The sequence below is a fragment of the Novosphingobium sp. PASSN1 genome (genome assembly GCF_002278815.1).
Map to the genome: position 1 here is coordinate 57,672 of NZ_NKIS01000015.1, position 51,326 is coordinate 108,997.

The following is a 51,326-nucleotide window of genomic DNA, read 5'->3' on the forward strand; positions in this document are numbered from 1 at the left end:
TCGAACCTGCGCCAGCAGATCGACGAGCTGGCGGTGGACCTGTTCGGCTATGAAGGCCTGCAGCTCCCCGTCACGCGCCCGCTCTATGGCAACGAGGCACCGGAATTCGTCGGCAGCCGCGCGGCGCAGCTTTCCATGCCGGCCTATCTCAACGGCCGCGCCTACACGATCTTCGGCGGCTCCGATGAAGTGCAGAAGACGATCATCGCGAAGCAGGTGCTTGGGTTGTAACAAACCTGGTGCCGCCCTGTTTCGGACAGGCCGAAACAGCAACAAACTGTGGCGCAGAAGCCCCACTTCCGAACCATTCCGGATGGGGCTTCCGCTACGGCACGCACTAGGTTAGCATGCGAATCGAACCGAATGCCGGACCAACCGGCACAGGCAAGAGGATGCAGCATGGACTGGGCGAACACCACCTTTGAAGAGGTGACGATTCGGGCCGTTGAAGACGTGCGGCCGGCGGCAATCGTCATTCGCGACGTTGCCGCGAAACTGGACTTGCGGATCGCGGTCTGCCCCGACATTTCGTCGAAAGAGCAGATGTGCGATGCCGACGGGAAGATCATCAACGCCGATATCTTCGGCTGGACCGCCGATGGTGAACGCTGGTGGGAAAACGGCACGCTGGCGCTATCCTCGCCGTTCCCGCGCGCCACGCGCTATGAAAGCGAGCCGTTCTGGTGCAACGCCCACGGAGCCTTCACCGTCAGCCGCAACAACTACCTCGAAGACCTGAACTTTTCGGAGTTCCACAAGTTCAGCAAATCGCGCGCGATGATTGTGATCCCTTCGCACCTCTCGTTCGGCCAGATTGCGGCCACGAGCTTCGTGCCATTCGACAAGACCCTGGACGACCTCTCTGCCGTGTTCGCCGAACACGGCGATTTCCTCGGCGCACTCACTCGCCGCTTCGTGGCGAGCTATGTCAGCACGATGCGCACGCAGCAGTGGATCCCCAGCGATTGCCGCCTGTCCAAGCGCGAAGTGGAATGCCTGCGCTGGGCCGCCATCGGCAAGACCGACAAGGAAATCAGCCTGATCCTCGCGCTCAGCCACGCCACGGTGCGCTATCACATCCAGCGCGCGGGCGAGAAGCTGAACGCGGTGAACCGCAGTCAGGCCGTCTTCAAGGCCGGGCAACTGGGCTATCTGGGGGCTGCAGCCTGACGGCCAGCAACTGATGGCGAATGCGAAAGGGCCCGGGGCAACCCGGGCCCTTATCGTATCAGACGCCCATCATGCCAGCGGTGCTCGCCCCGTCGATCCCGTATTCCGAGCCCGAGATGAACCCTGCCTCGTCCGAGGCAAGGAAGGCCACCAGCGCGGCCACTTCCTCCACTTGCGCCATGCGGCCGATCGGGGCCATCGCGTTGAACTGGGCGCGGGCGGCGGCGGCATCGGGCGAGCGGTCGATCACATTGCGGATCATCTCGGTCTCGACCACGCCGGGGTGGATCGAATTGACACGGATCTTCGTCTTCTGGTTGGCGCAGTGGAGCGCGGCGGACTTGGTGAGCGCGATCAGCGCGCCCTTGCTGGCGGAATAGGCGACGAAGTTGCCCATCGGGCGATAGGCGCTCATCGAGGAATTGACGACAATCGAGCCCGCCGCGCCATCGGGATTGGCGCGCATGGCGCGGATGGCGTGCTGGATCGTCAGCATCACGCCGGTGAGGTTGACCCCCATGATGCGCTCCCACGCTTCCATGGTGATATCCTCGACGCTGCTGTCGCCCGATTCGATTCCGGCGTTCGCGAAGGCAATGTCGAGCCGACCATGCTTCGCCTTGATTTCGGCCATCAGGCCGTCCCATGCCGCAGCTTCCTGCACACGGTGAGCGATGAATTCGGCGCCGGTTTCGGCAGAAAGCACCTCGGCAAGCGCGGCGTTGGAGCCGGTGAACACGACCTTCGCGCCTTCGGAGGTGAGCCGCCGCACGGTGCCCGCCCCGATGCCCGAGGTGCCTCCGGTGATCAGCGCCACTTTGCCATGAAACCGTCCGCTCATTGCTCTCTCCCAGAAGTCAGGGGCGCGATGATAGGGCGGCGGCGCGGAGCGGCTACTGGTATTTTGATTTGGAGGCGGGTTTTACCGCGTCCAGACCCGCCGTTCACCCTCCAGCGCAATCACCCCGCCCGTGCCCACCGGCTCGACCGCGCCGTCCATCAAGAACGCAAGCATCCCTGCGTCGGCCACGTCGATATGGCACAGCGTGCGTTTGCCTTCGGGTGTGCGCGCGATGACTACGCCGCTGGACGGCGCGCCGTCGCGGCCATGAAACACGGTGTAGCTTTCGACCGTCGCCGGGCCGACATAATCCTTGTCCAGCTCCGGAATGGCCCCGCGCGCCGCATCGGCTTCGGCCTGATAGTCGAAATCCTGCGGGAACTGCGCCGCCGCCACGGGCTGGCGCGAAACCACGATGCAGTGGTTGTCGGTCGCATAGCCGCCATTGGCAAACAGGAATCCGGTCTTGCCGTCTCCGCTGCGCAGCCGCTCCACCATCGAGACGACCGCGTGGCTCATGTAATTGGCGATGGGGCCGCCGCCGAAGGTCAGCCCGCCGAACACCGTGGCGGGTTTGTCCAATGGCCAGCCGAGCACGCGCCGCGCCATCTTGGGCACGCAGGGGAAGCAGCTGTATAGCTCGACATGGTCGAAGTCCGCGCCGGTCATCCGGTTGAGGACCAGCGTCCGGCGGATCGCGGTGTCCATGCTGGATGATCGGTCATAGCGATCGCGGCGCAGGATGCTGGGGTCTTCCTTGGCCGCCGCGCCCATGCCCACGTAGATCAGGCGCTCCTCAGGGATGCCGCGCCGCCGCGCTTCGGCCAGGCTGGCGACGATAAAGCCCGCGCCCTGATTGACCGACGAGTTGGCGACGGTGAGCTTGGTATAGGGAAAGGCCAGCGGGCGGTTCGACGGGCCCGGCGTGAGGATGTCCTCGGCGCTGACGGCCTTCCGGATCCACGCGCCGTCATTGGCGGCGGCGACCTGGCTCATGCCCGCCCAGATCACGCCGCTTTCCGCCTGCGCCTCGGCCAGCGTCTGGCCATAAGCGGCGCGGCCCGCGTTCTCGTAGATCGGGTAGACATCGACCGGCGCAGTGAGGCCGTGTGCCTGCGCATACGTCGGATCGCGGCGGGTGGAGACGTTGCGAACGGCGTTGTAGCTCTTGTCCTCGCCTTTTGCGGCCAGCGCGGCAAGCCCGGCGGCGGTGCGCAGCGCTTCGGCCCCGACCACGGCGGCAAGGCTCGCCTTGCCCTCGCCGATGTGGTTGGCGGCTTCGTTGAGCAGGCGGATCGGGGTGTCGCCGTGCGGCGCTTCCGATTGGTAGTTGATCGGCGGCGTCGCCCTGATGGCGCGCGCCACCCGGTCACACAAGTTGCCGAGATGGCGGAAGCTGATCTGGTCGACGATGGCGAGGCTTTCGAGGTCGCGGAGCAGATTACCACCTGCGTCCGCTTCGGCAAGGCGCAGGGCGGCGGCCATCAGCCCCGGCGGATCGAGGCCAAGCTCCGGGCTTTCGGGCCGGTCGTTCAGCTGCCCCACGCCGATGATCACGGGGATGCGTTCAGGATCGATCATCAGGCTCATCGGGCAGTCTCCAGATAGGATTTGGTGGCGACCATTTCGCGAATCTTGGCAGGCGTGGTCTCAAGCACACCCTGGGATTCCAGCGCGGCGCATTCCGCTTCGCTCAGGCCGAGCCAGTCCTGCATGACGGCATAGGTGTCCTGACACATGAGCGGGGCGGGGTGGCCTTCGGGATCGGGGATGGACTCCCAGATCGCGGGCCGGCGCTCGGCGGTCATCGCTTCGGGCAGCAGGTCGTGCGGCTCCTCGCGGAACAGGCCGCGCGCGGTGTAATAGGGGTGCTCGGCCAGCTCTGCGGCGCGGAGCATTGGCGCGGCGGGCACTCCGGCGGCTTGCAGCGTGTCAGCAGCGGCGTGGGCGTCCTTGTCTGCCAGCCATTCGGCAAGGCTGGCAGTGCCGATCACGGCGGAGAGGCGCTGCCGGTCTTCGTCGCCGCGCGGGGTGACGACGCACCATGCATCGTCTCCGGCGCAGGCATAAACCGCCCCGGCGTCCGCACTGGCAGGCAGGCCGAGTGCCGTGCTCGCGATTTCGGTGGCGAGCTGGGCCAGCATGACTTCGGCCTGGGAAACATCGGCATGGCCGCCGCGCCCGGTGCGCGCCCGGCGCGCCAGCAGCGCCAGCACCGCGCTCGCGCCGATCCGGCCGCAGACGTGATCGGGGTAGATGGTGACCGAATCGGAAAAGCTCTCGGCATCGTCCGGATAGCGCCACATTGCAGTGAGACCCGCAGCGGCGCGCACCAGCGGGCCATAGCCCATGCGCTTCGACCACGGGCCGGTGCGGCCAAACGCGCTCGATTCGACCGCGATCAGGCGCGGGTTGATTTGCGCCAGGTCCTCATAGCCAAGGCCCAGCGATTCCAGCGTGCCGGGCTTGAAGTTGGAAAGCATGACATCCGCATCCGCCACCATGCGCCGCAGCAGCGCTTTGCCTTCCTCGGACTTGAGATTGAGCCCGAGGCTGCGCTTGCCCCGGTGCCCCGCGCCAAAGCTGCTCGAAAGGCCGATCTTCAGCCACGTTTGCCGCGATCCATCGGGGAAGGCGGCGGATTCGATCTTCACCACATCCGCGCCCAGATCGGCCAGCAGCCGCCCGGTTTCCGCGCCGACGACGATGACGCCGAGATCGAGCACCTTCAGGCCCTCCAGCGGTCTGGCCAGCGAGCGGCCGGGCGTGGCGCTGGCCGGAACAGGGCGCGGGGCCGGGGCGCTGGTGTGGAGCGGCCCCATGCGCTCCCCGTCGATCACCAGCAAGCCATCCGGGAAAGGCACACGGCGGCCGCCGGGGAGGTCAGCCTCGGTGAACGTGCCGCGCGCGCGGATGTGATCGGCGGCGAGGCAATCGGGCAGGGTGTTGAGGCCCGCCAGCGGCACACCGTGCTGCTGGCCCAGCGCCTCGATCTCGGTGCGCGTCTTGTCCGCCAGAAACGCCTGCATCGCGGCGAGCAGTTCCTTGCTCTTGAAGCGGACCATGATGTCGCGGAACTCGGGGCCAGCGAACGCTTCGGGCGATCCCATCATCCGGTGCATCCCCTCCCACTGGCGCGGGGCGAGCACGCAGAGGCGGACATAGCCATCGGCCACCGGGATGATCGGATATTGCATGCCCAGCGGCGGGCGGCCGGGGGGCAGTGACGCAGCGGGGCGGCCATTGGTGGCGCTGCCGGAAATGCCGAACGCAGGATCGAGCGCCTGCATCGCGCCATCGAGCGCGGCATAATCGACATGCCCGCCCACGCCGCTCACCCGCGCCTGCGTCAGCGCGGCCATGGCGACATAGGCCCCTTGCGCGACGGCGCATTGCAGCGCGATCTCACCCGGCGGCAGCAGCGGCGCGCGGCCCTTGATGCCCGAGCGCGAAAGCTCCGTCGTCATCGCGTGGAGCACGCCGTCGGTCCACTGCCAGTGCGAGAAGGCGTTGCCGTGGCCGAAGCCAGTGGCCGTCATGTGGGCCAGCGCCGGGCTTGCCGCGCGCAAGGCCTGCCAATCCACGCTGCAACCATCGGCGGAGGTATCTTCGATTATCAGGTCCGCACCGGCAAGGCGCGCGGGCAGCGCAGCTGCGTCCACCTGCTCGATTCGCTTGCCGAGATTGGCGGTCCAGTAGGCCAGTTCGCCGCGCGGGTCGCCCATGGGGCAGGCGCCCCTGCCGTCCACTTCGAGGCGGATCACCTCGGCGCCCAATTCGCGGCAGATGCGGGCGATTCCGGCGAGCGGACTGGCGACGAGGTCGATCACCACGAGGCCGGAGAGCGGACGACTGGCGGCCTCTTGCTGCACGTTCGAACCCTCTCGAATTATTATTGGACGGATGGTGTCCATAAAATATACAAGAGCGTCATGCAACGCCCTTCCGCCGATCTTGCGCCAGCAAGGCCCCAAGGCCGTCCGCGCGGTCGTCCGCGCAATCCGGACGTGGAAGCGCGCATTCTGGCCGCTGCGGCGCAAGTCTATGGCGCAGGCGGCTGGGCCGGCTTCAGCCTCGATGCCGTGGCGCGCGCGGCGGGGATCGGGAAATCGACACTCTATGCGCGCTGGACGAGCGGGGAAGACCTGCTCTGCGCGATGGTCGAGGAGCGCTGGCAGGACGTGGCCAGGATCGACACCGGGAGCCTGCGCGGCGATCTCACCGCGTTCGGCTCGCTGGTGCTCACGCGCTATCTGGAGACGGGCGGCGGGGTGGCGCGGCACATGCGGCGCGATCTGGCCGGGCATCCGGAGCTTGCCGCGCGGATCGGTCCGGTGCTGGGGGCCTTGACCGAGCAGGCCATCGCGATCCTGCGCCGGGGCCGCACGCGCGGCGAACTGCGCGAGGGCGTCAGCCCTGCGCTCGCTTCCGACATGCTGCTTTCGGCGATGGAAACCCATGCCGGGCGCATCGGTCCGGGGGAAACCATGCGCGAGGACGCCATCACGGCTTATGCCGCCCGCGTGGCGGACCTGCTGATCGGGGGCATCGGGACATGAGCGATGCTGTCAATATGGGCAGGTTTGCAGCGCGGCCTCTCGTGAAAGAAATGCAGGGCGCGCCCGCAGAGGCGCTTTGGGGGAGCGGGGCATGACCTGGCGAACGATCACGGTGGAAAAGCGCGGCGCGGCTGACTGGCTGACGCTCAACCGGCCGGACCAGCTCAACGCCATCTCGCTGGAGATGGTGGACGAACTCAGCGCCTATTTCGGCGCGCTCTATAACGACCGCGAGACGCGCGTGGTGGTGATGCGCGGCGCGGGCCGCGCGTTCTGCGCGGGGCTCGATATCAAGGACCGGCAATCCGCGAATGCCCCCGATCCGTTCGGCGGCGGTTATGGCTTTCAGGGCCATCTGGCCGACGTCTACGTGAAGATGCGGCGCTGCCCGCAGCCCATCGTCGCGCTGGTGCAGGGCGCGGCTTGCGGCGGCGGCTTCGCCTTTGCGCTGGCGGCAGACATCCGCGTGGCGGGTGAGAGCGCGAAGATGAACGCCGCTTTCATCAAGCTCGGCCTCTCCTCGTGCGACATGGGCGTCAGCTATTTCCTGCCGCGCCTCGTCGGCACTTCTGTCGCTTCGGAACTGATGCTCACCGGTCGCTTCATCCACGCCCCGCGCGCGCTGGCGACGGGCCTTGTCAGCGAAGTCGTGCCCGATGACCAGCTGGAAGCGGTGGGCGAGGGCTATGCCGCCGAACTGCTCGCCGCCTCGCCCAAGGGACTGCGCATGACCAAGGAAGGGCTGAACCTCGCGGTCGATGCGCCCAGCCTTGAAGCGGCCATGGCGATCGAGAACCGCAACCAACTGATGACCGCCGCCAGCCCCAATTTCGCCGAAGGCATGCGCGCCTTCCTCGAAAAGCGCGCGCCCAACTATATTCCAGATTGAACGGAAACCCGACGATGACGCACCCCAAATACCCGCGCGTGTTCTCGCCCCTCACCATCCGTGGGCACCGGCTCAAGAACCGCATCATCATGGGCTCGATGCATTCGGGTCTGGAAGATGTGCCCAATGCGGCAGAGCGGCTTTCGGCCTACTTCGTCGAGCGCGTGAAGGGCGGCGTGGGCATGATCATCACCGGCGGCATCACCCCGCACGAAAGCGGCGGGCGCGGCGCGAAGCTCAGCGAGCCATCGGAAGTGCCGCTGCACCGCACGGTGACCGATGCCGTCCATGCAGCAGACCCCGAGGTGAAGATCTGCATGCAGATCCTGCATTCCGGTTCGATGGCCAATGTGCGCGAACCTGTCGGCCCTTCGCCGGTGCGCTCGCGCCTTGCGCGCAATGCGCCGGTGGAACTGGACGAGGCCGGCATCGAGGAACAGATCGCCGCCTTCGCCAATTGCGCGAAGCTGGCGGCAGAGGCGGGCTACGACGGGGTCGAGATCATCGGCTCGGCCGGCTATCTGATTTCCACCTTCCTCGTCGAAAAGACCAACCAGCGCACCGACCGCTGGGGCGGATCGTGGGAAAACCGCATGCGCTTTGCGGTCGAAGTGGTGAAGCGCGCGCGCGCCGCGCTGGGCGACGACAAGATGCTGATCTTCCGCATTTCCGCGATGGACATGCTGGAAGGCGGCCTCGCATGGGAGGAAGTCACAAGCCTCGCCAAGGCGCTCGAAGCCGCTGGTGCGGACGTGATCAGCACGCACTTCTGCTGGCACGAAAGCCAGGTGCCGACCATCGCCACGATGGTCCCGCGCGCGGCTTTTGCCGGGGTGACGGGCCGCTTGCGCGAGGCGGTTTCGATCCCGCTCATCACCAGCAACCGCATCAACATGCCGCATGTGGCGGAGGAAGTGCTTGCGCGCGGGGACGCCGATCTCATCTCGATGGCGCGGCCGATGCTGGCCGATCCGGACCTTGTGAAGAAGGCATGGGAAGGCCGCGAGGACGAGATCAACACGTGCATCGCCTGCAATCAGGCCTGCCTCGATCACACCTTCACCGGCCAGCTCACCAGCTGCCTCGTCAACGCGCGCGCCTGCCGTGAGACCGAGATCACGGTGGAGCCTGCCGCCACGGCGCGGCGCATCGCCGTCGTCGGCGCGGGGCCGGCGGGCCTTGCCTATGCCACCATCGCCAGCGGGCGCGGGCACAAGGTGACGCTGTTCGATGCGGCCAACGAGATCGGCGGGCAGTTCAACCTCGCGCGCAAGATCCCCGGCAAGGAAGAGTTCGACGAGACGATCCGCTACTTCGGGCGCATGATCGAAGTGAACGGCATCGAGCTCAAGCTCGCCACGCGCGTGAATGCCGACATGCTGGCGGCGGGCGGGTTTGACGAGATCGTGATTGCCACCGGCATCACGCCGCGCAAGCCGGAGATCGACGGCATCGATCACCCCAAGGCGGTGCGCTATGTCGATGTGATCACCGGCAAGGCCGAAGTCGGCCAGAAGGTGGCGATCATGGGCGCGGGCGGTATCGGTTTCGATGTGGCCGAACTGATCACCCATGTCGGCACGCCCGGCTCGCTCGATATCGATGTGTTCGCCAAGGAATGGGGCATCGATTTCAAGAACCACCCGCGCGGCGGCGTGACCGGGGTGGTGCCCGAAGTCGCCTCCAGCGGGCGCGAGGTCTGGCTGCTCCAGCGCAAGGCAAGCGCAGTGGGCAAGGGCCTTGGCCGCACCACCGGCTGGACGCACCGCATCACCCTGCAGCGGCGCGGCGTGCAGATGCTCGGCGGAGTGGAATATCACCGCATCGACGACGACGGCCTGCACATCAGCATCGAGGGCGAACCGCGCCTGCTCGATGTCGATACCGTGATCGTCTGCGCCGGGCAGGAACCGGCGCGCGGGCTTTACGACGAGCTGGTCGCGCGCGGCCTTTCGCCGCAGTTGATCGGCGGGGCTTTCGAAGCGGCCGAACTCGATGCCAAGCGCGCGATCCTGCAGGCAACCGAACTGGCAGTCGCGGTGTGAACACCTCTCCCACTCCTCTCCCCTGAAGGGGGGAGGGCCAAAGGCTACTGGCTGCGGCCGCGCGCCTGCACGGCAAGGCGGCGCGCCTCGACTTCCTCGGGGCGCACGGCAGAATTGGCGGCAGACGAGCGGCTGGCTTCGAGCGCCATGCCCTCGCCGAAGGGCAGGGCATAGCCTTCGTCGATCAGCGCCTTGTAGTTGCGCAGGAACGTCGGGTCGATCGAGGCCATGTCGCGCGCCAGGGCTTGCGCGGTGGGCAGCAGGGCTTCGGGTTCGACCACCCGGTTGACGAGCCCCCACGCCTCAGCCGTTGCGGCATCGAGGAAATTGCCGGTGAACGAAAGCTCCTTGGCGCGGCTGATGCCGATCAGGCGCGAGAGCTTTTGCGAGAGGCCCCAGCCCGGATAGACGCCGACGCGGGCGTGCGTATCGGCAAAACGCGCATGGGTGGAAGCGATCAGCACATCGCAGGCAAGCGCGACTTCAAAGCCGCCAGTGATGGCGACGCCATTGATCGCGCCGACGACCGGCTTGCGGCAGATCTCGATCGCCTTGACTGGATTCTCCGCAGCGCCCTCGGCATTGGCCGCGCCCAGTGCGCCTTCGGTCGAGCCGAGTTCCTTGAGATCGAGCCCGGCGGTGAAGGCGCGCGGTCCCGCGCCGGTGAGGACGACAGCGCGCACATCGTCATCGGCATCGAGCGCGGTCATCACCTCGGCCAGCCGGGCGCGCAGGGCCTTGGACAGCGCGTTCATGGCCTCGGGCCGGTTGAGCGTGACGGTCGCGACGCCTTCGGCGATGTCGACGAGGATGAGGTCGGTCATGGGGCAGGGTCCTTTGGCTGATCGCGCCGGTTTGATCATGCGGCGCGGCGCGGCGCACCTCTGTTTATTGCGGAGGATCGGCCATTCCGGCAAACAGGTCCATGAAATCGCGCGCGGCATTCCGCTCGGCGGGATCCTTGAACGCCACATCAAGATCGGGCGCGGTGCCGAGGATATGCATCAGCGCCCAGAGCGCGAAGCGGCGGGCGGAGTCCTTCTCCAGCCCGAAATCGACCGAGAGGCGTTCGGAACCGGCGGCGAGTTCGGCGGGGGAAAGCCCGCCAAGGTCCGCCGTGCCGAAATAGCGGCGCATGAGATCATCGAAGCCCACCGGGTGCCTCTCCCTGAAAAACGTGAACGGCCCAAACAACGCGGTGCCAGAAACGCGAACGGCACGCGGAAGGGATGCCTCCGCGTGCCGTTCCGGCATCAGCCTGCGCCCGGACGAGCGCAGATGAAGCGATTAGCCGTTCAGCTTGTCCTTGACCGACTTGGCGGCAGCAAAGGTCAGCTTGCGCGAAGCGGCGATCTGGATGGTGGCACCGGTCGAGGGGTTGCGGCCTTCGCGGGCCGGGCTTTCCTTGACCTTGAACTTCCCGAAGGCGCTCAGGGAAACTTCTTCGCCCTTGGCAGCCGCATCGGCGATCGCCGCGAACACGGTGTCGACCAGCTTCTTGGCATCGGCCTTGGTGAGGCCCGCGCTGGCAGCAACGGCTTCGGCGAGTTCAGCAGTATTCATGATCCCAATTCTCCAACGGTTGGACGGGCCGGTTAGCTTGGCAAGAGCCCGGCGTCCAGCCTTGAACGAGGAGAATACGCCGGATTCTGGGGGAATTCGGGAGGAATCGAGCCGGGCCAGTCCAAGCTTTGGTGCAAAGGCCGCGCTTGCCTGTGGTTAGGGGTCTATCAAGCAAGGTCCGGCTGGTGTGCGTCGGCAATCGCGATTCCGAGCGGCTGCGCGGCTGGCCCCGCGAAGTTTGCCAATCTGCCGAACTGAAGCTGGGCGGCGATGCTGCGCGCCGGCTTCGATGACGTTGTCTGTATCGACCGGGAGAAGCGCCTCATCGAATGTCTGCTCGAAAGGCCGGGGCGGTGCGTGCCCGTGCAGCGCTTGCGGTGCATCGCGGGACCGGTCTCACCAATCAGCCTGCGCGTCACCATGTCGAACTTGCGCCGCAAGCTTTCCGATGGGATCTGGATCAAGGCCTTGCCGCAGGAAGGGTATCTGCTGGAGCGCCTGCCGATTGCGCCCGACGACCGTGAAGCCACTCAGGACGCCAGCAGGGTCACTCTGCCGTAGGCAAGGTGATGATGAAGCGGGCGCCGCTGTCCGTATTTTCGGCCCGGATCGTGCCGCCCAGATCGCGAATGATGCCGTAGCTGATAGGTAGGCCAAGGCCGGTGCCGTCCTTGGGTGGTTTGGTCGTGAAGAATGGCTCGAAAATCATCGGCAGAACCTCTGGTGAAAGGCCTGTGCCGTTGTCCTCGATGCTGATCATGCCCTGCAGGCCCTCGCGCTCGATGCTGATCCGGATCAGCCCCTCGTGCGCCTCAGCGCGTTCGCGTCTGGTGCGAATGGCATCGTTCGCATTGAGCATCAGGTTCAGCAGAACCTGCTCAAGCTGGATGGGAAGGGCTGCCACCTTCACCCCGGCGACACAGCTGGAAACATCGATCCGCGTGCCATCAAGTTCCAGCTGGGGGGCGGCCATGACCAGCACCGTGTCGATGGCCTCCATGATGTCCATCGGGGCTGGTGCTTCACTGGGGGTGCGTCCGAATATCCGCATCTGCAGGATGATCGCCGAGGCCCGCGCCACATGATCAAGAATAGTCTCCAGCTTCGCGGTGAAGCGTTCGGGATCGAGTTGGCCCCTGCGGGCATGCTCCCGCAGGTTGGAGGTCGCCATCTTGATGAAATTGAGCGGCTGATTGAGTTCGTGGGCCGTCCCGGCGATCATCCTGCCCAGACTTGCCATCTTGTCTGCCTGCAACAATTGCTCCGCTGCCGTCTTGCGCTCGGAGATGTCGACCAGCACGCCGATCCCCTCGGCATCTCCGGTTTCCGGCCTGACTTCGACGGCAAGCGTATCGTCGATCCAGATGTAATGGCCACGCTTGTGGCGCAGCTTGTACTCGGTTTGCACCACGCGTCCCGGCTGCAGATCGCTGAACGCGGCGAGGGCGCGCTCATAATCTTCGGGATGGACGGCGTGGCTCCACCATCCATCCTGCGCGATTTCCGCTCTGGTGTATCCTAGCAAGGCTTCGATGGTTTCGCTGATGTAGACGAGTTCGCTCTTCTGCCTGTTCCTGATTTCCAGAGCATAGACCGCGATGGGCGCGTGCCGCGCAATGCTGTTCAGCCGGCGCTGATAGTTCAGCAAGGCCCCATGCTCGCGCAGCACGCTTGAGCCAGCCGATGCAATCATGCCCGAGATGTCATCCAGCTCACTGATCACGAGGCTGTCGATCTTGTCGCGTCTGGTGCCAAGTTCAGCCAGATCGGCCGCCGAATGCGCCAGTTGCCGCAATGAGCGCGCGATCCGCACGCCCAGCAGCGAACCCAGTGCGGTGATCAGCGCCACGAAGCCGCACAGCGCGGTAAACAGCTGGAGTTGCCCTTTACGCGCCTTGAGCACTTCCGGCGAAAGATTGGCAATCGTGACGACCTGCCAATCCGTGAGGGCATCGAGACGCGAAGAGCGGGCGATCCGCGCATCGCGCAAGTCACTCATCAGCGAATTGCCATAATTCCTGTCGCTCAGCAGCACCGCCGATCGATCTGCTCCAGCCCATGCCTCGGGGCGCAGCTTCAGGACTTCGGCAGCGAGCGTCGGTGCGGTTTGAGTGATCGGGATGATCCGTGATGCCGGGCTCACCAAGAAGGTGCCAACCGGGAAATTGCTGTCCGGTGCCGGTATGATGCCCTGAAGAACACCGGGGCGGATCGTGGCGACGATGTCGATGGCGCGATCATCGCGCCGGGATGGCACAATCAGGATGAACTGCGGATCGGTGCCGGATCCGGGCAGGGCAACAAGGCGCGAAGCGGCGGCGCTCGTCGGCGGGGTAGCGCCCGGTTGGCCGGTTCCGGTCCGCTCGGCGAAGCGGATGCCGCTGAATTCGCGTGAGAGCTCAGGGGGCAAAACGGCTGCACGGTCGCCTGCGTCGCCGCCTTGCTGCGCTCTCGCGAAGATCGAAAGCGCAAGGCTGCGCGATGTCGTCCACATGTCGATCGTGGCCTTGGCGATCTGCAACCGGATCTGCAGGGTATCGCCAACGGTCTGTCTGGCCGCTTGCTCTCGGGCCGGCGCATCGATGCGAAGGTAGACCACGGTCGGTATCAGAATGATCGCGAGCAGGCAGGTCATCACCACGCTCTGGATCGAGATTCTTGGCCAATGCATCGCTCTGCGCGGCCACTGCAGGCTGATCAAGCTGAGGTAGACGATCTCTCCAATGACCACGTTCAGCACGCCGTTGGTCGCCTGCTTCGCGATGACCAGCAACAGGGAAGGGCGGTCCATGCCCATCCACAAACCATAGCTCAGGATCAGCAGCGGCGTGCCGATGAGGATCCAGAAGATGACATCGCTGCGCACGGGTGATGTCTTGCGGGCGGAGGCGGCAACAAGACCGGCTTCCAGCGTCCAGATCAGCCAGGCCCAGGGATGGTTCCACAGAAAGATGCTGCGCAGGCTCGAGATCGAGCTGGCCAGAACCACGTATTGTGGCCGCAATACCCGAACGAATGCGAAGACCAGCGCATTCCCGAACATGAAGTGCAAACCCCAGCCGAGTTGCAACTCCAGCAGGTTGAGCAAGTAGCCTGCAGCGCCGAGGACAATGGCAGGCCACAGGTCGGCAGCAACGATGCGAGCCCGACCTTCTGTTCCCGCAGTCGTCATGGATTTGCAGCCAGGGCAGTCCGGATCGCGCCAACGAGCGCATCGGTGTCGACCGGCTTCATGAATACCGGAACGTTCTCTACGCCGCCTCTGGTCCGCGAGGTGGCGTCCCCCGTGAGGATCAGGAACTCGATATGCCGCGCTGCGGGCAACGTGGCGCGAAGCAACTGGATCAGGCTGGCCCCATCCAGCTTTGCCATTCTCAGATCGGTGACCACCACCTTGATGCTTGGCTGGGCCAGAGCAATCTCGACAGCCCGTTCCGGGTCGGCGCAGGTGAGCGACGCCAAACCATGGAGTTCCAGAAAATCCTGATATTCGGGCAGGATATCTTCCTCGTCGTCCACCAGCAGGATGGACGCCTCATCACACTCCCGGACCGCTTCCACCGTGCTTCCCAATTCTTCCATCCGTTCCGGATTGAACCTCTACCGGGGGATACCTGATACGCAAGTGGCGGCGCTATAATGCTTTGGGTGAGCCGGTCCTGATTGGCGGCTGTTCTTTGGGGCGGTCATGGGCCGTGGGGACGTGTCGGTTCGTCCAGGCCGCAACGCCGCGAAACCTGTCGCGCAAGGATCACGTGCAGCCTGCCAATCAAACAACGGGCCCGAATGTCTTACAACCAGACCTCGATCAAGCGGCTGGGGGCAGCCGGTCTTTCAGGCGCGGCGCCGCGAAATCGAGGAAGGCGCGGAGTTTCAGCGGCAGCATCGGCTGCCCGCTGTGGACCAGATGCACCGGGAGGGCCTCATTCTGGTACGATCCCAGCACCTCGACAAGCCGTCCTTCGGCAATGTCGCGCGCGACCTGATAGGAGAGCACGCGAGCGATCCCGGCCCCGGCTAGCGCCGCATCGATGACCGCGCGCGCGGTGTTGGCTGAAAGGCGCGGGCGGATGGGGATGTTGCTTGGTGCGCCTGCCACCACGAACGGCCACAGGCTGTCGGCATGGGTCCGCTCGAATCCGAGGCAGTCGTGGTCAGCCAGATCGTTCGGTGTCTGCGGTGCAGCGCGCGCCGCCAGATAGGCGGGGCTGGCGCAGGTGATCCAGCGCACCGCGCCCAGACGCCGGACGACCAGTCCGCTATCCGGCAAGTCACCGATCCGCAGCGCGACGTCGATGCGGTTCTCGGTGAGATCGATGAAATAGTCGGCCAGAGTCAGCCTGATGCTGATCTCGGGATAGGCCTGCAGGAAGCCGAGCACGACCGGCTCCACGTGCATCTGGCCGAACATCACGGGCGCGGTGATCGCCAGTTCGCCGCGCGGAGTCCGGTATTCGCCGGTCGCCAGCCTTTCCGCATCGTCCAGTTCGACAAGGATCTGGCGGCACGTGGCGACATAAGCCTTGCCCACTTCGGTGAGCAACAGCTTGCGACTGGTGCGCACCAGCAGTTGTGCCCGCAAGTGGCTTTCCAGATCTGAGACCCTGCGACTGACAGTGGGCAATGGCACCCCCAGCCTGCGCGAGGCAGCCGACAGGCTGCCCGCATCAACAGCAGCAACCAGCGTGCGCATGGCTTCGAAGCGATCCATGACCCTTCCATAAACCGGAAGGTTGCATTGCTCAATGCACAGATACTCTCTGAATGTGATGGTCAGTAAACGAGACACACCAGCCAACAACGGCTGCCCCATCGAAGGAAACCACCATGCCGCGCATTCCCCAGCCAGCCACCGTCGCCGATGCTCCCCAAGCTGCACAGCCCCTGCTCGAGGCCGTGGGCAAGCAGATCGGATCGGTGCCCAACCTGTTCCGCCTGGTGGCCACCAGCCCGCAGGCGCTCGAAGGCTATCTCGGCATGTCCGGGGCGCTGGCAAAGGGGGCGTTGCCCGCTGCCACGCGGGAACGCATTGCGCTCGCCGTGGCGCAGATCAACGGCTGCGACTACTGCCTCTCGGCGCATACCTTCATGGGCAAGAACCTTGCCCGGCTGGATGACGCGGAAATCACCGCCAATCGCAACGGTGCCTCCAACGACCCCAAGGCCGATGCCGCCGTGCGCTTTGCCGCAATCGTGGCACACAGCCGCGGCCACATCGCCGATGCCGATTTCGCCGCGGTGAAGCTGGCCGGCTACACCGACGCCCAGATCATCGAGATTGTCCAGCATGTTGCGCTGAACATCTGGACCAACACCTTCAACAACGTGTTCCAGACCGAGATCGACTTCCCGGTTGTTACTGCCCGCGTAGCAGCCTGATCGGCATCCCGGCAGGCGCCGCGGCTTGCCCGGCGCCTGCCGCCTCTCACCCCGGAGCACAGGGAAAGTCTTTCATGACCGTTCGATCAAAAGCTGCCTTGGCGGCGGCGCTCAGCATGCTGACCCTAAGCATTTTGGCCCCCAGCGGCACCGCGTATTCCCGCTCAAGGGGCTCATCCGCTGCCCAATACACCGCCAAGGGCGAACTCATCTTCCCGGCAGATTACCGCGAGTGGGTGTTCCTGACCTCGGGCGTGAACATGAACTACAGCGATGATGCCATGGGAATGGACCATGACATGGTCGACAACGTCTTTGTCGATCCGGCATCATGGCGGGCGTTCAAGCAGACCGGTCAATGGCCCGAGGGCACCGTCCTGGTGAAGGAGCCCCGCATGGGCGCGCACACCGGGTCAATCAACAAGTCGGGCACGTTCCAGTCCGGGCAGCGCTTAGGCCTTGAGGTCCATGTGAAGGACACCCGGCGCTTCAAGGGCGGGTGGGCGTTCTTCGTTCACGGAGACGAACAGCCCGCACCGGCCATCCCCGGCACAGCGGCATGCTATTCCTGCCACCAAGACCACGGCGCGACCGAGACCACCTTCGTGCAGTTCTACCCCACGGCCAAGCCGATCGCGGTGAAGGCCGGAACCTTCGACGCCGGGAAATAGGTGCCGCTGTCACCACCACAGCCACGGAGCAGTGCCATGCATCACACCAGCGATATTGCCTTCTCGCCCACGGTGAAGGCCATCCAGACCGAACGCGGTTCGCGCGGCAACTATGCCCGGATCGAACAGCGCGGGGGTTTTCGCACCGCCATGACCGCTGATCTGATCGCGTTTCTGGCCGATATCGACACGGCCTATCTGGCCACCACCAACAGCATGGGCCAGCCCTATGCCCAGCATCGCGGGGGGCCGAAGGGCTTCATCAAGCGGGTGGACGGGCAAACCCTGGGCTTTGTCGATTACGTCGGCAATCGTCAGTATGTGACGACCGGCAATCTGGCCGAGAACGACAAGGCCTTCCTGTTTCTGATGGACTACGCGCATCGCCGCCGCATCAAGCTGTGGGGTAAGGCGCGCGTGGTTGCCGGGGACGCCGTGCTGATCGACCAGTTGATGCCTGAAGATTACCCCGCTCGGCCCGAGCAGGTGATCTTGTTCACCGTCGCTGCATGGGACATCAATTGCCCCCAGCATATCCCGCAGAAGCTGAATGCGGCCGACATCGCAAGTCAGGTCGCGGAACAGCGCGCTCGTATAACCCACCTCGAAGCCGACAACGCCCGTCTGCGCCAGCAACTTGAAAGGTTTGAGCCATGAGCCGCCCCCCGCTTCCGCCCTTCACCGACGAAACCGCCGCACAAAAGGCGCGGGCGGCCGAGGACGCCTGGAACAGCCGCGATCCCGCTCGCGTGGCGCTCGCCTACACGCCCGCCAGTCGCTGGCGCAACCGCGCCGAATTCGTGAATGGCCGCGCCGAAATCGAGGCCCTGCTGGCCCGCAAATGGGCACGCGAACTGGACTACCGGCTGATCAAGCAGGTCTGGGCGCACGCCGGAAACCGTATCGCAGTCCGCTTCCTGTATGAATACCATGACGATAGCGGGAACTGGTATCGCGCCCATGGCAATGAAAACTGGCAGTTCGATGCCGATGGCCTGATGGAACAGCGCTTTGCCAGCATCAATGAACAGCCCATCGCCGAAGCGGAACGCCTGTTGCGTTGGCCGCTGGGGCGACGGCCGGATGGTCATCCGGGCCTGTCTGAACTGGGGTTCTGATTGCGGGAGCACTTGTCCGCACCACCGCGGTGACGACGACCACATTGGAATGACCCCGATCACGATCAGAGCGAGGATGCGATAGATCAGCGATATGAAGCCTCTCGCACACGGGAACCGCAGCTGATGTTGATCTCACCATCCATGGGCCGGGACGCGCGGAACATCATCGGTCCGCGGCGCGTTACTTCGGCCACCAACCTCAATGCATAGCGCGCTGCCAGTATACAAGGATCAGGCATGGGTGCTTCGGGCGGATCTTGGTTCGGATCGGGGATTGTTGCCACCGGACTTGCTCCCGCCCGGCGCGGGGCCGTTGGGCTGGTCTATGACCCGATATCGGTTCCTGCTGCATCCGCGCCACCGGACAAGCTGTCGCGCGGCCAATACGGCCAAAGGCACCGCGCTCCCGAAGGAACGCGATGCCTTTGGCGTGCGGGATGTGACGAGAATCAGAACTTGAAGCGGATACCGGCGCGGCCGGCAAAGCCTTCCTGCGTCAGCTGGCCATTGTCGCTGCCGCCGAAGGAGTGCTCGTAGGAGCCTTCCATGAAGTAGGTCGTGGCGCTGCCAGGGGCGGCGATATTGAAGCCGGCAATCGCCTCGCCGTAATCGCGGTGCTTCTGGCCGTCGACAGTGAAGCTGCCGCCGAGGTTGCTGAAGGTCACGCGGTCCTGTCCCTTGAATTCGTGGACGTAGTTACCGCCCGCATAGAAGGCCATCTTGGTGCCGCTGCCTATGCCGGTGTTGCCGCCGATCCGGGCGCCCAGCTTGCCGCGCAGGCCATCTCGCTCGTTGAAGTCGACGCGCGTGCCCAGGACGGCGAAGGGATCGAGCGTGCTGCGGATACAGGAGAGCTGGGCCACCGGCTCCATGAAGAAGCTGTTGCTGCCAAAGCGGGTGCCCAGTTCGCCGCGTACACCATAGGAATGGCCGCTCAGGCGCTGGCCAAAGCCCGCCGTCTGGCTCTCCGCACGCGCCCAGTAGTGATCGTATTTGCCAAGCACCGTGGCAAAGACATTGCCTTGCGTGAAGCTGGCATAGACGCCGCCATTGGCCCCGTTGATCCGGAAATTGTCGGTGGAGTGGCCCAGATCGGTGATCGAATGGATGAAGCCGCCGGTGATCCCCACCGAGAAGCCGCCGCGATCCGAGACGCCGCCGGTCAGATCAAGCCCGATCTGGCCGCCGACGAAATCCTGATGCGCCGCAGTATCGGTGAGATTGGTCTGGCCGAGCGTGCCGAAGCCGCGATAACCCCGGGTATTGTCGACCGAAGCTCCCATCGAGAGCCAGAAGCGCCCGGACGGGGCCGTCCCGCCCATGTTCCACAAGGTATCGCGCTTGGTCCTGAGCTCGGTGGTGAACGCATCGGCGGACTTGTACCACATGTTGCGCAGCGCATTCTGATAGCCGAGCGTGTGGTAGGCCGCATCACTGGGTCCGGCGACAAGGGCGTAGTCGGATGTCGCCGGGTTGAACACCACATCATAGCGCACGAGGCCGACGCTCTGGCCTGCCGGATCAACCGAGAACGCCCCGGCGGTCGAGCCGGTGCCAGCCTGTACGATGGTCGAGCCGGTGTTGAACAGCGGCTGCGCGCCGGGAGCGAGATCGAAGGCGACGCGGGTGGAACCCGTGGCAGAACCGCCGATAATCAGCTGGTCGGCCGGAATGGCCGCACCCGGCGCGATCCTGACGCCGAGACGGGCATTCCCGCTGCCGACATAGTTGCCGGTGGTGGTCAGCGTGTTGCCGATTGTGCCGCTGCGCAGATCGATGAGCCCGGTGTTGCTCAGTGTACCGAGCCCGGTCAGCGTGGCGGTGCCCGGCACGGTGCCGACGGATTGCACCCGGAGGAGGCCAGCGTTGTTCAGCACCGATCCGGCTCCTAAGCTGCTGGCCCCTGCTGCATCGAACGTGCCGGTGTTGTTGAACGTGCTGCCCGCACCATTGAGGGCCACTGCGCCCCGGATCATGCCGGAGTTGTTGACCGTGGCGGGGCCGCCGCTGGCAGAAACTGCATAGACCCGTCCCTGCAGCATACCGGCGTTGTTGACGGTGCTACCGGTGGCGCCGGCGAGCACAGCGCCGTTCAGGCCCCCGTTCACTGTGGTGCCGCTGGCCGTGTTCAGCGTGGCGATGGTTGCGCTGGTGATGGCGACGCCATTGCCGGTGGTCGATGTGACCTGGCCCGGGGTGAGCGTGACAGTCGCCGGACCAGCGCTGGAGGCGGCGACGATCGCATCACCGGTGTTTGCGCTGGCACTGCCGCTCGTGACGAGGACAGGGCCGGTGCCGCGAGCCTGGATGGCATTTCCGCCCGTGCCGCTCACCGTGGTGGTGCCCGCATTGACCGTGACCGGCCCCGCCGCACTTACGGCGAGGATCCCGTTGGAGCCGGTGCCGAGCGTGGTCACCGTGCCCGTGGTGACGGATACCGGCCCCGCGCCGAGGGCATTGACGCCGTTGGCGGTGTTGCCGGTGGTGCGGACGGTGGTGCCGTTCACCGACACCGCGCCGGTGCCGCCCATGGCGCGGATGCCATCGCTCGAAAGGCCGGTGGTGGTAACAGCGCCGGTGGTGACGCTGACCGGGCCAGTGGTCGAGACCGCGTAGATGCCGTGGGCAAGCGCGCCGGTGGTATCGACCGTGCCGCCGCCGGTAACGGCCGCGCCGGTCACGCCGCTGGCATAGATGCCGCGGCTGCCGTCACCCGTGGTGGTGACATGGCCGGTATTCATGACACGGGCCGCACCGGTGGTGGAGACCGCGCTGATCCCATCGGCATTGATACCGCGCGTCGACGAGGTGCCATTGGCGGTGATCGCCGCATTGCCGCCGGTGGCCAGTGCCGTCAGCGCGCGGGCTCCGGCACCGAGGGTCGAGGCATTCTGCGCCGTGATCACCGCGTTGCCGTTCGTGGCAATCGCGCTCACGGCATCGCCGCTGTAAATCGGCACGCCCGGCTGAGCGGTGCCGCTGGTGGCAGCCGTTCCGGTCACCACGGCTGTGGCGTTCGCACCGCTGGCAAGAACAGCATTGCCGCCCAGCGCCGCATTGGCCGGGTTGGCGGCGACGGTGGAGACGTTGGTGGCGGTCACCGCGGCATTGCCAGTGCCAGATGTGGCAACAAGGCCAAGGCCGCCGCGCCCGTTGGAGACGACATCACCGGTGGTGACGATTGAGGCATTGCCCGTATCCGAAGTGGCGACAGCAGCGGTGTTGCCGCTGCCGGTCGCGCGGATCGAGCGAGCAGAGATGGTGGCTGCGCCGCCCGTCGAGGTTGCGGTGAGGCCGTGGCCGAGCGCTCCGGAGACGCTCACATCGCGGGCAGCGATACTGGCTCCGCCCGCACCGCCAGTGGCGATGATCCCGGAAGCGAGCGCCCCGGAGGTGCTCACATCGCCGATGCTGACCGATGCAGGACCGGTGCCGCTGCTGAGCACGACGCCGTTGCTGCCAGCACCCGTTGTCGAGACGGTTGCGGCGCCCGCAAGGGTTGCTGCCTGCGCGCCGGTGATCGTGATGCCGTTGGTGGCGGGAGCGGCCGTGGCGACCGTGACCGCCGCCGGAGCATTCACGGTGATATCAGCAGGCGCGACATAAGTGATGCCGCCGGGGTAGTTGCCCGGGCTCGGAGCGCAGGTGACAGTGCCGCCCGATGGCACGCCGCATTCGTTGGCAGCGAAAGCAGGCGAGGCAAGGCTGCCAACGCACAAGGCCGCAATCGCGCAGCCGATGCTGTAATGAAGCTGCGAATTGGCTGACTTGGTAGCGCGCAAATTGCTGGTGGTATTGAGCATGAATATTTCCTCGATGAACGAAGGGAAAATATTTGAGATATGACCTGGTTCCGCATTAAATTATTTCAGATCTAAATCGGTTATAGAGTGATATATTTGTCTCAATTCGCGTTTCGCGAAATGATTGCGTGCGAGTGGGGCGCGCAGGTTGGGGAATACATGGGAGGCCAAGGCATCCCCTCGGCTGGATCAGAGGCGGCAATGAACCACAGCCGTTGTCAGGCGTGGCGCCGATCCATCACGTGCTGCGGAGCGATCTTGGCCAGCTCTGCGGCGAACGCGTCCAGCACTTCGCCCTTGATGATGTAGTCATGCCGGCAATCGGGCAGGATGCCGCTCTCGATCGTGGCGGCAAGGCTGATGCGAGCGCGCGCGATGCGGCTCTTGATCGTGCCGACGGCGACACCGCAGATTTCCGCCATCTCGCGGTAGCTGACATCGCCGACCGCAGCGAGGATCAGAACTTCGCGCTGGGCTGCCGGAAGCAGCGCCATGGCGCGCAGAACATCGCTGGCCTCAAGGCCAGCCTCCTGCGTGGCGGGTGTGCTGAGCACCCGTTCGGCCTCGACCTCGTTGTATTCGCCGACAAAGCGCAGGCGGCGGATCTGGCCGAAATAGACATTGCGAAGAATGGTGAAGGTCCAGGCCTTGAAACTGGTGCCTGCGGCGAACCGCTCGCGCGCGGCCCATGCGCGCATCAGGGTTTCCTGCGTGAGATCGTCAGCCGTATCCCGATTGCCGCATAGCGAACGTGCGAACGCGCGCAAATGCAGGGTTGATTCGGTCAACTCGGTTTGAAAGTCACTGTCCGAAAGACATGCGCCGCGGGGAGGATCGACCTCGCTCTCGGATTCCAGAACGCCAGCCATCGCTTATCCTTGTCGTTATTCACGATGCCTCCCGGATCGATAATGCTTCGAAAGTCAGGAAGTTCCGCTCCGCATCGGAGGATCCCGAATAAATTTTAGGGGGGTAGCGAGTGCGGCGAAATTCAGCTGCTGTCCGGTCGCGCCTGCCCGCTGCTGTGCCGGGCAGGCGCGATCTTCATTTCAGGCTGAGACGGCGTCCGACACCTTGCGCAACTCCTTTGCTGCCTTCTTCTTCGCCCTGCGTGCAAGTTGGCGCGCCTCGTCGAGGCTGGCCGAGCGGTTCTGCTGCACGTAGATCAAACTGCCCGCGATCAGCCCGACAGCGAGGAGGCCCGTCAGCGAGCGCAGCGCAATCCGGGTTGTAGCGAACGCGGCGGCGGAGGCGAGTAGTGGATTATGCTCAAGCGCTTCGGTGATCCGGGCGGCAATCGGCGTCGCCAGGGCGCTGCGGATGCCTTCGCTGATGGTGGTCGTCTGTTCCATGGTACTGTTTTCCTTTGTGTGGGTTGGTCGCGTCCGATCAGGTGAGTAGATCACGCAAGTCGTCTGCGTGTTCCTCCTCCTGCGCGAGGATCGCCTCGAGCATGGTTCGGGTCGTGGGATCGCGGTCGCCGAGGAACTGGATGAACTCGCGGTAGGCCTCCACCGCGATGCGCTCGGCGATGAGGTTTTCGCGGATCATGTCCTCGGTCGAGTTGCCGGGCACGTATTCGGCATGGGCGCGCTGGGTGAGCGTAGCGGGATTGAGATCGGGTTCGGCGCCCAGTTGCACGATCCGTTCGGCCAGCTTGTGGGCATGGGCTTGCTCTTCGCGCGCATGTTCGAGGAAGTGCGCCTTGATCGGTTCGGCGACCACGCCGGTGATGCAATAGGCGTGGCGCAGATAGCGCAGCACGCAGACCCATTCGGTTGCCAGCGCGCGGCCGAGATGCTCGACGATCACGTCGCGGTCCTTGGGATAGGACACGGTGACCGGGCCTGTCTCGACATGCTGGCGCGCCTCCTTGCGCAGAATGTCGACGGGCGTGAACGCGGAATGCTTGGTGAGATTGGTGCTGGCCATTTCGTATCCTTGATCGCCGGATGGGTCCCGCGCGGTGCGGGCCGGGAGTCCATCACCAAACGTGCGGGGACGCGCAGGGTTCCGCCTTGGGTGTTCCGGCGGGGGGCACACATGCAAAACGGGGAGCGGCCATCTGGACGCCCCCCGCCATGTAGAGGTCCTATAGGGCTGGCGCCCTGCGGATCAGATCGTGCTGTAGTAGGTATCGACTTCGTGGCTGCGCGCGGTGTTGAAGCCATCGTCTCCGGCTCCATCGTAGCGCGGCGCCTTCTCAAGCGCGTCACGGTCGAGGTCGACAAGGTAGCCGCTCTCGTCGTGGGAATAGCGCAGCTGGTTCCACGGGATCGGGTAGTGATCGCTGCCGATCCCGAACAGGCCGCCGAATTCGAGCACGGCGTATTCGACCTGGCCCGAGGCCTTGTTGACCATGAAGCTCTCGATCGAGCCGAGTTTTGCGCCGTCATGGCCGTAGACTGCGGTGCCCTGGACCTTGCGCGAAGAGATCATCTCGCTGGTCTCGTCGGTTGCGAGTGGGGCGGCGTTGTCCTGATTGGTGGTGTTCATGTTGGTCTCCATGGGGATTGGTTCAGGGGAAACGGCGCAGGCCGCCGAATGATCCGCCGCCAATCGGCGATGGACCCGTATTCGCCGCGAAACCGGGCAGGGCGTGGCCCTGCAGAGGTCATGCGATGGTGGGGGCAATGTGTGGGTGGGGGCGGCCCACAAGGGAACAAAGGCCCGGCACGCGGATTTTGCGGACATCCCCACTCGCGCCGACAAGGAACACATTTATGGGCAAGGGCATACTCCTCTGGCTGCTGGGCATACCGCTGCCGATCATCATCATCCTCGTCCTGCTCTGGCATTGATCATGATGACCGGCGCGCTGCTGCGCGATCGGCATCCCTGAATGCTGGAGAGCGGGGCGCGCCCTTCGGGGCAGCCCCGCTTTCACGTTGCTCCCGTCATTCCTGATTGGCGCGCAGGATGCCGTTTCCGTCGAGATTGAGCGCGACGAACTCCCAGTTGATCAGCGCGCTCAGCAGCGCTTCGACGTACTTGGGCCGGGCGTTGCGGTAGTCGATGTAGTAGGCATGCTCCCACAGATCGATCGTAAGCAGCGGCGCCATGCCGCCATGCGCGATGGGCGTATCGCCATCATGCAGCGCCGTGACCTGCAGCGGGCCACCCACCAGCACGAGCCATGCCCAGCCGCTGCCGAAGTGCGCGACCGCCACTTCGGCGAGCTTGGCGGTCAGCGCCTCGAGCGATCCGAAATCGCGCTTGATCAGGTGCATGAGCGGCTCCGGCGGAATGGTCGGCTCAGGCCGCGCTTGCGGCGAAGCTTGGTGATGGCCGTACCGAAAGCACTCCGGCGCTGATTAATTGCCATCCTGCCGGAACAAGCGCGCGCTTGACCCCTTGTTACAGCATCACTCCACGCCCGGATCCGGTTCGGCATCCAGGCACTGCCACACGGGACTTTGCATGAGTACGCAATCCTATCTTTCAAAGCTTGCGGGAGGAGAGCCGGTGATCCGCGATCAAGCGGATACCGACCTTGCGCGGGCTCTGCCCTACCTGAGGCGGTACGCCCGCTCGCTCACTGGCCGGCAATCGGCAGGGGATGCGGTGGTGCGTGACCTGCTCGAATCCTCGCTCCACGATTCGGCCATCCGCGCCGAGATCCGCGATGGCGCGATCGCACTGTTTCGCGCGTTCACCCGGCTGTGGATGGCGGGGGACGTGCCGCATCCCCCAAGCGGGGTTTGCGAGCACAGCTCGCAGATCGCCCGCATGCCCAGCTTACCCCGCCAGGCGCTGCTGTTGCATCAGCTCGAAGGATTTTCCATCGCGCAGACCGGGGCCATCCTTGGCTTGCCCGAAAGCGAGGCAGACAAGCTCGTCCAGCAGGCCCTCGCAGAGCTTCGGCTGGATGAACCGGTGCGTGTCCTCGTGATCGAGGACGTGGGACTGATCGCCAGCCATCTCGAAAGCATCATCGCCGAGGCTGGCCACTGCGTTGTTGCTAATGCGACGACCGCCGCGCAAGCCAAGATCCTGTTTGCGCGCGAGCAGCCCGATCTGGTGCTCAGCGATGTGCAGCTGGCCGATGGCAGCTCCGGGATCGATGCTGTCGATGCGATTGCAGAGCTGAGCGACGCCCCCGTCATCTTCATCACGGCCTTTCCCGAGATGCTGCTGACAGGCGAGCGGCCGGAGCCGGCGTTTCTGATCGGCAAGCCGTTTCGCGACGAGACCGTTCGTGCAGCGATCAGCCAGGCGCTATTTTTCGGCTCGCATGGCCGGCAATAAGGCGTCTCGGAGGACCGGGGGCGGGCGCCGGGAATGAACCAGGATAACGATCTGATGCGGGGAGGGACTATGCTTTTGCAATCGAGCGGCAGACGCAGGACGAGCACGCTGGCGAGGGGTATCACGCTCGGAAGGATAAAACGTGTGGCAAAAGATCCATCCTTCGATGTGATTTCCCAACCGAATGGGAAGGCCGCGCCCAATGCTGCCCCCAATTTCGCTAGCAATTTTGCCACTAGTGCAAACACTGGACAACAGCCCGACGCGGCGTGGAACAAGGATATCCGGGACTACTACAATGCCGTGATGCAGGAGCCGGTCCCCCAGGAATTGCTCGACCTGCTGGCAAGGATCGCCACGGACATCGCCACGGACAAGGCCGAATAGGCAGCCGGGCCAGCTGCCGCACGACATTTCAACCCGGATCGCTTTCAGCGCAGGGACTCGCATGTGCCGCCGCGCGTTAAATCAGGCGCAGAGCTGTTCCCATCGATTGCAGGCCGGTCGTGCCACTGGCTCGTGCGATCGCGGCGAAGCAGGCCGGTTCCTGCGGGAACCAGCCTCTTCAGCAAGCGTTCGCGCGTGGGCGAAGGCGCTGTCAGTACTTCGCGCCCGGATCGCTCGCCGGAAAGCTCTCATCGGAAACCTGGTCGACTGCATCCCATTCCTGCTGAGCCGTCGCGGTCGCATCTGGGCCGGCATTGCGCACCTGAGTCAAATTCTCCGGCACCGCTTCGTTGTCCGCAAAGGCAGCGGGCGAAGTCGCCAGAGCCGGTTGGGCCAAGCCCGGCTCGGACTGCCGGAACACGCGATAGAGTCCGTAGAGGCCGGCAAGTGTGATCAGTCCTGAAATCCAGCGCATGGGCGTCTTTCCTTTTTGGCGAGGCACTTGATGCCTGACCTCGCCTCATGACCAAACGCACCGCGGACCGGTGTTGTTCCCCGCGTCTCGGCTTAAGGATGGCGCGCCAAGTTCGTAGTGGGCGGGCCGGTCGTCTGGCCCGGATTGATCACAAAGGTCACATCGGCACCCGGCAGAATGCCCGGCATGTCGATGAATGGGCGCCGAGGTTTGCGTAGCCCCTAGATTTCTGGACGCCTTCGATCCTAATTTTGAGGACAGGAGGCGACGATGGGGAAGCCCAATTTCAGTGATGAGTTCAAGCGCGATGCGGTGGCCCAGATCACCGAACGTGGGTATCCGGTCGCGGAGGTCTCGCAGCGGCTCGGGGTCAGCGCGCACTCGCTGTATGCGTGGAAGCGGCAGCTGGCGAAGGTCGTATCCGGCGATGCCGGCAAGGATGCCGAGATCCGCCAGCTGAAGCGCGAGCTGGCCCGGGTGACCGAGGAGCGCGACATTCTAAAAAAAGCCACCGCGTATTTCGCTCGAGATGCAAAGTGAGATACGCGTTCATTGCCGAGCATCGAGATCGTTTCGGCGTGCGGGCAATGTGCCGGTGCCTCGCCGTGCAGCCCAGCGGGTTCTATGCTTGGCAAAAGCGCCCGCTGCGCCAGCGGGCTCGGGAAGATGCTCGGCAGACGGAGCTGCTGAGGCGGGCCTGGAACGACAGCGGCAAGGTGTACGGCTATCGCAAGCTGCACGACGATTTGCTGGATCACGGCGAGACCTGCTGTCCCAACCGCGTTGCCCGGTTGACCAGGCTGGCGGGTATCAGGGCCCAGGTCGGCTACAAGCGCCGGCCTGGCAGCTATGGCGGCAAGCCTTCCCTGGCGATCGACAACACGCTGGATCGCCAGTTCGACGTGGCTGCGCCAGACCGGGCCTGAGTGACAGACATTACCTACATCCGCACCCTGGAGGGCTTTGCCTATCTGGCGGTCGTGATTGACCTCTACTCACGCCGCGTGGTGGGCTGGTCGATGCAGAGCCGACAGACCACCGACGTGGTGCTGCAGGCGCTGCACATGGCGGTATGGCGGCGCAGGCCGAAGCAACAAGTGCTGATCCACTCGGACCAAGGCTCGCAGTTCACCAGTATGGACTGGGCTGCCTTCATCCGGGCCCACAATCTTGAGCACTCAATGAGCCGACGGGGCAACTGCCACGACAACGCGGTTGCCGAAAGCGTCTTCTCGGCGCTCAAGCGTGAGCGCATCCGGCGCCGCACCTACAAAACCCGCGAGGAAGCCCGGCAGGACATGTTCGATTACGTCGAGATGTTCTACAACCCGGTGCGCAAGCAGGTCAGGAATGGGATGCTGTCGCCCGTCGAGTTCGAACGGCAGCAGATTTTGAAAGCGGAAGGCGTCTAGAAAACTAGGGGCTACTCAGAATGACGGTGGATGGGACTTTCCAGTCGTTGACGGCTGAGGTGACGAACGGCAGCTTTCGAGGTCACTGTCTCCGTTGGGCGTAAGCTGATTGCCTGACCACCCGATCCCTTCTGCCCGTCCAAGGCGGGCAAACCCCGAACTGGAATTGCATCGGTGCGGTACAAATCTTCTTGAATCGCTTCCCGGCCCCGCCCACTAGATGGGCATATGCGGATCGCCATTGTCGATGAAAGCGCGAGCCGCGCGGCGGTGATCCGCGAAGGGCTGGCAGCCGTGGAAGGCTGCGAGATCTTCGTTGTGACCGAACGGCGCGGGCTTGCGGCCCGGATCGGCGAGATCGCGCCCGATATCGTGCTGATGGACCTCGGCAACCCTTCACGCGATGTACTGGAGGAATACTTCGCGGTAAGCCGTGTGCTGGGCCGACCGATCGCGATGTTCGTGGATGAGAGCGACGCGGAATCCATCGCGGCTTCGGTCGATGCCGGGGTTTCCTCCTATGTCGTCGATGGGATGGCCCCGCACCGCATCCGGCCGATCCTTGATCTTGCGGTGCGGCGCTTCAACGCCTTTGCCCGCCTGCAATCCGATCTGGCCGAGGCAAAGGGCAAGCTGGCCGAGCGTGAAATTGTAGACAAGGCCAAGCGCATTCTGATGGACAGCCGGGCCTTCACCGAACCGCAGGCTTACAACGAACTGCGCAAGACCGCGATGAACCAGGGCAAGCGCCTTGCCGACATCGCTGAAGCTGTTGTGACAGCGCACCAGCTGTTGGGAGGACTATGATGGTCGATGAAGCCGCGAAGGGCGAACTCACCATCGGCTTCCTGCCGCTGGTTGATGCCTGCCTGCCGATCCTCGCGCTGGAACACGGGTTTGCCGAGGCGGAAGGCCTGTCGCTGCGGCTGGTGCGCGACATGAGCTGGGCCACCGTGCTCGACCGGTTGCTCTATGGCCACAGCGACGGCGCGCATCTGGTTGCCCCGCTGGCCATTGCCACCACGCTTGGGCGGGGCCGTCCCGCGCAGCCGCTTTCGGTGCCGTTCGTGCTCGGGCTCAATGGCAATGCAGTGACCATGCGGCCCGATCTGGCGCGCGCGGTGAACCCGGCCGGCGGGCTGGGCGATCCGGCAAAGGTCGGCGCGGCGCTGAAAGCGCGTGTTGCCGCAACCGGCAAGCCACTGCGGTTCGGCGTGGTCCACCGCTATTCCAGCCACAATTACATGCTGCGCTATTGGCTTGCGGCCTGCGGCGTTCGGCTCGACGTGGACGTTGAAATCACCACAGTCGCCCCGCCGTTTTGCGCCGATGCGCTGGAGTTTGGTGAAGTCGATGCCATCTGCGTGGGCGAGCCGTGGAACAGCGTGGCGGTGGAGCGCGGTGCGGGCGAGATCGTGCTGGTCACCGCGCAGCTGTGGCGGCGCGGTGTGGAGAAGGTTCTCGCATTTCGTGAGCCGGTGCTGGATGCGCGCCGGACACAAGTTGAAGCGCTGGTTCGCGCACTTCGCAAGGCCGGGGAGCACTTTGTCGATCCGGAAAATCTTGAAACCAACGCAGCAATTCTAGCGCGCAGTGAGTACCTCGATGGCGATGCCACGCTGATCCGCCGCGCCATTTCGGATCGGCTGCTGCTGCGGCAGGGCGGCGATCTGCTGCATTATCCCGATTTCATGTTCCAGCACCGCGAGGCGGCGAACTTCCCGTGGGTGAGTCAGGCCGAATGGCTATACAGCCAGATGGTGCGCTGGGATGGCCTGGCGTTCGACTCAGCCGATGCCCGCAAGGCGGCGCGCGTGTTCCGCCCAGACATATACCGCAGCGCACTATTGGGCACTGGCGACCCGCTGCCGGGGGCCAGTTCGAAGGTGGAAGGCAGCCTTGCCGGTCCCACCTCCGTATCCATGCAGCAGGGCATCATCACCATGGAAAGCAATAGCTTTTTTGACGGAAAGCCGTTCGATCCCGAACTGATCGAAGCTTACATCGCAGGGCAGCGCGACGCATAAAATTCTATTGCAGTGCAAAAAGCGCTTGCCGAACCCCCTGCGAATCACATAGCTTAGCTTTAAGCCAGACGATGCCGCCCAAGGTTGGGCGAACGTAGCACTCGCCGGCCCTCAGTTTCATTGCGTGGCAACGTCGCCGCCCAGACCTCCCCACTCGGGATGCGTTCGGGCGGCTTTTTCGTGTTTGTCGCGCCGCTTTCGAAGGGTGACCCGAATGAACGGACAAGGCACATTCAACCGGCGCAACATCGTCGCTGCGCTGCTCGCCGGAATCGCGCTGGCCAGCTGCGGCCATGGCGGGAGCGCGCCGGACAAGCCTGCCGCTTCGGCGAATGGCATCGAAAAGCCCGTCCTGAAGCTCGGCTTCATCAAGCTGACCGATATCGCCCCGCTGGTGGTGGCGCAGGAAAAGGGCTTCTTCCGCGAAGAAGGCCTCACCGTCACGCTCGAGCCGCAGGCCAACTGGAAAGTGCTGCTCGACGGGGTGACCGGCGGCCAACTGGACGGCGCGCACATGCTGGCTGGCCAGGTGCTGGCCTCAGGCGCGGGGATCGGCGCGAAAGTGCCGCTGGTCACGCCGTTTTCGCTCGATCTCAATGGCAAGGGCGTCACCGTTTCCAACCAGGTGTGGGATATGATCGCGCCCAGCCTGCCCAAGGGCGCGGACGGCAAAGTGCAGATGCCGATCCCGGCCTCGGCGCTGGCCCCGGTCGTCGCGAAGTTCAAGGCGGAGGGCAAGCCCTTCAAGATGGGCATGGTTTTCCCCGTCTCCACGCACAACTATCTGCTGCGCTACTGGCTGGCGGCGGGCGGGCTCAATCCCGGCTTCTACCTGCCGGGCGATACCGCGGGCGTCACCGGTGCGGATGTGCAGCTTTCCGTCACCCCGCCGCCGCAGATGCCTTCGACGATGGAAGCGGGCACGATCAACGGCTATTCGGTAGGCGAACCGTGGAACCAGGCTGCAGTTGCCAAGAAGATCGGCGTGCCGGTCATCGTCGATCCCGATATCGCGGGCACCACGGGCGACAAAGTGTTCGGCCTGACCGCAGACTTCACCAAGAAGAATCCCAAAACTGTAAAGGCGCTCACGCGCGCGCTGATCCGTGCTTCGATGTGGCTCGATGCCGAAGGCGGCAAGAACCGCGCCGAGGCGGTCAAGATGCTCGCCAGCCCCAAATATGTGGGGGCCGACGAGAAGGTGCTGATGGCCTCGATGACCGGCAAGTTCACGTTCGGCGCGGGCGACACGCGCGCCACGCCCGAATTCAACCTCTTCTTCGATCAACAGGCCAGCTATCCGTTCTATTCCGACGGGATCTGGTTCCTCACGCAAATGCGCCGCTGGGGCCAACTGCCCGAAGCCAAGGCCGATCAGTGGTATCTCGATACGGTGAAGTCGGTCTATCGCCCGGACCTCTATGACGAGGCGGCCCAGTCGCTTGTGGCCGATGGCAAGGCAACTGCCGACCAGTTCCCTAAGACCGATGGCTTCCGCGTCTACACCCGCAAGGCGATCGACGGAGTGGCATTCGATGCGCACAAGCCCGCCGCCTATGCCGCCAGCTTCGCGATTGGTCTGAAGGCGGGGCAGAAGGTCACGCCTGCGGGCGTTCAGTGAGCAAGGAGTGCAGCCGATGAACGCCGCCGTATTGTTTCAGGATGAGTTTGCGGCGACGCCATCGCCGGAACCGGAAGTCAGCCAGCCGCTCCATGCCGAACAACCGGTGGAGACCGCTGTGCCGCCTGAGAAGGTCCTGCCCTTCGGCCTCAAGCTGCCTTCGGGCAAAGCCGCATTCGAAGCGCTTTGGCCGCCTCTCGCCGGGATCGGCGGTTTCCTCGCGCTGTGGGCCCTGCTCGCGCCGCTGGTGCAGACCTCATTGGGCGCGCTGCCCGGGCCGGGTGATGTGTGGAGCGCCTTCCTTGGCCTGCTGGACGAGGCCGCCGCCTCGCGCGTCGCAGCAGCACAGGCAGTTGCGGCGGGCTATGTCTACACCGGTCCGCCGACGTTCATCGACCAGATCTTCACCAGCCTTGAAACCGTCGCGGCCGGTTTCGTTCTCGCCACGCTGTTCGCAGTACCTCTCGGGCTTGTTGCGGGCATGTCGAAGCGCGTGAATGCAGCGATCAATCCGCTGATCCAGATCATGCGTCCGGTCAGTCCGCTGGCGTGGCTGCCGATCGTGACGATGGTCGTCTCCGCGTCCGTCTCCAGCGATGACCCCACCCTGCCCAAGAGCTTCGTCATCTCGGCGGTTGTCGTGATGCTCTGCTCGCTGTGGCCCACGCTGATCAACACTGCCATCGGCACCGCCAGCATCGACAAGGACCTGATCGCGGTTGGCCGGGTGCTTCGGCTTGGCTGGTTTGCGCGGCTGACCAAGCTCGTGCTGCCTTCATCCCTGCCCTATATCTTCACCGGTATGCGCCTTTCGCTCGGCACCGGCTGGATGGTGCTGATCGCGGCGGAAATGCTCGCGCAGAACCCCGGGCTCGGCAAGTTCGTGTGGGATGAGTTCCAGAACGGTTCGGAAAAGTCGCTGGCGCGGATCATGGTCGCGGTGGTGGTGATCGGCCTGATCGGCTTCGCGCTCGACCGCGTGATGATGGCCCTGCAGGCTTTCGTCAGCCGCAATCGCAACGCTTGAGCAGGGATGCGTACCATGGCCACGATCCTCTCGCTCAACAACGTCCGCAAGAGCTACACCGGCAAGGCCGGGGGCGTCTCCGAAGTGCTGGGCGGCATCGACCTTGATGTGGAGGAAGGCGAATTCGTCGCGATCCTCGGCTTCTCGGGCGCGGGCAAGACCACGCTGATCTCGGCCATTGCCGGGCTGGTCGAGCCCGACGCCGGAGAAATCCTGCTGCGCGGCAAGGCCGTCGAAGGGCCCGACCGGGACCGCGGCCTCGTCTTCCAGTCCTATTCGCTGCTGCCGTGGCTGACCGTCGGCCAGAATGTCGCGCTTGCGGTGGATTCGGTTCACAAGGATCGCAGCCGGGAAGCGCGCGCCGCGCAGGTGAAGCAGAAGGTCAAGCTTGTCGGGCTGGGCCACGCAATGGACCGCAAACCTGCGCAGCTTTCCGGCGGGATGCGCCAGCGCGTTGCGGTGGCGCGGGCGCTGGCGATGGAGCCCGAAATCCTCCTGCTCGACGAGCCGCTCTCCGCGCTCGACGCGCTGACCCGCGCCAAGCTGCAGGACGAGATCGACCGCATCCGCGAGGAGGAAAAGCGCACGATCATCCTTGTCACCAACGATGTGGATGAAGCGCTGCTGCTGGCGGACCGAGTGGCAGTGCTCACCCCTGCGCCAGCGGCGCGGATCGGCCGGATTTTCCCTGTTGCCCTGCCGCGCCCGCGCGACCGCGAGGCGGTGAACGACAGCGCGCAATTCCAGAAACTGCGCACCGAAATTGTCAACTACCTCGGCAGTCTGGCGGGCGGGAAGTCGGCGCAGGGCAGCGATTTCGGGCACCTGCCCAATGTCACCCCGCTCGATCTCGCGCCACCGCCGCAGGCCTATCAGGACGCGGCGAAAAAGGGCGCGACGCGGCGGTACATGGAGTTCTGGAAGCTCAACAAGATCTACCCCACCCCCAAGGGGCCGCTGACCGTGGTCGAGGACTTCAACCTGATGATGGACAAGGGCGAGTTCGTCTCGCTGATCGGCCATTCGGGCTGCGGCAAGTCCACCGTGCTGACCATGGCCGCAGGGCTGAACGAGATCAGCAAGGGCGGCATCATTCTGGATAACCGCGAGATTGACGTGGCCGGGCCGGACAAGGCGGTGGTGTTCCAATCACCCAGCCTGATGCCCTGGCTGACCGCGCGGCAGAACGTGGCGCTGGGCGTGGAGCGCGTCTACCCGCACGCCAGCCGCACAGAGCGGCGTGAGATCATCGACTATTACCTCGACCGTGTCGGGCTGGCCGATGCGAAGGACAAGATGGCGGCGGAAATGTCGAACGGGATGCGCCAGCGCGTCGGCATCGCGCGCGCCTTCGCGCTCAGCCCGCGGTTGCTGCTGCTGGATGAGCCGTTCGGAATGCTCGACAGCCTGACGCGTTGGGATCTGCAGGACGTACTGGTGGAAGTATGGAACCGCACCAAGGTGACGGCGATCATGGTGACGCATGACGTGGACGAAGCGATCCTGCTGGCAGACCGGGTGGTGATGATGACCAATGGCCCCAATGCCACCATCGGCAAGGTGCTCAAGGTCGATCTGCCGCGCCCACGTGATCGCAAGGAATTGCTGCGCCATCCCGATTTCTACGCCTACCGGCAGGAGGTGCTGCACTTCCTCGCCGAATATGATCACGGGCCAAAGGTTCACGCTGCCTGATCTGCAACCGGATACTGGCGGAGCATAAATATCAGAGGATGCCTGATCGGCCCATGACCCAGGAATCTCCGGGGGGCCATCAGGAGGGAAACATGAAAAAGACTGCACTCGCGGCGGCGCTCATCGCGTCGCCGATCGCCTGCGCTCACCCTGCGCACGCCGCCGGCACGCTCGCCTTTGGCGATCCGGTGCCGGTGGGTGACGGCTTCACGCTCGATCCTATCATCGACCTTCGCGTGCGCTACGAAGGTGTCGATCAGCAGACTGTGGACGGGGATGCGGTAACGGTCCGGTTGCGTTCGGGCGTCGAACTCAAGCACGCGCCCTCGCACCTGTCCGTGCTTTTCGAAGGTGAAGGCACGTTGGCCTTGTCCCAGCAGTACAATGGCTTCCCGTTCCCGCTGCCCGGAAACCCGCAGAGCCGCCCGCAGTTTGCCACGGTCGCCGATGCGCAAAGCATCGACCTCAACCGGCTGCAGATCATGTACAAGGTCAAGAACTTCGCGCTGACAGTCGGACTGCAGCGGATCAACCTTGATGACCAGCGCTTCGTCGGTTCGGTCGGCTGGCGGCAAAACGAACAGACCTTCGATGCCGTGCGCGCGGAGGCCACGCTTGGCCCAGTCATGCTCGACGGCACATATGCGCTGCGGCAGGAGACGATCTTCGGCTCCGATGCGGGCCCGCGCCGCCTGCTGGACGGTGATTTCGTGTTCCTTGGGGCCAGCACCAAGCTCGGGCCGATCACGGCCAAGGCGTTTTCCTACATCATCGACTATGATGAGGACTTCGCCTTCGGCAATTCCTCGCAAACTTATGGCGGCCGCGCCTCGGGCAGCTTTGCGCTGTCGAAGGCGGTGAAGCTCAACATCCTTGGCAGCTATGCGCGGCAAAGCGATATTGGCCGCAATCCGGTGAATTACACAGCGGACTATGTGCTGGGCGAGCTCGGCCTTGGCTATCAGGGCTTCACGCTGAGCGGCTCCTACGAGAAGCTGGGCGCAGGCAAAGTGGGCGGCGCTTTGGCGGGCAAGGGCTTCCAGACCCCGCTCGCCACGCTGCACAAGTTCAATGGCTGGGCCGATCTGTTCCTCACCACCCCGGCAGGCGGGCTTGAGGACACGTATCTCACGTTCGCCAAGGTCTTTCCCAAGGTGAAGGCGGTGCAGGGGCTCACGGCCAATGTCATCTATCACCGGTTTCACAGCGATGTGGACCATGTGCGGTACGGCAGCGAATGGGACGCCAGCCTTGGCTTCAAGACGAAGAAGGTGGGCTGGCTGATGAAGTACGCGAACTATCAGGCCGATACGTTCGGCGTGGACCGGCAAATCCTGTGGCTGCAGGCAGAACTGGTGCTCTGATAAAAGCCACGGGGCCCAGGTGTGCTGCACTGCAAAATAAACCTTGCAGTGCAGCACCCGAATCGGTTAGCCCATGCAACGAAGGTTCTTGTGCCGCCCAAAGCCGGGCGAACCAGCGCGGAGCCTGAACATTCAACATCGCGTGGCAATGTCGCCGCCCAAACCCTCCCTTCGGGGATGCGTTCGGGCGGCTTTTTTGTGTTCGCGCGATTGGCCAAGGAAGACGCGCGTGAACGCCCCTTTGACAGTGATGGACAATGGCCGCAGCGCCGCCGTGAAGGAACGGCTGGTGGTGATCGGCAACGGCATGGCCGGATGCCGCGCGGTGGAGGAAATCCTCGCGCGCGATCCGGCGCGCTACGATGTGACCATCTTCGGCGCCGAACCGCGCGTAAACTACAACCGCATCATGCTCTCGCCCGTGCTTGCCGGGGAGAAGGCGTTCGCGGACATCGTCATCAACGGCGAGAATTGGTACGCCGACAACGCGATCACGCTGGTTTCGGGCGATCCGGTCGTCGCGATCGACCGCGCGACGCAGACCGTGGTGAGCAAGTCTGGCCGGGTGGAACCCTATGACCGCCTGCTGATCGCCACGGGCTCAGACCCGTTCATCATTCCGGTGCCGGGCAAGGATCTGGCGGGCGTGGTCACGTTCCGCGATCTGGATGATGTGGACAAGATGCTGGCCGCTGCCGAAACCGGCGGGTCTGCCGTGGTGATTGGTGGCGGCCTGCTCGGGCTGGAGGCAGCGCACGGCCTCAGCTTGCGCGGGATGCAGGTCACTGTCGTTCACCTGATGCCCACGCTGATGGAGCGCCAGCTTGATGAAGCTGCGGGATACCTCCTCCGCACCGAACTGGAACGGCGCGGCCAGACTATCGTGACTGGCGGCGATACGGGTGAGATACTGGGCCGCGATGGCCGGGTGTGCGGTGTGAAGCTGAGGGACGGCAGCGAATTTGCCGCCGATATCGTGGTCATGGCGGTGGGCATCCGGCCTTCCACCGCACTCGCCAAGGCGGCAGGACTCGAAGTTGAACGCGGCGTGGTGGTGGACGACCACATGGTGACGAGCGACCCCGCCATCATGGCGGTGGGCGAATGCGTGCAGCACCGGGGGGCCTGCTACGGCCTTGTCGCGCCGCTGTGGGACATGTGCCGCGCGCTGGCTGATGCCGCGACCGATGCGCCTTCGGGCTACACCGGCTCGGTCACCTCCACCAAGCTCAAGGTTTCAGGGATCGACCTGTTTTCCGCAGGCGACTTTTCGGGGGGCGACGGGGCCGAGGACATCGTGATGCGCGATGCCGCGCGCGGGATCTACAAGCGTGTGGTGGTGAAGGAAAACCGGCTCGTGGGCGCGGTGCTCTATGGCGATACGGCAGACGGCAACTGGTACTTCGATCTGCTGAAAAAGGGCGAGGACATCAGCGAAATCCGCGAGGCGCTGATCTTCGGGCAGGCCTTCGCTTCGGGAGGCGCCCTGCTGGACCCTAATGCCGCCGTTGCAGCACTTTCCGATGACGCAGAAATCTGCGGCTGCAACGGCGTTTCCAAGGCCCGCGTGATCGAAACCATCAAGGCCGGCGCGTGCAGCCTCGATGCCGTGCGCAGCACGTGCAAGGCATCGGCGAGCTGCGGTTCTTGTACAGGACTGGTCGAGAGCTTGCTGGCGCTGACCCTGGGCGGCGAAGTGCAATCCGGGCCGAAGACCGTGTGCAAATGCACCAGCTTCAGCCACGACGACGTGCGCCGCCTGATCTCGGAAAAGAGCCTCAAGGCCATCCCTCAGGTGATGCAGGAACTGCACTGGACCACTCCCGACGGCTGCTCCTCGTGCCGCCCCGCGCTCAATTACTACCTGCTCTGCGCCTGGCCCGGTGCGTATGAGGACGACCAGAAGAGCCGCTATGTGAACGAACGGCTTCACGCCAATATTCAGAAGGACGGCACTTACTCCGTTGTGCCGCGCATGTGGGGCGGCCTGACGAACCCGCGCGAGCTGCGCGCGATTGCCGATGTGGTGGAGAAATACAACGCACCGATGGTCAAGGTAACCGGCGGCCAGCGGCTGGATATTTTCGGGATCAAGAAAGAGGATCTGCCTGCCGTCTGGGCCGATCTGAATGCGGCGGGCATGGTTTCGGGCCATGCCTATGGCAAATCGCTGCGCACGGTGAAAACCTGTGTCGGCTCTGAATGGTGCCGCTTCGGCACGCAGGATTCCACCGGCCTTGGTGTGAAGCTGGAGCGGATGACCTGGGGCTCGTGGATGCCCCACAAGTTCAAGATCGCGGTATCGGGCTGCCCGCGGAACTGCGCCGAGGCCACGATCAAGGACTTCGGCGTGGTCTGCGTGGACAGCGGCTATGAACTGCATGTTGGCGGCAATGGCGGGATCAAGGTTCGCGTCACGGACCTCCTTTGCAAGGTGGCAACCGAAGCGGAAGCAATGGATGTGTGCGCTGCCTTCATCCAGCTCTACCGCGAACAGGCGCACTATCTGGAGCGCACCGCGCCGTGGATCGAGCGGGTCGGGCTCGATCATGTGAAAGCCGCCCTGTTCGATGATCCCGCCAGCATCCAGCGCCTTGCCGCACGGTTCCGCCATTCGCAGACCTTCTGCCAGGACGACCCATGGGCCGAACGCGCGGCAGGCAAACATGCCGAACTGCACCAGCACCTCGCCGAAGTGCGCCCCTTGCAGATGGAGACTGTTCGATGATCGGCGATTGGCTCGATATCGGCCCGGTGGACCAGATCACCCCCGGCACCGCGCGCACCCTGCCGGTGGTCGGCGCAGACGAGATCGCGGTGTTCCGCACGCAGAAGAATGAATTCTACGCGCTGGTGAACAAGTGCCCGCACAAGCAGGGGCCGCTTTCGCAAGGCATCGTCCACGACAATGTCGTCACCTGCCCGCTGCACAACTGGAACATCTCGCTGAAAACCGGCGAGGCGCTGGGTGAGGACAAAGGGTGCGTGCCCGTGATCCCGATGCGGGTGGACGCCGGGCGGATGTATCTGCTGCGCTCCGCCGTGGTGGGGCAGCGCGCAGCTTGAACGAGATCCGCACCACTTGCGCCTATTGCGGCGTCGGCTGCGGCATCCGCGCCGAAGTGACGGGTGCGCGCTCCGTCACCATTCGGGGTGACGAGACGCATCCGGCAAACTTCGGCAAGCTCTGTTCGAAAGGCACGCATCTGGGCGAAACGGTGGGGCTGGAAGGGCGGCTGCTGCACCCGATGATCGGCGATCGGCAAGCCGGGTGGGACGAAACGCTCGATCTGGTGACGGGCAAGATGCGCGATTGCATTGCCGCGCACGGGCCGGACAGCGTGGCGCTCTATGTCTCGGGCCAGTTGCTGACCGAGGATTACTACGCCGCCAACAAACTGATGAAGGGCTTTGTCGGCAGCGCCAATATCGACACCAATAGCCGCCTGTGCATGGCGAGCGCGGTGGCGGCGCACACCCGAGCGTTTGGCGAGGATATTGTTCCGGTCACCTACGACGATCTCGACGAGGCAGACCTCATCCTGCTGGTGGGATCAAACACCGCGTGGTGCCACCCGGTGATCTGGCAGCGGATCGAAGCCGCGCGCGAGGTGCGGGGCACGAAGATCGTGGTGATCGATCCGCGCCGCACCGAAACCGCTGAGCAGGCCGATCTGCATGTGCGGGTGCCGCCGGACGGCGATGTTGCGCTGTTCAATGCACTGTTGGCAGAGATGACGCGGCGCGGATTGGCTGATGCTGATCCTGCGCGATGCGACCACGGCATCGATCCCGGCACGTTCGATAGGCTCGCCGATCTGGTCGCTGCCCATCCGCGCATGGTCACGGTGTTCTCCATGGGCGCCAACCAGTCGGTTGCAGGGACCGACAAGGGCAATGCGATCATCAACCTGCATCTCGCCATGGGCCGGATCAACGCGCCCGGCATGGGGCCGTTTTCGATGACCGGGCAGCCCAATGCCATGGGCGGGCGCGAAGTGGGCGGCCTCGCCAATATGCTTGCCTGCCACCTCGGCTTTTCGGAAACGGAGCGCGCCGATGTAACCGCGTTCTGGAAGGCCCCGCGCCTGTGCGCAGGGCCTGGATTGAAGGCAGTGGACTTGTTCCGCGCCGTGCATGATGGCCGCGTGAAGTTCCTGTGGATCATGGCGACCAATCCCGCCGTGTCGATGCCTGATGCCGCTTTCGTGCGCGAGGCTTTGGCGCGGTGCGAGACGGTGGTGGTCTCGGACGTGATTGCAGAGACCGACACCGCGCGGTTCGCCCACGTGCGCCTGCCCGCGCTGGCATGGGGCGAGAAAGACGGCACCGTAACCAACTCCGAACGCCGGATAAGCCGCCAGCGCGCGCTGTTCGATGCACCGGGCGAAGCGCGCGCGGATTGGGCGATCATCGCCGATGTGGCACAGCGCATGGGCTTTGCCGGGTTCGATTGGACTACTGCAGCAGGCGTGTTCCGCGAATATGCCGCGATGACCGCTCTTTCGGTGAAGAATGGCAAAGTGCTTGATCTGACTGACAAGGCCGGGGTCAACGACGCGGAGTACGCAGAAATGGCCCCGTTCGTGTGGGGCGGCCGCTATCCGCTGGCAGGGCGCACGATGCGGCAAGTGCCCGTCGAAGTGCGGACGCGCGCCGCCGATCCCGCCTATCCGCTGCGGCTGAATTGCGGGCGCTACCGCGACCAATGGCACACGATGACCCGCACCGGCCTCTCGCCCACGCTTTCGCAGCACCGGCGCGAGCCGCTGCTCGAGCTGCACCCCGAAGATGCTGCCGCTGCTGGTGTTACCCACGGCGCGCTGGTGCGGGTGGTGACGGCATCAGGCGCGTCCATATTCCGTGCCAGCATCGCCGATGGCCAATCACGCGGACAGGTCTTCGTGCCGATGCACTGGACCGGGGCCATGGCCAGCGGCGGGCGCACAAACCTGCTTGCCGATCAGTTGGTCGATCCCCTGTCCGGCCAGCCCGGCTTCAAGAATAACGCCTGCCGGATCGAACCGGTGGCGAGCGAATGGCGCGCGTTCCTGCTGCGCCGCGATGCGTTGGAGCCCAAAGGGCTGGTATGGTGGAGCCGTTCGGCCATTGCGGGCGGCTGGCTTTACGAACTGGCGGGCGACGGCGCGGTGGATGCCGATGGGCTGCTGCCTTTTGGCACGCGCGCCGAAGCCGTAGACATGGCGCGCGGGATGCGGCGGCTGGCGGTGCTGGATGGCGGCGGCGTGCTCATCGGTGCGCTCCATGTCACGCGCAGCGGCCAGCTTCCGCCGCGCGAATGGATCGCAGCGCAACTGGCCACCGCAGAAGCCGCGCTGCCCGAACTGCTCGCCGCGCGGCCCAGCGCCCCAGCGCCAGATCGTGGCTCGGTGGTCTGCGTGTGCCACGGCATCGGCGCGAAGCAGATCATGGCTGCGGCCGGGCAAGGAGCAGGCAGCGTAGCCGAAATCGGCAGCGCGTGCGGCGCTGGCACCAATTGCGGATCTTGCCGCCCGGCCATCGCCCGGATGCTGCGCGAATGGCACGATACACTGGCGGAGGCAGCGGAATGAAGGACTTTCCTGAAGGCACAGTTTGGCTGGTCGGTGCAGGCCCCGGCGATCCCGAACTGCTGACGCGCAAGGCCGAACGCCTGATCGGCCTTGCCAGCGTGGTGTTCCACGATGCGCTGGTTGGACCCGGCGTGCTCGAACTGGCCGCACCGGGCGCACGGCTCGTGCATGTCGGCAAGCGATCGGGGCGGCATTCGAAAGATCAGCGCACGATCGATCAGCTGATCGTGCAGGCGGCGTTGGCGGGCGAGCGAGTGGTGCGGCTCAAAGGCGGCGACCCCGCAATCTTTGGACGCGCGGCGGAAGAACTAAGTGCATGTCGTGCCGCCAGCGTGCCAGTGCGGATATGTCCCGGAGTGACAGCGGCCAGCGCGGGAGCGGCCAGCCTTGGCGCCTCGCTCACGCTGCGCGGGCTGGCACGCAAGCTGACCTTCGTGACCGCCCATGCCCGCGCGGACGAGCCGCTAGATTTCGATTGGGCGGCACTTGCCGATCCTCATGCAACACTGGTCGTCTACATGGGCAAGGCGGCGGCGGCTGATGTCTCCCGTCAGCTTATTGCTGCGGGCCTGCGCGGCAGTACGCCGGTGGCGCTGGTTGAATCCGCCAGCCTGCCGAAGGAGCGCCTGTTCCATACGCGGCTTGATCTGCTGCCAATCGTGGCCCGCGCCGCACTTGGGCAGGGGCCCGCCCTCCTGCTGATCGGTGCTGCCTTGGCAGAGCCAGCGCAGCCTTTGCACCGGATCGTGGCGTCGAACCGCGCGGCTTACGAGAGTGCGGGTTCATGAATATTGCGAGCTGGGTTTGGCGAATGCTCTTTCCACTTATCTGCCGGCGCTGCGGGCAGGTCTGGTCACTGCGTGAGAGCGCAGAAACCTGCGACGAACCCTGCCCATGCTGCGGGTTCATCGCTATGCCTAAGCCTTCTGCTCCATCAGAACACGCTCCTTAGGAAGGGCTTTGCGGGTGCTGCAATTCGATAGGGCGTCCAGAATACTTTCAAGGCTGCTATGTGGCGAAGAGGGGAGAAGGCCGGGATCTGAACCGTAGGCTCCTCGCTGCTGGCAGGGAGCCGTCATCAAGGCGTGGGGATGTTTTTGCCCAGATGCTGTGGTTCATGTCTGCGACTGGTTTAAGCACTGGCAGACATTGCCCCAGTTGCTGCAGAACGGCGTCAATTTGGTCGAGTGCTGCCGGACGGAAAACGCCGCATCTGGGACCTAACGGTCATTCTCTTGCGATGTGTTCAATGGCAAGTTCCGCGCCAATAGCCGACACCCCATTCTGATCCAACCGGAACTGCCATGCGAATGCAGCTTAACCGATGAATCCTATAAGGCCTCAAGCGGCCCCAAGCGCGTCAAACGGACAGGCTGTCGATGAGATCGGCGGTCACGCCGTTTGTCCAGCCGAAGCCGATCTGGGCCGTGTATTCGCCGCCACTCCCCACGCTGCACGTTTCAATATCATATTTTTCAAAGATCAGGCCGGTATCCGCAAAGACGGATTCGACTGTGCCGATCCAGCGTCTGGCTATGGCATTCGCGAGATCATTCTGACCAAACCGGCGCAGTCCAGTGACTGCCATCCACTGGAGCGGTGCCCAGCCGTTGGGCACATCCCACTGCTCACCGCTAACGACCAGACTGGTCCTCAGGCCGCCCGGTGCAACCAACCGATGAGCAACGAGCCGCGCGGTGGCTTCTGCGTGGTCCTGGCTAGCCAAACCTGACAGCAACGGTGCCAGCGCGGCGGCGGTAGGTTGGGCTCGGACAGCTTGGGCGACCAGATCATAATCGCAGAAGCAGCCAAGGACATCATTCCACATGTGACGGTGCATCGCCGTCCGGCGCGCCTCGGCCCATGCGCCATAGATAGCGCCTTCTTCACCGCCGCTGGATGCAATCGCTTTCTCCAAACCATAGAGAAACGCATTGAGATCAACCGGTACGAGTGTGGTCGTGCGGATCGACGAAAGGCTTGGACCATCAAGCCACCTCGAAGAGAAATCCCAGCCGCTCTCCGCGCCCGCGCGCAAGTCGCGATAGACTTCCATGGCTGGCCGGCAACTGGTCCGGGCGGTCTCGACATCTTCACCCCAGCTTTCGTCGCGTGGGGTACCGCGCGGGTCCCAATAGCGGTTGAGGATACTGCCATCGGAAAGCATGACGACGCGCTTTGCCTTGCTGCCCCGCTGAAGCGAAGCGGTGCCCCTCATCCACCAGGCATGCTCAAGCTTCATGGCTGCAAGCCGCCGCGCGGCGACTGCAGGTTCGCTGTTGTCCAGCAGAGCAACCATCATGTGAAAAAGCGGTGGCTGCGATCTTCCGACGAAGTAAGTGCGCGCGCCGTTGGGCACATGACCATGTTCTTCAATCAGGTCGGTCATCGCGTTCACGATGCCCTCGGCCAGTTCGATTTCTCCGTCCCGGATCAGCCCGAGCATGGTGAAGAAGCTGTCCCAGTAATAGATTTCGCGAAAGCGGCCGCCCGGAACAACGTGACGGTGCCGTACGGCGAGCGCTGATGCCTCGCTTTGCGTGGGATCGCGCGCAAGTGCGGGCCACATCGCCCGGATGTGCTCGCGCAGCGGCAATGAGGTGGCTGTGGCCGTGACCTGTGAGACGTTTGGCGGCAGGATGAAATTCGTGTCCACGAATTGCCGCAGAGCGCTATCGTCACCTTCGAAGCGGTCGAAGGCGGCCATGATATCGGCAACTGACCACCGGGGCACGGCATCGACGAACGCCTTCCCGTCGCCAAGGATCCGTCGTTCCTGCACCGCGCTGAATAGCGGACCGAACAGCTCGGCTGGAGTTGGAACAGACTGAGACACGATGACTACCGTTCAAGGTGCTTGACGAAAAAGTCGGCCTGGGCCGCGAGCGCGACCTCGCTTTCGGGGCATTCGATCCAGCCCCAGAAGGCATGGGCAAGACCTTCGTAGACGCGCAAATCAACCGGAACGCCTGCGCGGCGCAGCGCAAGATCGGCGAGGATCGTGTGGCTGAGCAGCTGATCGCGCGTGCTGGTCATCAGCATTACCGGCGGCAGCCCTGTGAGATCGCCGCGCGTCGGCGAGAGCAGCGGATCGCCGAGCGCGGTGTCGCCGCAATATTCCTTCAGCGTTTCCGCCGCAGTGCGTGTTCCGATGATCGGAGGCAGGAACGCTTCACAATCGCCAACGATCTCGAGGTCGCCCGCACCCGAGAATACACCGGCCGCCCCGGGCATGGGCAGGCCTTCTGCCTTGATCCGCACGAGCAGTTGCAGCGTCAGCACGGCGCCAGCTGACGTGCCGAACACTCCGATCGCCGATGCAGGACGCTGCTCTAGCACCGCACGATAGACACCGAGTGCATCATCGACGGCCGCAGGAAACGGATGCTCCGGCGCCATGCGGTAGAACACGGTCATCGCCGGAATGCCGGTGAGCCCGGCAAGCGGGATCGTTTCGCTGAGCGAGCCGCCATCGAACAGGAAGCCGCCGCCGTGGAAATTGATAAGCAGCCGCCGATCAGCCTCTGCATCGATGCCGACTTTGCGCAGATGCTTGACCGGAACACCGGCGATGCGGCCCTTGCTGACGGCAACCCCGAAACGGGCAGTTCGCGCCTTGGCGATAGGCTTCCACTGCTGCGTGACCGCGAGCCGCGTGGCGCCGCGGGTCAGCGGATTGCGCAGCAGGCTTACAGCGGCTTCCGGCCCACCCGCGCCGCTCAGCATCGGCGCCATGGCTTTCTGGGCCTCGGCACTCACAGTAGCGGCGAAGGGTGGTTGCGTGCGAGCCATGGCCTAGTTCCCGAAACGATACCCGATGCGGATACCGTACATGCGCGGTTCGGTGTAGGTCAGGCCGACCACGCCCGCAGCGGACGCATAGAAGTCTGCAGCGCCGACGGGCTTGCTCACATTGGACAGATTGGTGCCAAAGACGCCGATATCGAGGCCGCTTCCTGCCACGTTGTGCAAGTCGATGTTGGCGTTGAGAACACCGTAGGCAGGCAGGAACCGATAGAACGAGGCATTGGTCTGCGCCGTCGAGACCTCACTCTGGTGGCTGTAGTTGACCGCCAGAGCGACATCACCCAGCGTGCCGACCGACGTTTCATAGGCCGCGCCAATCGAGAATTTGTGCTTCGGCGTATAGGGGAACGGCGCACCGGCCAGGATCGCACCGGCGCTGGCGCTCGCCACCTTGGTGTATTTCGCGTCGATATAGGAATAGCTGCCGGTAAGCGTCAGCCCCTTCACCGGGACAACGGCTCCGTTGAATTCGATGCCCTGGATCTTGCCCTGCGCCGCGCTGCGGGTAACGTTGAGCAGAAGCGCACCATTCGGGGTCTGCACTGCTTCAGCGGTGGTGCGCTGGATGTTCTGGTAGATCCCGCGATAGGCCGCGAGATTGGCGCGGACTTTGACGTCCCCGATCGCGAACTGCGATTTCACGCCGATTTCGATGTCAGACAGCTTCTCCGGCGGGAACGTGCGGAACTCCGAGCCCTGCGGCACCGGGCCGTTTACGCCGCCCGACTTGTAGGCATCGCGCGCGGTGATGTAGGTGTGGACGCCCTTGGCAACGTCGTAGTCGAGCGTGACCGTGTAGCTCGGATAATGACTGTCAACCGAACCCGAAACCGGAATTGGCGTGCCAATGATCTGCGAACTGAAGCTGTTTTCCCACGTGTAGCGAAGGCCGCCGGTCAGGCTGAGACCGGCAAGCCCCGCCGAAAGCTTGCCAAGATCGACCGTCGCCTGACCGAACACGGCTTCGCTGTGGTTGCGGCTGTCGAACAGGCCCGAAATCGCCGGAACCAGCGCGCCCAGTGGAAAGAATGTGTAGGCCTCGATCCCCGCCGGGTTCTTGGTCGTCAGGCGGTCAAGATAGCCGCCCACCGCGAACTGTACCGCGTTGTCCATGGCGGAGCCCTGAAGCTGCAGTTCCTCGGTAAAGGTGTTTGGCGCCAGCACATCGATCTTGCGCGAGGATTGCCCCGCTACCGGAAACGCCGTGGCGTCGTAGTCATAGGCATAACGGCTGCGGAACTCGGAATAGCTTACGATGTTGCGCAGCTTGAGCGTATCGTTCAGTTCCAGCGTCGCCTGATTGAGGATCTGCCAGTACCGGGTCTGCGAGAACTGGTCCATGTCGTAAGCGACCTGGCGTGGCCCGCGTGCCTGCTGATCGGCGACTGCGGTCAGCAATCCGGGGAAGATCGCCGCGGTCGGGATGAAGCCCAGCCCGAACGCGGTGCCATCAAAGCCGGCCGCGGGATTGTATGCACCGAGCACGGTGCCGCCACCGTTGTTGTTCGAACGGTAATAGCGGCCGACAGTGTAAAGCTCGAGTTTCTCGGTCGGGCGCAGGGTGAGGCCGACCCGGAAGCTGTCGTAGTGAAGGTTGTCGTAGTCCCTACCTGCGAAGAAGGGCCCGACATCCTTGGTGTAGCCGTCGCGGCGGCCAATCGAACCTGCGATGCGCAGAAGGACCTTGTCGGTCACGATGGGGAGATTGATCGCCCCTTCCGCGCGGCGGTTGTTATAGTTGCCATACTCGGCCTTGATGTACCCGCTTAGCGCATTGCCGGGTTTCACCGGTTCAAAAAGGATGTTGCCGCCAGTCGCGTTCTTGCCGAACAGCGTGCCCTGCGGGCCGGCCAGCACCTGCACATTGGCGAGATCGTAGTAGGTCCCGACGCGCCCATCGATGTTGGCGCTGTTGGGGACTTCGGCGAAGTAGTTGACCACGCCCGGCGTCGAACCGAAAGCCGGACCCTGACCGCGCAGGGCGAAGAAGGCAAATTCGCGCGGATAGCCGCCGTTGATCGTGAAGAGCGACGGCGTGTTATCCGCCAGCGAGGTGCGATCCGTAATGCCCTTCTGCGCGATTGTTTCGGATGTGAAGGCCGTGACCGCAATCGGCACACTCTGCAAGTTTTCCTCGCGGCGCCGGGCGGTTACGACGATGTCGCCTAGGCCATCACCCGAGCCCACCTCGTCCGGGGTGGTCGACTGAACCGCCGTTTGCGCCTGGGCGGCGACGGGCAAAAGGCTGCCACTGGCCAGCAGCACAGCGACAAGGGCAGAACGCATGGACATCACCGAACCTCTCCTGAACGGCCGGCTTTTGCCGGATACAGCACTGGTAGATCAAAAATGATATCGATGTCAATCACTGTTGCATTGCACCGTGTTTTCGGTATATTTCCGAACATGTTGCATTGGTATCGGTAGCAAGGGCAAGGTGGTGTGATCGACCCTCAATGTTTCGCGCCGTGGGTCAGTGAGGAGGCCCGCGAGGCCTTCAAGACCGAATCAGATGCGCCGCCAGCTCCTCGCGGCGACATCGCCGCGCTGCGCGCGCATTACGATGCGTTCAACCGGCGCCATCTCGAAGCGGCATTGGCACACTATCCGGTCGCCATCGAACGAAGCGCCGTTGGAAGCGTCACAGTCGACATCATCTCATCGCAGGATGGCGCAAGGGATGACCGAACCCTGATCTGCCTGCATGGCGGCGCCTTCATGTGGGGCCGCGGCGCTGGCGCGCTGCTCGAGGCAGTGCCTGTCGCAGCGAAGCTGGGCGTGCGGGTGGTGGCGGTCGAATACGCCCTTGCGCCCGAGGCCGTTTTTCCTGCCGCCGTCAATGATGTCGTCGCGGTCTTTGATGCCCTATGCCGCGAACTGCCGCCAAGCCGGATCGGGATCTATGGTTGCTCGGCGGGTGGTGTGTTGACGGCCCAGACGACCGCAAGGCTGCTCCGGGATGGCAAGCCATTGCCGGGGGCAATCGCCATGCTGTGTGGAACCGGGTTGGAGATGACCGGCGACTCCGCGATGTCCGCAGGGCCGCTGAACGGCGAGCCGGCCAGTGCAGCGCCGAATCTGGCCGCGCTTCCCTACTTCTCCGGTTGCGAAGCCCGTGACCCTTTGGTTTTCCCCGGCAACCACCCGGATGTTCTGGCGGACTTTCCGCCCAGCCTGCTCGTTACCGGCACGCGCGACTTCGCTGCCAGTTCCGTCGCAACCATGCACCGCCGCCTGCTAGCTGCAAGAGCGGAGGCAGAACTGCTTCTATTCGACGGTATGGGCCATGCCTTCCACATGGCCACTACCCTGCCCGAGGCACGAGAGACCTTTGCCGCAATGTCCCGCTTCTTCGGCAGGCACCTGAGATGAATTCAGCGGCTGCTTTCTCGCACGACCAGTTCGACCGGCAAGGGGCCGCAGGCCGGTAGCCCCACCGGATCGTCGACGACTGCGAGGATCGCTTCGCCCAGCGCGCGCCCTGCCGCATTGGCATCCTGCCGTATCGAAGTGATCGAGGGCCGATGGGTGCTGGCAATCGGCGTATCGTCGAAGCCGACCACGGCGACTGTCTCCGGTACGCTTATCGCATGCGCAATCAGCGTGTCGCATGCGCCAGCCGCTATATAATCGCTGACTGCGATCAGTCCGTCGAACCGCACGCCATCGGCAATCGCCTTCTGAACCGCCGCGGCGCCCGCTTCGGTTGAGAACGCACAGGGCACGACACCGGCCAGCGCAGCCTCGCTCGCGGCGAGTACCTCGCGCACGCCCTCAAGCCGAGCCGCGACTTCGGGGTGCTGTGGATCGCCCAGAAATAGGAGGCGCTTGCGCCCGCCTACGACGAGATGTTCTGCTGCCAGACGTCCACCAAGGCGATTATCACTACCGATAACCGGCACAGTCAGGCCCGGCACGGGCTCGCCCCAAGCCACGACCGGCAATCCGAAATTGCCGACGCGCTGAAGGCCGCGCCCTTCTTCGCCCTGCCCCAGCACGACCACCCCGTCAGCCCCGATCGCGTTTGATCCCAGAAAATGATCGTGGGTCGTGAGAAGCATCGCGTAGTCGGCAGGCGTCAAAACCTCGAGCAAGCCGCCGATCATCGCGAGCAGCAGCGGGTCGGTGATTGGCCGGTCGTCGCGCTGGAGCTGCTCAATAACCACCGCGATGGTGTGGGTCCGCTTCGTCCGCAAGCTGCGCGCGGCAAGGTTCATCCGGTAGCCAGCTTCCGCTGCAACCTGCACGATCCGCTCACGCACTTCGGGGCGGACCAGCTTGCTGCCGCGCAGCGCGCGCGAAACTGTGATCTTGGAAACACCGGCAAGCTCCGCGACCTTTTCCATGGTCGGCCGTTCGCCGGTGCTGGCGGAGCTCTTCACGATTTCATCACCTCCGCTGCCCCTTTGCTCGACGTGAAGTACCGGTGGACCAGCCGTGCGATCAAGTCGAACGCGCGCGATATGGCCGGAATTGTTGCAGGCAGGAACAGAAACCCGTGCGGCAGTCCGGGCAGGCGGCAGGCCAGCACTTCCACCCCGGCGCGGGTGAGCGCTGCGGCATAGGCTTCGCCATCATCGCGCAGGGGATCTTCGCTCGCTGTCAACACGATGGCCTGCGCAAGACCGTCGTGTCGGACGGCGCGCAAGGGGGAGATCGCCGGATCGCGAAAGTCTTCCGACCCGACGTAGAACGCTCGCACGTCTTCGAGATAGCTACGCGTGAGACCGGGCACTTGCACCGCGTCCATTGCGGGAAAGTCGAACGAAAGATCGGTGACAGGATGGACCAGCAGCTGAAACAGCGGCTGCACCGCGCCCGTATCTTTTAGCCGCAGCGTGAGCGCCGCTGCCAGATTGCCGCCCGCGCTCTCGCCTCCAAGAGCAACGCGCGCAGGATCGCAGCCCAGCGCAGCGGCTTCGCGTCGCGCCCACGCCAAGGCGGCCATGCAGTCTTCAAGACCTGCCGGAAACGGATGTTCCGGCGCAAGACGATATCCCACCGCGAGCACGGCGCAGTCGCTGCGGTCCGCCAGAATGCGATGCATCGCGTCATGCGTCTGCAAGTCGCCAAATAGCCAGCCCCCGCCATGGAGGAACACCAGCAGAGGCAACAGCACCTCGCTCTGCGGGCGGTAGAACCGCACCGGCACGCCATCGGCATCGAAATCGCGAACCTGCGCCAACTCTGCACCGGGCAGCGCCGCTCCCATTGCAGCCATTCCGGCCCGAATGGCTGCAATGCTCGCGTTAGACAGCGCGGGCATTGGCTGCGGCTCCCCCATTACGGCGGCGATATCGGGATTCAGCATGGCCATTCACTCCAGTGATGACATCGATATCATTTAAGGTTAGGAGATGGCAAGAGGATGAGGAGAAGGCATGTCGATAGCCACACAGATTGCTGGTACGCTCGATGAGGCTGCCACGTTGCCGGACCCGCAAACCCGCAGACTGACCGTAGGGGTCTCCGGCCTCTATCTCGCGCTATACCTGCACTATGGCTTTTTTGCCTTCATACCATGTTGATTTCCACTGAGAGCTGACCCGGGAGGCGCATAATTTCCACTGAGAAGTGACCCATGTTCTGACCTTCCCCCTGGCTGCCTGGTCGGGGGACATTGGAGTGATCGACATGGCTTTATTGAGC

The 51,326-nt window shown here is 64.3% G+C and carries 44 protein-coding genes and 2 pseudogenes (1 of these 46 only partly in view); 25 read left to right on the forward strand and 21 right to left on the reverse strand.

Annotated features, from left to right (window positions below; all coding sequences use genetic code 11):
- Together CFE35_RS19825 and CFE35_RS19830 are read left to right on the forward strand one after the other, a co-directional pair.
- Positions 1-231 carry the final stretch of an acyl-CoA dehydrogenase family protein gene (locus tag CFE35_RS19825; RefSeq protein WP_292933270.1) on the forward strand. It extends 990 nt beyond the left edge of the window, so the window shows 231 of its 1,221 coding nt (coding positions 991-1,221); its start codon lies beyond the left edge, outside the window; its stop codon occupies positions 229-231.
- 168 nt (positions 232-399) lie between these two features.
- Entirely contained in the window at positions 400-1,170 is a 771-nt protein-coding gene (locus CFE35_RS19830; protein ID WP_292933272.1) for a helix-turn-helix transcriptional regulator, read from the forward strand.
- Between the two features lie 58 nt (positions 1,171-1,228).
- Here CFE35_RS19830 and CFE35_RS19835 read toward each other — a convergent pair whose 3' ends face one another.
- From CFE35_RS19835 to CFE35_RS19845, 3 genes are all read right to left on the reverse strand, one after another.
- The gene (locus CFE35_RS19835; protein ID WP_292933274.1) at positions 1,229-2,011 is read right to left on the reverse strand and encodes an SDR family NAD(P)-dependent oxidoreductase; all 783 of its coding nucleotides are present in this window, start codon (positions 2,009-2,011) and stop codon (positions 1,229-1,231) included.
- Positions 2,012-2,092: 81 nt separating this feature from the next.
- Positions 2,093-3,601, reverse strand: coding sequence for an acetyl-CoA acetyltransferase (locus tag CFE35_RS19840; RefSeq protein ID WP_366557168.1), 1,509 nt, complete (start codon positions 3,599-3,601; stop codon positions 2,093-2,095).
- On the reverse strand, positions 3,598-5,883 hold the full coding sequence (locus tag CFE35_RS19845) for a CoA transferase (RefSeq protein WP_292933276.1): 2,286 nt from the start codon (positions 5,881-5,883) through the stop codon (positions 3,598-3,600). Before CFE35_RS19845 ends, CFE35_RS19840 begins: the two co-directional genes overlap by 4 nt.
- Positions 5,884-5,943: 60 nt before the next feature.
- Between CFE35_RS19845 and CFE35_RS19850 the strand changes: the two genes are divergently transcribed.
- From CFE35_RS19850 to CFE35_RS19860, 3 genes are all read left to right on the forward strand, one after another.
- Positions 5,944-6,570 (forward strand): TetR/AcrR family transcriptional regulator, encoded by a 627-nt coding sequence (locus CFE35_RS19850; RefSeq protein WP_292933278.1) that lies wholly within the window; start codon positions 5,944-5,946, stop codon positions 6,568-6,570.
- A gap of 91 nt (positions 6,571-6,661) precedes the next feature.
- The gene (locus CFE35_RS19855) at positions 6,662-7,459 is read left to right on the forward strand and encodes an enoyl-CoA hydratase/isomerase family protein (RefSeq protein WP_292933280.1); all 798 of its coding nucleotides are present in this window, start codon (positions 6,662-6,664) and stop codon (positions 7,457-7,459) included.
- Between the two features lie 14 nt (positions 7,460-7,473).
- Positions 7,474-9,504, forward strand: coding sequence for an NADPH-dependent 2,4-dienoyl-CoA reductase (locus CFE35_RS19860; protein ID WP_292933282.1), 2,031 nt, complete (start codon positions 7,474-7,476; stop codon positions 9,502-9,504).
- 44 nt (positions 9,505-9,548) lie between these two features.
- Here the strand turns inward: CFE35_RS19860 and CFE35_RS19865 are convergent, their stop codons facing one another.
- From CFE35_RS19865 to CFE35_RS19875, 3 genes are all read right to left on the reverse strand, one after another.
- The gene (locus CFE35_RS19865; RefSeq protein WP_292933284.1) at positions 9,549-10,328 is read right to left on the reverse strand and encodes an enoyl-CoA hydratase; all 780 of its coding nucleotides are present in this window, start codon (positions 10,326-10,328) and stop codon (positions 9,549-9,551) included.
- 64 nt (positions 10,329-10,392) lie between these two features.
- Complete coding sequence (locus tag CFE35_RS19870) at positions 10,393-10,659, reverse strand: hypothetical protein (RefSeq protein ID WP_292933286.1); 267 nt, start codon at positions 10,657-10,659, stop codon at positions 10,393-10,395.
- A 132-nt stretch (positions 10,660-10,791) separates the two neighbouring features.
- Positions 10,792-11,067, reverse strand: coding sequence for an HU family DNA-binding protein (locus tag CFE35_RS19875; RefSeq protein WP_067905954.1), 276 nt, complete (start codon positions 11,065-11,067; stop codon positions 10,792-10,794).
- A gap of 270 nt (positions 11,068-11,337) precedes the next feature.
- Between CFE35_RS19875 and CFE35_RS19880 the strand changes: the two genes are divergently transcribed.
- On the forward strand, positions 11,338-11,628 hold the full coding sequence (locus CFE35_RS19880) for a helix-turn-helix domain-containing protein (RefSeq protein ID WP_292933289.1): 291 nt from the start codon (positions 11,338-11,340) through the stop codon (positions 11,626-11,628).
- Here CFE35_RS19880 and CFE35_RS19885 read toward each other — a convergent pair.
- From CFE35_RS19885 to CFE35_RS19895, 3 genes are all read right to left on the reverse strand, one after another.
- Complete coding sequence (locus CFE35_RS19885) at positions 11,615-14,239, reverse strand: ATP-binding protein (protein ID WP_292933291.1); 2,625 nt, start codon at positions 14,237-14,239, stop codon at positions 11,615-11,617. The genes CFE35_RS19880 and CFE35_RS19885 overlap by 14 nt on opposite strands.
- Positions 14,236-14,649 (reverse strand): response regulator, encoded by a 414-nt coding sequence (locus tag CFE35_RS19890; RefSeq protein WP_292933293.1) that lies wholly within the window; start codon positions 14,647-14,649, stop codon positions 14,236-14,238. Before CFE35_RS19890 ends, CFE35_RS19885 begins: the two co-directional genes overlap by 4 nt.
- A 226-nt stretch (positions 14,650-14,875) precedes the next feature.
- On the reverse strand, positions 14,876-15,778 hold the full coding sequence (locus CFE35_RS19895) for a LysR family transcriptional regulator (RefSeq protein ID WP_292933295.1): 903 nt from the start codon (positions 15,776-15,778) through the stop codon (positions 14,876-14,878).
- 116 nt (positions 15,779-15,894) lie between these two features.
- Here CFE35_RS19895 and CFE35_RS19900 point away from each other — a divergent pair, with 116 nt between their 5' ends.
- The 4 genes from CFE35_RS19900 to CFE35_RS19915 all read left to right on the forward strand — a co-directional run bounded on the left by CFE35_RS19900 (position 15,895) and on the right by CFE35_RS19915 (position 18,235).
- Entirely contained in the window at positions 15,895-16,446 is a 552-nt protein-coding gene (locus CFE35_RS19900; protein WP_292933297.1) for a carboxymuconolactone decarboxylase family protein, read from the forward strand.
- Between the two features lie 74 nt (positions 16,447-16,520).
- On the forward strand, positions 16,521-17,117 hold the full coding sequence (locus tag CFE35_RS19905; RefSeq protein ID WP_292933299.1) for a cytochrome P460 family protein: 597 nt from the start codon (positions 16,521-16,523) through the stop codon (positions 17,115-17,117).
- A 36-nt stretch (positions 17,118-17,153) separates the two neighbouring features.
- Positions 17,154-17,774: a pyridoxamine 5'-phosphate oxidase family protein gene (locus CFE35_RS19910; RefSeq protein ID WP_292933301.1), complete on the forward strand. Its 621-nt coding sequence runs from the start codon at positions 17,154-17,156 to the stop codon at positions 17,772-17,774.
- The gene (locus CFE35_RS19915) at positions 17,771-18,235 is read left to right on the forward strand and encodes a nuclear transport factor 2 family protein (protein WP_292933303.1); all 465 of its coding nucleotides are present in this window, start codon (positions 17,771-17,773) and stop codon (positions 18,233-18,235) included. The genes CFE35_RS19910 and CFE35_RS19915 overlap by 4 nt, the downstream gene beginning before the upstream one ends.
- 452 nt (positions 18,236-18,687) lie before the next feature.
- Here the strand turns inward: CFE35_RS19915 and CFE35_RS19920 are convergent, their stop codons facing one another.
- The 6 genes and pseudogenes from CFE35_RS19920 to CFE35_RS19945 form a co-directional block, all read right to left on the reverse strand.
- A complete protein-coding gene (locus CFE35_RS19920; RefSeq protein ID WP_292933305.1) occupies positions 18,688-22,041 on the reverse strand; it encodes an autotransporter outer membrane beta-barrel domain-containing protein in 3,354 nt (1,117 codons plus the stop codon).
- A gap of 218 nt (positions 22,042-22,259) precedes the next feature.
- Complete coding sequence (locus CFE35_RS19925; RefSeq protein ID WP_292933307.1) at positions 22,260-22,910, reverse strand: sigma-70 family RNA polymerase sigma factor; 651 nt, start codon at positions 22,908-22,910, stop codon at positions 22,260-22,262.
- A 180-nt stretch (positions 22,911-23,090) separates the two neighbouring features.
- Entirely contained in the window at positions 23,091-23,393 is a 303-nt protein-coding gene (locus CFE35_RS19930) for a hypothetical protein (RefSeq protein WP_292933309.1), read from the reverse strand.
- A gap of 37 nt (positions 23,394-23,430) precedes the next feature.
- Entirely contained in the window at positions 23,431-23,973 is a 543-nt protein-coding gene (locus tag CFE35_RS19935; RefSeq protein ID WP_292933311.1) for a ferritin-like domain-containing protein, read from the reverse strand.
- Positions 23,974-24,156: 183 nt separating this feature from the next.
- Positions 24,157-24,537 (reverse strand): PRC-barrel domain-containing protein, encoded by a 381-nt coding sequence (locus CFE35_RS19940; protein WP_292933313.1) that lies wholly within the window; start codon positions 24,535-24,537, stop codon positions 24,157-24,159.
- A gap of 401 nt (positions 24,538-24,938) precedes the next feature.
- Positions 24,939-25,274: pseudogene (locus CFE35_RS19945) on the reverse strand (Fe-Mn family superoxide dismutase); the annotation flags it as partial.
- 232 nt (positions 25,275-25,506) lie between these two features.
- Between CFE35_RS19945 and CFE35_RS19950 the strand changes: the two are divergent.
- Both CFE35_RS19950 and CFE35_RS19955 read left to right on the forward strand, forming a co-directional pair.
- Positions 25,507-26,289, forward strand: coding sequence for a response regulator (locus CFE35_RS19950; RefSeq protein WP_292933314.1), 783 nt, complete (start codon positions 25,507-25,509; stop codon positions 26,287-26,289).
- Between the two features lie 33 nt (positions 26,290-26,322).
- Positions 26,323-26,676 carry a NepR family anti-sigma factor gene (locus CFE35_RS19955; protein ID WP_292933315.1) on the forward strand — a complete coding sequence of 118 codons (354 nt, stop codon included), beginning with the start codon at positions 26,323-26,325 and terminating at the stop codon, positions 26,674-26,676.
- 211 nt (positions 26,677-26,887) lie between these two features.
- On the opposite strand, the gene CFE35_RS19960 is transcribed toward CFE35_RS19955, so the two are convergent.
- Positions 26,888-27,151, reverse strand: a complete 264-nt coding sequence (locus tag CFE35_RS19960; RefSeq protein WP_292933316.1) for a hypothetical protein — start codon at positions 27,149-27,151, stop codon at positions 26,888-26,890.
- 270 nt (positions 27,152-27,421) lie between these two features.
- Between CFE35_RS19960 and CFE35_RS19965 the strand changes: the two are divergent.
- From CFE35_RS19965 to cobA, 11 genes and pseudogenes are all read left to right on the forward strand, one after another.
- Positions 27,422-28,563: pseudogene (locus CFE35_RS19965) on the forward strand (IS3 family transposase).
- Between the two features lie 228 nt (positions 28,564-28,791).
- Positions 28,792-29,370 carry an ANTAR domain-containing protein gene (locus CFE35_RS19970; protein WP_292933318.1) on the forward strand — a complete coding sequence of 193 codons (579 nt, stop codon included), beginning with the start codon at positions 28,792-28,794 and terminating at the stop codon, positions 29,368-29,370.
- Positions 29,370-30,590 carry an ABC transporter substrate-binding protein gene (locus tag CFE35_RS19975; protein WP_292933320.1) on the forward strand — a complete coding sequence of 407 codons (1,221 nt, stop codon included), beginning with the start codon at positions 29,370-29,372 and terminating at the stop codon, positions 30,588-30,590. The genes CFE35_RS19970 and CFE35_RS19975 overlap by 1 nt, the downstream gene beginning before the upstream one ends.
- A gap of 214 nt (positions 30,591-30,804) precedes the next feature.
- Complete coding sequence (locus CFE35_RS19980; RefSeq protein ID WP_292933321.1) at positions 30,805-32,211, forward strand: CmpA/NrtA family ABC transporter substrate-binding protein; 1,407 nt, start codon at positions 30,805-30,807, stop codon at positions 32,209-32,211.
- Positions 32,212-32,227: 16 nt separating this feature from the next.
- Positions 32,228-33,238, forward strand: coding sequence for an ABC transporter permease (locus CFE35_RS19985; RefSeq protein WP_292933322.1), 1,011 nt, complete (start codon positions 32,228-32,230; stop codon positions 33,236-33,238).
- A gap of 15 nt (positions 33,239-33,253) precedes the next feature.
- Positions 33,254-34,933, forward strand: a complete 1,680-nt coding sequence (locus CFE35_RS19990) for a nitrate ABC transporter ATP-binding protein (RefSeq protein ID WP_292933324.1) — start codon at positions 33,254-33,256, stop codon at positions 34,931-34,933.
- A gap of 92 nt (positions 34,934-35,025) precedes the next feature.
- A complete protein-coding gene (locus CFE35_RS19995; protein WP_292933326.1) occupies positions 35,026-36,297 on the forward strand; it encodes an alginate export family protein in 1,272 nt (423 codons plus the stop codon).
- Between the two features lie 250 nt (positions 36,298-36,547).
- On the forward strand, positions 36,548-39,025 hold the full coding sequence (nirB, locus tag CFE35_RS20000; protein ID WP_292933350.1) for a nitrite reductase large subunit NirB: 2,478 nt from the start codon (positions 36,548-36,550) through the stop codon (positions 39,023-39,025).
- The gene (nirD, locus tag CFE35_RS20005) at positions 39,022-39,363 is read left to right on the forward strand and encodes a nitrite reductase small subunit NirD (protein WP_292933328.1); all 342 of its coding nucleotides are present in this window, start codon (positions 39,022-39,024) and stop codon (positions 39,361-39,363) included. The genes nirB and nirD overlap by 4 nt, the downstream gene beginning before the upstream one ends.
- Positions 39,360-41,870 carry a molybdopterin-dependent oxidoreductase gene (locus CFE35_RS20010; RefSeq protein ID WP_292933330.1) on the forward strand — a complete coding sequence of 837 codons (2,511 nt, stop codon included), beginning with the start codon at positions 39,360-39,362 and terminating at the stop codon, positions 41,868-41,870. Before nirD ends, CFE35_RS20010 begins: the two co-directional genes overlap by 4 nt.
- Complete coding sequence (gene cobA / locus CFE35_RS20015; protein WP_292933332.1) at positions 41,867-42,658, forward strand: uroporphyrinogen-III C-methyltransferase; 792 nt, start codon at positions 41,867-41,869, stop codon at positions 42,656-42,658. The genes CFE35_RS20010 and cobA overlap by 4 nt, the downstream gene beginning before the upstream one ends.
- Before the next feature lie 572 nt (positions 42,659-43,230).
- Here the strand turns inward: cobA and treF are convergent.
- From treF to CFE35_RS20030, 3 genes are read right to left on the reverse strand one after another with little or no spacing between them, the layout of a single operon-like run.
- On the reverse strand, positions 43,231-44,706 hold the full coding sequence (gene treF / locus CFE35_RS20020) for an alpha,alpha-trehalase TreF (protein ID WP_292933334.1): 1,476 nt from the start codon (positions 44,704-44,706) through the stop codon (positions 43,231-43,233).
- Positions 44,707-44,711: 5 nt separating this feature from the next.
- Positions 44,712-45,662, reverse strand: coding sequence for an alpha/beta hydrolase fold domain-containing protein (locus tag CFE35_RS20025; RefSeq protein ID WP_292933336.1), 951 nt, complete (start codon positions 45,660-45,662; stop codon positions 44,712-44,714).
- Between the two features lie 3 nt (positions 45,663-45,665).
- Entirely contained in the window at positions 45,666-47,969 is a 2,304-nt protein-coding gene (locus CFE35_RS20030) for a TonB-dependent receptor (protein ID WP_292933338.1), read from the reverse strand.
- Between the two features lie 150 nt (positions 47,970-48,119).
- On the opposite strand from CFE35_RS20030, the gene CFE35_RS20035 reads away from it, so the two are divergent.
- Complete coding sequence (locus CFE35_RS20035) at positions 48,120-49,049, forward strand: alpha/beta hydrolase (RefSeq protein ID WP_292933340.1); 930 nt, start codon at positions 48,120-48,122, stop codon at positions 49,047-49,049.
- A gap of 2 nt (positions 49,050-49,051) precedes the next feature.
- Here CFE35_RS20035 and CFE35_RS20040 read toward each other — a convergent pair whose 3' ends face one another.
- Together CFE35_RS20040 and CFE35_RS20045 are read right to left on the reverse strand one after the other, a co-directional pair.
- Positions 49,052-50,059 carry a LacI family DNA-binding transcriptional regulator gene (locus CFE35_RS20040; RefSeq protein WP_292933342.1) on the reverse strand — a complete coding sequence of 336 codons (1,008 nt, stop codon included), beginning with the start codon at positions 50,057-50,059 and terminating at the stop codon, positions 49,052-49,054.
- Entirely contained in the window at positions 50,056-50,898 is an 843-nt protein-coding gene (locus CFE35_RS20045) for an alpha/beta hydrolase (RefSeq protein ID WP_292933344.1), read from the reverse strand. The genes CFE35_RS20040 and CFE35_RS20045 overlap by 4 nt, the downstream gene beginning before the upstream one ends.
- 160 nt (positions 50,899-51,058) lie before the next feature.
- Between CFE35_RS20045 and CFE35_RS20050 the strand changes: the two genes are divergently transcribed.
- Positions 51,059-51,205: a hypothetical protein gene (locus CFE35_RS20050; protein ID WP_292933346.1), complete on the forward strand. Its 147-nt coding sequence runs from the start codon at positions 51,059-51,061 to the stop codon at positions 51,203-51,205.
- Positions 51,206-51,326: the final 121 nt, after the last annotated feature.

Bases quoted from the DNA above. Each gene is read 5' to 3' on its own strand.
- CFE35_RS19895 (WP_292933295.1), bottom strand. From the start codon at position 15,778: ATGGATCGCTTCGAAGCCATGCGCACGCTGGTTGCTGCTGTTGATGCG.
- CFE35_RS19900 (WP_292933297.1), top strand. From the start codon at position 15,895: ATGCCGCGCATTCCCCAGCCAGCCACCGTCGCCGATGCTCCCCAAGCT.
- nirB (WP_292933350.1), top strand. From the start codon at position 36,548: ATGGACAATGGCCGCAGCGCCGCCGTGAAGGAACGGCTGGTGGTGATC.
- CFE35_RS19930 (WP_292933309.1), bottom strand. From the start codon at position 23,393: ATGGAACAGACGACCACCATCAGCGAAGGCATCCGCAGCGCCCTGGCG.
- CFE35_RS19910 (WP_292933301.1), top strand. From the start codon at position 17,154: ATGCATCACACCAGCGATATTGCCTTCTCGCCCACGGTGAAGGCCATC.
- CFE35_RS19915 (WP_292933303.1), top strand. From the start codon at position 17,771: ATGAGCCGCCCCCCGCTTCCGCCCTTCACCGACGAAACCGCCGCACAA.
- CFE35_RS19995 (WP_292933326.1), top strand. From the start codon at position 35,026: ATGAAAAAGACTGCACTCGCGGCGGCGCTCATCGCGTCGCCGATCGCC.
- CFE35_RS19970 (WP_292933318.1), top strand. From the start codon at position 28,792: ATGCGGATCGCCATTGTCGATGAAAGCGCGAGCCGCGCGGCGGTGATC.
- CFE35_RS19865 (WP_292933284.1), bottom strand. From the start codon at position 10,328: ATGACCGACCTCATCCTCGTCGACATCGCCGAAGGCGTCGCGACCGTC.
- CFE35_RS19940 (WP_292933313.1), bottom strand. From the start codon at position 24,537: ATGAACACCACCAATCAGGACAACGCCGCCCCACTCGCAACCGACGAG.
- CFE35_RS19850 (WP_292933278.1), top strand. From the start codon at position 5,944: ATGCAACGCCCTTCCGCCGATCTTGCGCCAGCAAGGCCCCAAGGCCGT.
- CFE35_RS19955 (WP_292933315.1), top strand. From the start codon at position 26,323: ATGAACCAGGATAACGATCTGATGCGGGGAGGGACTATGCTTTTGCAA.
- CFE35_RS19985 (WP_292933322.1), top strand. From the start codon at position 32,228: ATGAACGCCGCCGTATTGTTTCAGGATGAGTTTGCGGCGACGCCATCG.
- CFE35_RS19830 (WP_292933272.1), top strand. From the start codon at position 400: ATGGACTGGGCGAACACCACCTTTGAAGAGGTGACGATTCGGGCCGTT.
- CFE35_RS19860 (WP_292933282.1), top strand. From the start codon at position 7,474: ATGACGCACCCCAAATACCCGCGCGTGTTCTCGCCCCTCACCATCCGT.
- CFE35_RS19990 (WP_292933324.1), top strand. From the start codon at position 33,254: ATGGCCACGATCCTCTCGCTCAACAACGTCCGCAAGAGCTACACCGGC.
- CFE35_RS19960 (WP_292933316.1), bottom strand. From the start codon at position 27,151: ATGCGCTGGATTTCAGGACTGATCACACTTGCCGGCCTCTACGGACTC.
- CFE35_RS19920 (WP_292933305.1), bottom strand. From the start codon at position 22,041: ATGCTCAATACCACCAGCAATTTGCGCGCTACCAAGTCAGCCAATTCG.
- CFE35_RS19925 (WP_292933307.1), bottom strand. From the start codon at position 22,910: ATGGCTGGCGTTCTGGAATCCGAGAGCGAGGTCGATCCTCCCCGCGGC.
- CFE35_RS20050 (WP_292933346.1), top strand. From the start codon at position 51,059: ATGTCGATAGCCACACAGATTGCTGGTACGCTCGATGAGGCTGCCACG.
- CFE35_RS19975 (WP_292933320.1), top strand. From the start codon at position 29,370: ATGGTCGATGAAGCCGCGAAGGGCGAACTCACCATCGGCTTCCTGCCG.
- nirD (WP_292933328.1), top strand. From the start codon at position 39,022: ATGATCGGCGATTGGCTCGATATCGGCCCGGTGGACCAGATCACCCCC.
- CFE35_RS20045 (WP_292933344.1), bottom strand. From the start codon at position 50,898: ATGGCTGCAATGGGAGCGGCGCTGCCCGGTGCAGAGTTGGCGCAGGTT.
- CFE35_RS19980 (WP_292933321.1), top strand. From the start codon at position 30,805: ATGAACGGACAAGGCACATTCAACCGGCGCAACATCGTCGCTGCGCTG.
- CFE35_RS19880 (WP_292933289.1), top strand. From the start codon at position 11,338: ATGCTGCGCGCCGGCTTCGATGACGTTGTCTGTATCGACCGGGAGAAG.
- CFE35_RS20025 (WP_292933336.1), bottom strand. From the start codon at position 45,662: ATGGCTCGCACGCAACCACCCTTCGCCGCTACTGTGAGTGCCGAGGCC.
- cobA (WP_292933332.1), top strand. From the start codon at position 41,867: ATGAAGGACTTTCCTGAAGGCACAGTTTGGCTGGTCGGTGCAGGCCCC.
- CFE35_RS19905 (WP_292933299.1), top strand. From the start codon at position 16,521: ATGACCGTTCGATCAAAAGCTGCCTTGGCGGCGGCGCTCAGCATGCTG.
- CFE35_RS19840 (WP_366557168.1), bottom strand. From the start codon at position 3,601: ATGAGCCTGATGATCGATCCTGAACGCATCCCCGTGATCATCGGCGTG.
- CFE35_RS19855 (WP_292933280.1), top strand. From the start codon at position 6,662: ATGACCTGGCGAACGATCACGGTGGAAAAGCGCGGCGCGGCTGACTGG.
- CFE35_RS19935 (WP_292933311.1), bottom strand. From the start codon at position 23,973: ATGGCCAGCACCAATCTCACCAAGCATTCCGCGTTCACGCCCGTCGAC.
- CFE35_RS19890 (WP_292933293.1), bottom strand. From the start codon at position 14,649: ATGGAAGAATTGGGAAGCACGGTGGAAGCGGTCCGGGAGTGTGATGAG.
- CFE35_RS20030 (WP_292933338.1), bottom strand. From the start codon at position 47,969: ATGTCCATGCGTTCTGCCCTTGTCGCTGTGCTGCTGGCCAGTGGCAGC.
- CFE35_RS19835 (WP_292933274.1), bottom strand. From the start codon at position 2,011: ATGAGCGGACGGTTTCATGGCAAAGTGGCGCTGATCACCGGAGGCACC.
- CFE35_RS19875 (WP_067905954.1), bottom strand. From the start codon at position 11,067: ATGAATACTGCTGAACTCGCCGAAGCCGTTGCTGCCAGCGCGGGCCTC.
- CFE35_RS19885 (WP_292933291.1), bottom strand. From the start codon at position 14,239: ATGACGACTGCGGGAACAGAAGGTCGGGCTCGCATCGTTGCTGCCGAC.